The sequence below is a fragment of the uncultured Oscillibacter sp. genome, assembly GCF_900546705.1.
Lineage (GTDB): Bacteria > Bacillota > Clostridia > Oscillospirales > Oscillospiraceae > Oscillibacter.
The window spans coordinates 1-55,379 of the sequence record NZ_URDP01000006.1; the positions used below are offsets into that span (position 1 = coordinate 1).

57 protein-coding genes and 1 other annotated feature (1 of these 58 running past the window's edge) are annotated in these 55,379 nt (G+C 61.3%); of the genes, 24 read left to right on the forward strand and 33 right to left on the reverse strand.

From position 1 onward, the window contains the following. The coding region (locus QZS13_RS02365; RefSeq protein WP_295585176.1) for an AbrB/MazE/SpoVT family DNA-binding domain-containing protein at positions 1-103 on the reverse strand (103 nt) is incomplete at its 3' end. Positions 104-353: 250 nt separating this feature from the next. On the opposite strand from QZS13_RS02365, the gene QZS13_RS02370 reads away from it, so the two are divergent. Then, positions 354-2,243 (forward strand): LTA synthase family protein, encoded by a 1,890-nt coding sequence (locus QZS13_RS02370; protein WP_295585039.1) that lies wholly within the window; start codon positions 354-356, stop codon positions 2,241-2,243. A 38-nt stretch (positions 2,244-2,281) separates the two neighbouring features. Here QZS13_RS02370 and QZS13_RS02375 read toward each other — a convergent pair whose 3' ends face one another. From QZS13_RS02375 to QZS13_RS02405, 7 genes are all read right to left on the reverse strand, one after another. Next, positions 2,282-4,834: an HD domain-containing phosphohydrolase gene (locus tag QZS13_RS02375; protein ID WP_295585041.1), complete on the reverse strand. Its 2,553-nt coding sequence runs from the start codon at positions 4,832-4,834 to the stop codon at positions 2,282-2,284. Further along, a complete protein-coding gene (locus tag QZS13_RS02380; protein WP_295585043.1) occupies positions 4,831-6,435 on the reverse strand; it encodes a GH3 auxin-responsive promoter family protein in 1,605 nt (534 codons plus the stop codon). Before QZS13_RS02380 ends, QZS13_RS02375 begins: the two co-directional genes overlap by 4 nt. 13 nt (positions 6,436-6,448) lie before the next feature. Then, complete coding sequence (locus QZS13_RS02385) at positions 6,449-6,994, reverse strand: hypothetical protein (protein ID WP_295585045.1); 546 nt, start codon at positions 6,992-6,994, stop codon at positions 6,449-6,451. A 268-nt stretch (positions 6,995-7,262) separates the two neighbouring features. After that, on the reverse strand, positions 7,263-9,086 hold the full coding sequence (gene uvrC / locus QZS13_RS02390; protein WP_295585047.1) for an excinuclease ABC subunit UvrC: 1,824 nt from the start codon (positions 9,084-9,086) through the stop codon (positions 7,263-7,265). Positions 9,087-9,167: 81 nt separating this feature from the next. Next, complete coding sequence (locus QZS13_RS02395) at positions 9,168-9,431, reverse strand: HPr family phosphocarrier protein (protein ID WP_295585049.1); 264 nt, start codon at positions 9,429-9,431, stop codon at positions 9,168-9,170. Positions 9,432-9,701: 270 nt separating this feature from the next. Beyond that, positions 9,702-10,235: a rubrerythrin gene (rbr, locus tag QZS13_RS02400; protein ID WP_295585051.1), complete on the reverse strand. Its 534-nt coding sequence runs from the start codon at positions 10,233-10,235 to the stop codon at positions 9,702-9,704. Positions 10,236-10,261: 26 nt separating this feature from the next. Further along, a complete protein-coding gene (locus QZS13_RS02405) occupies positions 10,262-10,651 on the reverse strand; it encodes a transcriptional repressor (protein WP_295585053.1) in 390 nt (129 codons plus the stop codon). A gap of 165 nt (positions 10,652-10,816) precedes the next feature. Here QZS13_RS02405 and QZS13_RS02410 point away from each other — a divergent pair, with 165 nt between their 5' ends. Next, a complete protein-coding gene (locus QZS13_RS02410) occupies positions 10,817-11,224 on the forward strand; it encodes a hypothetical protein (RefSeq protein ID WP_295585055.1) in 408 nt (135 codons plus the stop codon). A gap of 54 nt (positions 11,225-11,278) precedes the next feature. Here the strand turns inward: QZS13_RS02410 and QZS13_RS02415 are convergent, their stop codons facing one another. The 11 genes from QZS13_RS02415 to hisG form a co-directional block, all read right to left on the reverse strand. Further along, positions 11,279-11,932 (reverse strand): HAD family hydrolase, encoded by a 654-nt coding sequence (locus tag QZS13_RS02415; protein WP_295585057.1) that lies wholly within the window; start codon positions 11,930-11,932, stop codon positions 11,279-11,281. A 117-nt stretch (positions 11,933-12,049) separates the two neighbouring features. After that, positions 12,050-12,880, reverse strand: a complete 831-nt coding sequence (locus QZS13_RS02420) for a PHP domain-containing protein (RefSeq protein WP_295585059.1) — start codon at positions 12,878-12,880, stop codon at positions 12,050-12,052. Then, positions 12,877-13,521 carry a bifunctional phosphoribosyl-AMP cyclohydrolase/phosphoribosyl-ATP diphosphatase HisIE gene (hisIE, locus tag QZS13_RS02425; protein ID WP_295585178.1) on the reverse strand — a complete coding sequence of 215 codons (645 nt, stop codon included), beginning with the start codon at positions 13,519-13,521 and terminating at the stop codon, positions 12,877-12,879. Before hisIE ends, QZS13_RS02420 begins: the two co-directional genes overlap by 4 nt. 48 nt (positions 13,522-13,569) lie before the next feature. Then, on the reverse strand, positions 13,570-14,325 hold the full coding sequence (hisF, locus tag QZS13_RS02430; protein ID WP_295585061.1) for an imidazole glycerol phosphate synthase subunit HisF: 756 nt from the start codon (positions 14,323-14,325) through the stop codon (positions 13,570-13,572). Further along, positions 14,319-15,038: a 1-(5-phosphoribosyl)-5-[(5-phosphoribosylamino)methylideneamino]imidazole-4-carboxamide isomerase gene (gene hisA / locus QZS13_RS02435; protein ID WP_295585063.1), complete on the reverse strand. Its 720-nt coding sequence runs from the start codon at positions 15,036-15,038 to the stop codon at positions 14,319-14,321. The genes hisF and hisA overlap by 7 nt, the downstream gene beginning before the upstream one ends. A gap of 58 nt (positions 15,039-15,096) precedes the next feature. Then, the gene (locus QZS13_RS02440; protein WP_295585065.1) at positions 15,097-15,567 is read right to left on the reverse strand and encodes a pyridoxamine 5'-phosphate oxidase family protein; all 471 of its coding nucleotides are present in this window, start codon (positions 15,565-15,567) and stop codon (positions 15,097-15,099) included. Positions 15,568-15,578: 11 nt separating this feature from the next. After that, positions 15,579-16,190, reverse strand: a complete 612-nt coding sequence (gene hisH, locus QZS13_RS02445; RefSeq protein ID WP_295585067.1) for an imidazole glycerol phosphate synthase subunit HisH — start codon at positions 16,188-16,190, stop codon at positions 15,579-15,581. Between the two features lie 11 nt (positions 16,191-16,201). Then, the gene (gene hisB, locus QZS13_RS02450) at positions 16,202-16,789 is read right to left on the reverse strand and encodes an imidazoleglycerol-phosphate dehydratase HisB (protein ID WP_295585068.1); all 588 of its coding nucleotides are present in this window, start codon (positions 16,787-16,789) and stop codon (positions 16,202-16,204) included. Positions 16,790-16,801: 12 nt separating this feature from the next. Next, positions 16,802-17,860, reverse strand: coding sequence for a histidinol-phosphate transaminase (gene hisC, locus QZS13_RS02455; protein WP_295585070.1), 1,059 nt, complete (start codon positions 17,858-17,860; stop codon positions 16,802-16,804). Continuing rightward, positions 17,857-19,155 carry a histidinol dehydrogenase gene (gene hisD, locus QZS13_RS02460; protein WP_295585072.1) on the reverse strand — a complete coding sequence of 433 codons (1,299 nt, stop codon included), beginning with the start codon at positions 19,153-19,155 and terminating at the stop codon, positions 17,857-17,859. The genes hisC and hisD overlap by 4 nt, the downstream gene beginning before the upstream one ends. Next, positions 19,152-20,729: an ATP phosphoribosyltransferase gene (gene hisG, locus QZS13_RS02465; protein WP_295585075.1), complete on the reverse strand. Its 1,578-nt coding sequence runs from the start codon at positions 20,727-20,729 to the stop codon at positions 19,152-19,154. Before hisG ends, hisD begins: the two co-directional genes overlap by 4 nt. A 305-nt stretch (positions 20,730-21,034) precedes the next feature. On the opposite strand from hisG, the gene QZS13_RS02470 reads away from it, so the two are divergent. The 5 genes from QZS13_RS02470 to QZS13_RS02490 all read left to right on the forward strand — a co-directional run bounded on the left by QZS13_RS02470 (position 21,035) and on the right by QZS13_RS02490 (position 23,916). Then, a complete protein-coding gene (locus QZS13_RS02470) occupies positions 21,035-21,271 on the forward strand; it encodes a helix-turn-helix domain-containing protein (protein ID WP_295585077.1) in 237 nt (78 codons plus the stop codon). Positions 21,272-21,382: 111 nt separating this feature from the next. Continuing rightward, the gene (locus QZS13_RS02475; protein ID WP_295585079.1) at positions 21,383-21,727 is read left to right on the forward strand and encodes a cupin domain-containing protein; all 345 of its coding nucleotides are present in this window, start codon (positions 21,383-21,385) and stop codon (positions 21,725-21,727) included. A 106-nt stretch (positions 21,728-21,833) separates the two neighbouring features. Beyond that, a complete protein-coding gene (locus QZS13_RS02480) occupies positions 21,834-22,322 on the forward strand; it encodes an RNA polymerase sigma factor (protein ID WP_295585081.1) in 489 nt (162 codons plus the stop codon). After that, a complete protein-coding gene (locus tag QZS13_RS02485) occupies positions 22,306-23,355 on the forward strand; it encodes a DUF4179 domain-containing protein (RefSeq protein ID WP_295585083.1) in 1,050 nt (349 codons plus the stop codon). The genes QZS13_RS02480 and QZS13_RS02485 overlap by 17 nt, the downstream gene beginning before the upstream one ends. A 75-nt stretch (positions 23,356-23,430) precedes the next feature. After that, entirely contained in the window at positions 23,431-23,916 is a 486-nt protein-coding gene (locus tag QZS13_RS02490) for a MarR family winged helix-turn-helix transcriptional regulator (RefSeq protein ID WP_295585085.1), read from the forward strand. Positions 23,917-23,945: 29 nt separating this feature from the next. Here the strand turns inward: QZS13_RS02490 and QZS13_RS02495 are convergent, their stop codons facing one another. The 3 genes from QZS13_RS02495 to QZS13_RS02505 are packed head-to-tail and all read right to left on the reverse strand — an operon-like array spanning position 23,946 to position 25,810. After that, positions 23,946-24,215: a hypothetical protein gene (locus QZS13_RS02495; RefSeq protein ID WP_295585087.1), complete on the reverse strand. Its 270-nt coding sequence runs from the start codon at positions 24,213-24,215 to the stop codon at positions 23,946-23,948. Between the two features lie 3 nt (positions 24,216-24,218). Beyond that, a complete protein-coding gene (gene mtnA, locus QZS13_RS02500; protein WP_295585089.1) occupies positions 24,219-25,274 on the reverse strand; it encodes an S-methyl-5-thioribose-1-phosphate isomerase in 1,056 nt (351 codons plus the stop codon). Positions 25,275-25,288: 14 nt separating this feature from the next. Then, on the reverse strand, positions 25,289-25,810 hold the full coding sequence (locus QZS13_RS02505; protein WP_295585091.1) for a nitroreductase family protein: 522 nt from the start codon (positions 25,808-25,810) through the stop codon (positions 25,289-25,291). A gap of 182 nt (positions 25,811-25,992) precedes the next feature. Between QZS13_RS02505 and spoIIID the strand changes: the two genes are divergently transcribed. From spoIIID to QZS13_RS02525, 4 genes are all read left to right on the forward strand, one after another. Continuing rightward, entirely contained in the window at positions 25,993-26,241 is a 249-nt protein-coding gene (gene spoIIID / locus QZS13_RS02510) for a sporulation transcriptional regulator SpoIIID (protein ID WP_295585093.1), read from the forward strand. A gap of 44 nt (positions 26,242-26,285) precedes the next feature. Further along, positions 26,286-26,537 (forward strand): hypothetical protein, encoded by a 252-nt coding sequence (locus QZS13_RS02515; RefSeq protein WP_295585095.1) that lies wholly within the window; start codon positions 26,286-26,288, stop codon positions 26,535-26,537. A 147-nt stretch (positions 26,538-26,684) separates the two neighbouring features. After that, complete coding sequence (locus tag QZS13_RS02520; RefSeq protein WP_295585097.1) at positions 26,685-27,671, forward strand: LCP family protein; 987 nt, start codon at positions 26,685-26,687, stop codon at positions 27,669-27,671. Positions 27,672-27,708: 37 nt separating this feature from the next. Further along, positions 27,709-29,136 carry an S-layer homology domain-containing protein gene (locus QZS13_RS02525; RefSeq protein ID WP_295585100.1) on the forward strand — a complete coding sequence of 476 codons (1,428 nt, stop codon included), beginning with the start codon at positions 27,709-27,711 and terminating at the stop codon, positions 29,134-29,136. A gap of 48 nt (positions 29,137-29,184) precedes the next feature. Here the strand turns inward: QZS13_RS02525 and QZS13_RS02530 are convergent, their stop codons facing one another. From QZS13_RS02530 to QZS13_RS02545, 4 genes are read right to left on the reverse strand one after another with little or no spacing between them, the layout of a single operon-like run. After that, on the reverse strand, positions 29,185-29,478 hold the full coding sequence (locus tag QZS13_RS02530; RefSeq protein ID WP_295585102.1) for a NifU family protein: 294 nt from the start codon (positions 29,476-29,478) through the stop codon (positions 29,185-29,187). Next, positions 29,471-31,006: an ATP-binding protein gene (locus QZS13_RS02535; protein WP_295585104.1), complete on the reverse strand. Its 1,536-nt coding sequence runs from the start codon at positions 31,004-31,006 to the stop codon at positions 29,471-29,473. Before QZS13_RS02535 ends, QZS13_RS02530 begins: the two co-directional genes overlap by 8 nt. A gap of 13 nt (positions 31,007-31,019) precedes the next feature. Next, entirely contained in the window at positions 31,020-32,387 is a 1,368-nt protein-coding gene (locus QZS13_RS02540; protein WP_295585106.1) for a DUF2201 family putative metallopeptidase, read from the reverse strand. Positions 32,388-32,412: 25 nt separating this feature from the next. Next, complete coding sequence (locus tag QZS13_RS02545; RefSeq protein ID WP_295585108.1) at positions 32,413-33,387, reverse strand: hypothetical protein; 975 nt, start codon at positions 33,385-33,387, stop codon at positions 32,413-32,415. Between the two features lie 157 nt (positions 33,388-33,544). Between QZS13_RS02545 and QZS13_RS02550 the strand changes: the two genes are divergently transcribed. The 3 genes from QZS13_RS02550 to QZS13_RS02560 are packed head-to-tail and all read left to right on the forward strand — an operon-like array spanning position 33,545 to position 35,367. Beyond that, complete coding sequence (locus tag QZS13_RS02550) at positions 33,545-33,919, forward strand: GntR family transcriptional regulator (RefSeq protein WP_295585110.1); 375 nt, start codon at positions 33,545-33,547, stop codon at positions 33,917-33,919. Between the two features lie 3 nt (positions 33,920-33,922). Then, complete coding sequence (locus tag QZS13_RS02555; protein WP_295585112.1) at positions 33,923-34,777, forward strand: ABC transporter ATP-binding protein; 855 nt, start codon at positions 33,923-33,925, stop codon at positions 34,775-34,777. Continuing rightward, positions 34,774-35,367 (forward strand): ABC-2 transporter permease, encoded by a 594-nt coding sequence (locus QZS13_RS02560; RefSeq protein ID WP_295585114.1) that lies wholly within the window; start codon positions 34,774-34,776, stop codon positions 35,365-35,367. The genes QZS13_RS02555 and QZS13_RS02560 overlap by 4 nt, the downstream gene beginning before the upstream one ends. Positions 35,368-35,516: 149 nt before the next feature. On the opposite strand, the gene QZS13_RS02565 is transcribed toward QZS13_RS02560, so the two are convergent. From QZS13_RS02565 to QZS13_RS02575, 3 genes are all read right to left on the reverse strand, one after another. Further along, positions 35,517-37,130, reverse strand: coding sequence for a putative manganese-dependent inorganic diphosphatase (locus QZS13_RS02565; RefSeq protein WP_295585116.1), 1,614 nt, complete (start codon positions 37,128-37,130; stop codon positions 35,517-35,519). Positions 37,131-37,276: 146 nt separating this feature from the next. Next, positions 37,277-38,350, reverse strand: a complete 1,074-nt coding sequence (locus QZS13_RS02570; RefSeq protein WP_295585118.1) for a Xaa-Pro peptidase family protein — start codon at positions 38,348-38,350, stop codon at positions 37,277-37,279. A gap of 86 nt (positions 38,351-38,436) precedes the next feature. Continuing rightward, positions 38,437-40,047: a CTP synthase gene (locus tag QZS13_RS02575; RefSeq protein ID WP_295585120.1), complete on the reverse strand. Its 1,611-nt coding sequence runs from the start codon at positions 40,045-40,047 to the stop codon at positions 38,437-38,439. A 461-nt stretch (positions 40,048-40,508) separates the two neighbouring features. Between QZS13_RS02575 and QZS13_RS02580 the strand changes: the two genes are divergently transcribed. From QZS13_RS02580 to QZS13_RS02610, 7 genes are all read left to right on the forward strand, one after another. Continuing rightward, positions 40,509-41,492, forward strand: a complete 984-nt coding sequence (locus tag QZS13_RS02580) for an ABC transporter substrate-binding protein (RefSeq protein WP_295585122.1) — start codon at positions 40,509-40,511, stop codon at positions 41,490-41,492. A 108-nt stretch (positions 41,493-41,600) separates the two neighbouring features. Next, a complete protein-coding gene (locus QZS13_RS02585) occupies positions 41,601-42,572 on the forward strand; it encodes an ABC transporter permease (protein ID WP_295585124.1) in 972 nt (323 codons plus the stop codon). Continuing rightward, positions 42,565-43,359: an ABC transporter ATP-binding protein gene (locus QZS13_RS02590; RefSeq protein WP_295585126.1), complete on the forward strand. Its 795-nt coding sequence runs from the start codon at positions 42,565-42,567 to the stop codon at positions 43,357-43,359. Before QZS13_RS02585 ends, QZS13_RS02590 begins: the two co-directional genes overlap by 8 nt. Positions 43,360-43,512: 153 nt before the next feature. Then, positions 43,513-43,761, forward strand: a binding site (T-box leader). Between the two features lie 131 nt (positions 43,762-43,892). Further along, positions 43,893-44,873 carry an ABC transporter substrate-binding protein gene (locus tag QZS13_RS02595; protein WP_295585128.1) on the forward strand — a complete coding sequence of 327 codons (981 nt, stop codon included), beginning with the start codon at positions 43,893-43,895 and terminating at the stop codon, positions 44,871-44,873. An 18-nt stretch (positions 44,874-44,891) separates the two neighbouring features. Continuing rightward, a complete protein-coding gene (locus QZS13_RS02600; protein WP_295585130.1) occupies positions 44,892-45,758 on the forward strand; it encodes a fumarylacetoacetate hydrolase family protein in 867 nt (288 codons plus the stop codon). A 22-nt stretch (positions 45,759-45,780) separates the two neighbouring features. Continuing rightward, complete coding sequence (locus tag QZS13_RS02605; protein WP_295585132.1) at positions 45,781-46,719, forward strand: ABC transporter permease; 939 nt, start codon at positions 45,781-45,783, stop codon at positions 46,717-46,719. Then, the gene (locus QZS13_RS02610) at positions 46,712-47,488 is read left to right on the forward strand and encodes an ABC transporter ATP-binding protein (RefSeq protein WP_295585134.1); all 777 of its coding nucleotides are present in this window, start codon (positions 46,712-46,714) and stop codon (positions 47,486-47,488) included. Before QZS13_RS02605 ends, QZS13_RS02610 begins: the two co-directional genes overlap by 8 nt. A gap of 108 nt (positions 47,489-47,596) precedes the next feature. Here the strand turns inward: QZS13_RS02610 and QZS13_RS02615 are convergent, their stop codons facing one another. The 4 genes from QZS13_RS02615 to QZS13_RS02630 form a co-directional block, all read right to left on the reverse strand. Beyond that, positions 47,597-48,805, reverse strand: coding sequence for a dicarboxylate/amino acid:cation symporter (locus QZS13_RS02615; RefSeq protein ID WP_295585137.1), 1,209 nt, complete (start codon positions 48,803-48,805; stop codon positions 47,597-47,599). Between the two features lie 68 nt (positions 48,806-48,873). Next, a complete protein-coding gene (ilvA, locus tag QZS13_RS02620; protein ID WP_295585139.1) occupies positions 48,874-50,064 on the reverse strand; it encodes a threonine ammonia-lyase in 1,191 nt (396 codons plus the stop codon). Positions 50,065-50,374: 310 nt separating this feature from the next. Continuing rightward, on the reverse strand, positions 50,375-51,574 hold the full coding sequence (locus tag QZS13_RS02625) for a VWA domain-containing protein (RefSeq protein ID WP_295585141.1): 1,200 nt from the start codon (positions 51,572-51,574) through the stop codon (positions 50,375-50,377). Positions 51,575-51,577: 3 nt separating this feature from the next. Beyond that, on the reverse strand, positions 51,578-52,390 hold the full coding sequence (locus QZS13_RS02630) for a MoxR family ATPase (RefSeq protein ID WP_295585143.1): 813 nt from the start codon (positions 52,388-52,390) through the stop codon (positions 51,578-51,580). A 275-nt stretch (positions 52,391-52,665) separates the two neighbouring features. Here QZS13_RS02630 and QZS13_RS02635 point away from each other — a divergent pair, with 275 nt between their 5' ends. The 3 genes from QZS13_RS02635 to QZS13_RS02645 form a co-directional block, all read left to right on the forward strand. Then, the gene (locus QZS13_RS02635; RefSeq protein WP_295585145.1) at positions 52,666-53,865 is read left to right on the forward strand and encodes a CaiB/BaiF CoA-transferase family protein; all 1,200 of its coding nucleotides are present in this window, start codon (positions 52,666-52,668) and stop codon (positions 53,863-53,865) included. Positions 53,866-53,884: 19 nt separating this feature from the next. Beyond that, the gene (locus QZS13_RS02640) at positions 53,885-54,793 is read left to right on the forward strand and encodes a hydroxymethylglutaryl-CoA lyase (RefSeq protein ID WP_295585148.1); all 909 of its coding nucleotides are present in this window, start codon (positions 53,885-53,887) and stop codon (positions 54,791-54,793) included. 198 nt (positions 54,794-54,991) lie between these two features. Next, positions 54,992-55,379 carry the 5' portion of a pyridoxamine kinase gene (locus QZS13_RS02645; protein ID WP_295585150.1) on the forward strand. 443 nt of this gene lie beyond the right edge of the window, so 388 of the gene's 831 nt are visible here — the first part of the coding sequence; its start codon is at positions 54,992-54,994; its stop codon lies beyond the right edge, outside the window.

A 55,379-nucleotide genomic window follows, 5' to 3' on the forward strand; every position in this document is an offset into this window, starting at 1 on the left:
CCAGCGGGTCCCCTTCCCGGATCCGCATAGTGCGGCGGATCTCCTTGGGAATCACCACACGTCCCAGGTCGTCGATCCGGCGCACAATACCAGTTGCTTTCATATCGAAAACTCCTTTTGTCTTTCAGATTGCAGGGCTCTCTCCTTGGCAAAAGATAGTATCCGCAGGATTTTTCCCCCTATGCGGCGCCTCTCTTGGTTTCATTTGGCAGTTTTTCCTGCCGCCCGGCCCGGGCAATTTCCCCGTACACTTGCTTTTTTCGCAGAAAAACGTATAATAACCTATATTCTTTACAGAGGTTTTACATTACATTTCTCACACCTCATCACTCCATGCAGAAAGGATCAATACTTTGAAAGCTTCACACTCTCTGCCCAAAGCCCGGCTGCCGCTGCCGTGGACCCTGGTGCTGATGGTGGCGCTGGCCGGATGCATCACGCTGCTGGCCCTGTGGTGCCAGCCCAACGCGCTGCGGACCGTTCTGGGCATCTTTCGGGCCCAGCCCCTTCTGATCGTGCTCAACGCGCTGCCCATCGGACTGCTGGTGGTGATTTTCACCTGTCTCTTCCGCAACGTGTTCTACGGTGCCGCCCTGGTCAATCTCTTCGTATGCGTGCTGTCCATTGCCAACCGCATCAAGCTGGAAGTCCGGGATGAGCCGGTGTTTCCCCGGGACTTTGCCCTTTTGAAAGAGGTAGGCAGCGCCATGGGGTCCTACGACATCCAATACCCCATGGGCACCATCGCCGTGGTCCTTCTTTTCACCCTGGGGCTGGTGGTTTTGGGCGTATTTATCGGATGCAGGCCCTTTCCCCTGTCCCGCCTGCGGGGCTGGGTGGGCCGGCTGCTGGGCGCGGCGGGCGGCGCAGCAGTGCTGGCGGCACTGCTTCTGACCGTCTACGCCTCCGACGATCTTTACAACAGCTTCCGCGTCTCCAACGCCTACTACATTCCCTCCGTCTTCAATGAGCTGGGCTTCCCCTACTGCTTCTGCCACCAGTTCACCACCTATCCCATCGACCGGCCCGATGGCTTTGACAAAGCCACGGCGGCCTCCTGGGAGACCGGCGATCAGCCGGGCCAGGGGCAGAACGTACACCTCATTATGGTCATGGACGAGGCCTTCTCCGATCTGACGGATGACCCCGCCTTTACCTACACGGAGGAAAACGACCCCCTGCCCAACCTCCACGCCCTGGAAAACGGCCCCCACGCCATCAGCGGCCATGTGGTCGTGCCCGGTTTTGCCGGCGGCACTGCCAACACGGAGTTTGACGTGCTCACGGGCATGCAGACCAATGCGCTCTCCGCCTCCACCACCTCCTCGTTCCGGGTGGTGAACCGGAACTTGGACAGCGTGCTGCGGGTGTTCGCCGAAGACGGCTACCACACCTCCTTCTTCCATCCGGGCGACGATTGGTTCTACAACCGGGAAAACGTCTACGACTGGTTCGGTGCCCAGGAGACGGTCTTTGTGGACGAAATGGAGAATCCGGAGTACAAGGGCCGCTGGGTGACGGACGACTACATGGCCGGCTTTATTGAGGACAAGTTCGAACAGGCCGTGTCCGAAGGCCAGCTTCTGTGCAACTACACCACCACCATCCAAAACCATATGTCCTACACGGCGGATAAATACGGCGAGGATTACGTTTACCCGCCGGTGGAGACAAACGCCCAGCTGACCGACGATGTACGCACCATGCTGGAGGTATACATTGAGGGTGCCCGGGACGCGGACGCCATGCTGGGCCGCCTGGTGGACTACTTCTCCCAGACGGACGAGCCGGTGGTGCTGGCCTTCTGGGGCGACCATCTGCCTTACTTGGGTGACAATCAGCTGGCTTATGCCCAGCTGGGCTCTGAGGTGGCCCTGCCGGAGTCGGAACGGGAGGACACGCTCTGCTCCTACGAGACTCCCTATGTGATCTGGGCCAACGACGCCGCCGCCCAGGTGCTGAACTGGGAGGACGCCGTGGAGAGTCTGGATCTGCCCCAGACCAACCGGCTCTCCGCCAGCTTCCTGGGCGCCGCGCTGCTGGAGCTGACCGGCCGGGGTCAGGAGAGTCCCTGGTTCTCCTTCTTGAACCAGCTGCGGCGGGAACTGCCCGTGGTGCAGAAAAAGACCTATATGACCATGGACGGCACCTTCACTTCTCTCATCACCAGCTCCCAGCAGGAGATGATCGACAAGTGGCGTCAGTGGAGCTACTACAAGCTGCGCTACAAGGATGTGGAATAAAAAAAGAGGACTTCCGGATGGAAGTCCTCTTTTTTGCTTCAGACTCTGCGGGCCGCCGCCTGGGGCGAGAGGGGGATGCTGCGGCTGCGGATCAGCTGGATGAACGTCTTGGCGAGCACCGGGTCAAACTGCGTGCCGGCGCCCTTGCTCAGCTCCTCCAGTGCGTATTCCAGAGGCAGTCCGCTGCGGTAGGGGCGGTCTGTGGTCATGGCGTCAAATACGTCCGCGATGGCCAGACACCGGGCCGAAACAGGGATTTCCTCACCGGAGATGCCCCGTGGGTAGCCCCTTCCGTCCCAGCGCTCGTGATGGCCCAGCACCGCCGGAATCAGATAGTCCATCTCCGGCAGGTGGCGGATCATCTCGATGGAGCTGTTCACATGGTCCTTCATGACCCGGTACTCGGAATCTTCCAGCTTCCCGGTCTTGTTTAGGATGTTTTCGGGGATGGAGATCTTGCCGATGTCGTGGAGCAGTCCCGCCGCGTAGATGGTGCGGACCTGGTCGTCGTTGAGTCCGGCGGCCACCGCCAGCGTGGCGGCGTAGCGGGCCACGTTCTTGCTGTGGGCGTAGGTATAGTGGTCCTTGGCGTCGATGGCGGCCGTCAGCGCGGAGATCATGGACAGGGCGGAACGGTACTCCCCGTCCCCCCGCTCAATCCGGTCCACGATGGCGTCAGTCCGCTCCGCCAGGTGCTGGGGCACCAGGTCGGAAGCACCCCGGAAAATGACGATCTGGTCCTTGCCGCCCTGCTTGGCGTTGTACACCGCAAGGTCGGCGTTGTCCATCAGCTCCTTGGCGCTGGAGGCCGCATAGGGTGCCGAGCAGATGCCCACACTGACGGACAGGGGCTTGAGCCGCTGGCGGTCCGGCTTCTGGTTGATCCGTGCCACCCGTGTCTCGATCTCCCGGGCCAGGGTTCTGGCCCGCTGGGTATCCTGCAGCGGCAGCAGCACGGCAAATACCTTGCCGCTGGTGCGGAACACGGTTCCGCCCTCGCCGGTGCTGCGGGTGATGGCCTCGCCGATCCGGCACAATGCCGCGTCGCCCTCCCCCACGCCATAGAGCTGGTTGTAAAGCTTGAAGTCGTCCACGTCGATATACATGAGCGTCAGGCACTCCCTGCCGCAGGACTTGAACTGCTCTTCCAGCTGCTCGACAAAAAAGCGATAGTTGTAGACACCGGTCAGCGGGTCGATCCGTGCCTCCCGGAACATTTTCTCGTAGAGGGCCGCGTTTTTCATGGCGATGGAGGCAATGGAACTGACCGTCTCCAAAAAACCGATCTCCACGGCGTTGAAGTTCCTGCCCCGCTCCTTGGCGGACAGCAGCAGCAGTCCCACAATCTCATCACCGTCCCGCATGGCCGCCACACAGTCAATGTTCAGCCGGCGGAACAGCTCCTTTTCCGTCTCCCAGACGGACAGATACCGGGGACTGTTCCGGAACTCCCCCACAATGAGATAGCTCTCCTGCTCTTTGAGATAGGCAATCTGGGGGCTGTCCTTGGAAATGGAAAACGACAGCGTAGCCAGGGGGCTGGAGCAGTACCGGGCCTGGTACTTGTCTCCCTCCAGCAGGCAGATATACATCTGCTCAATGGGGATCTCCCGGGAGACGACCTGCCCCAGCTTTTCCATGATATCCGCAGTGCTCAGGGACTGGGAGATCTCCGCAGAGAAGTTTTTCACCAGACGGCTCTGCTGCTCTTCCCGGGTGAACATGGCCTCCAGCAGCCGCCGCACCAGAAGGTAGGCAGCCGCCAGGACGCCGGCAAAGGCCACCGACACCACCGTGGTGGCCACCCGCTCCCCCAGTCCCAGCGTTCCTTGGGCAAACATCTGCATGGGAGAGATGAAGTTGGCGGCGGCCAGGATACAGATCAGCGCCAGCACCAGTGCCAGCAGGGAACGGGACACCACCAGCGTCAGCCGGAACATGCGCCGCTTGTAGAGCGCATACATCAAAAGCAGCGCAAAGATAATGCCGGCCAGGGCGTCGAAGGGGAAGGTATTGCCCGGCAGACCCACCTGCAGCAGGTTGCCCGCCAGCATCACCAGCCCGCCGGTGACGATCACCTGGATGCCCGGCGAATGGGCTCCCTGCTCCCGCATGACCTTCATAAGAAGCAGCGCCGTGGCGCCAATGATGGTCACAAACATGACACAGGGGATGACAATGTGCCAGTCCAGACTGTAGGTAAAGAGGGTGGAGCCGTCGGGCATGACCACCGGCGTGGGCGGCTTGAGATAAAAGCCACTGATGGTGCCGGGGATGATAGCCAGGGTCCAGACGGTGAACACTGTCAGCAAAAAGCGGCCCTTCTGCCTGGAGAAGGTGTGCACGAAAAAGTAAAAGAACAATTCCATGCTGAACAGAGCCACCAGAGAGACCTTATACCAAAAGGTCATATCCGGCCACATCTGCAGCCGCATGAGGATGGACCCGCCGGACCACAAAATGGCATCCAGCAGCACTGCCAGAAACGCCCAGATCTCCGGGGTCTTTTTCGTGGCCAGGAACGTGACGAACATCAGCAAAAAGCAGCTGAACGCCGTGATGTTGATATACAGGAAAGGGATGTCGGTCACGGTCTCACGCCCCCTTCCCGTCCGGTTCCGGTCTGCTGGCGCAAAAGGCCCATGATATCCAGCATACCGGGGTTGATCCGGGGCAGGCGGGTACCGATCTTCTGCTCGTAGCCGGCAATGGTGCCGTATTTCAAAATGGTAATCTGCAGAGGCTCCATGTTCAAAAGCTTCTTCAGATCCCCGTAGTCGCTGTCAAAATACTTGAAGTACAGGCTCAGATGCTCCGTGAGCACCGTACGGGTCACCACCTCGCTGGCCTGGGCATCCGGCGGCAGCTCCACATACATGTGCAGGAACGGGTCGTCGTTTTCATTGAATTCCTTTTTCAGCACCCAGTCCCCCAGCTCCAGGCGGCTCAGGCGGATGACCTCCTGCATGGAGGAGGCGGTGATACGGGTAAAGCCCGCAATGTCGATCACGTCCGGCACCCGGTCCACAAAGGTCAGCCGGGGCAGCTGCCCGCTGCCGGCGCTGAGGCAGTGGTACATATCCCCGATGCGGTAGCGCATGAACGCGCCCCCGTGGAGCACGGAGAGCACCAGCTCATAGGTCTCGCCGGTCTGGATCTCGTCCATGAGGCAGGTGCGGGGCTGGTACGTAGGATCGGCCAGATTGCGCCGCATCTCCGATTCGGGGATGAACTCATAGAAGCAGGCATCCGGGAAAAACACCATGCCCCGGTGCTCCCAGTTCTCCGCACCGATGCAGGTGGACTCCGTACCGGCCGCCAGCTCCACCGGAGCGATGCCCCAGGCCCGGGTCAGACGGTCCCGGTAGCACTTGGCGTCCGTTCCGGCGAAGAAAAACGCCTTGAGCCGGAACACATCTCCCGGCATGATAGACCGTCCGTCCCGCCGGCTGACGTATTTTGCCCGCAGGTAGCGCACGGCGTTGCCCGGGGACACCTTCATGTGGTGGCCCCCGCCGCCGCTGCTCCTGCCGAAGCTCTCCGTAATGTAGTTGGCCACGGAGCCGATGCCGAAGAAAAAGTCCACACCACCGCTCATGGCCATGGCAAATCCCTTTTTGATCCGCTGGCTGAAGCTCAGAGCCGAATTGGTGTTGGAATCCGGCAGCCAGGTAAAGCGGATGTCCTCATCAAACAGGGAGGGCATCAATCCCGTGGCATAGGGCAGCGGCGCACCGCCGTACAGAATGCGGTCGCCGGCCTTTAGATCGAAATCGCCCTTTTTCCTGGCGGTGGCCATCATCATGGTGGCCAGCAGGTTGTGCCGGTAGGTGTCCAGCATACTGCGGGTATAGGGCGCCAGCTTGATGGGGCGCAGTCCGCCCTCCCAGGTGGTCTGAATCCACACCGCCGGCTCGGCGCACAGCATCTCCGCCCGCTTGGGCAGCAATACGTCCGCATAATCGGCATAAGTGGTCAGCGGCAGCATCTCCCGGAGCTCTTCAATGGTGTGGGGCTGCTTCCCCCGCAGCAGGAGCTTTCCGATGCCGCTCTCGCTCCAGAGCGTCAGCTGCTCTTCCATCAGCCGGCGCTGGGTGTACATATAATCAGCAAGGCTCATGTCCAAAAAGCCGCAGTACTCCTGCCAGAGCTGTTCATGTGGATATTTCTTCAGCTTATCCTCAAAGCGCATGAGCCCCACCTCCTTATCTCACATTCCGAAACGCGCGGATACTGTCCCTGCTGGGAAGCAAAAACGGTGTGACGGCCTGATAGGCCTCATACCCATCCAGGCGCTCCGGAAACACACACCGATCCTCAAATGCCACAAGTCCCACATTCAGTCCGCTCAGCACCACCGCCTCCCAAAGCGGCAGTCCCGTTGCAGCGGACAAGCAGACATACAATCCGGCAAACCACAGCACACCCGGATGACGGCACAGCGCATACACTCCCGTGGTGCATGCGGCGCGCTTTTGTCCGGGCCGGGCATAGGATGCCTCCACCGGCAGGGCAAAGAACAGCGTATACACCAACAGCGCCAGGAATGCCGCCGCAAGCACAAAAAGCAGGCCCCGTATCCACCCGGAAGCAAGGGGCGTCCCCCGCCGGGCATCCAGGGCCGTGCCGGACACCAGCAGCAGCACCCCCAGGGGAAAGCAGAACTTCAGCTCCCTGCGGGACAGCCGCCAGTCATTATAATCACTGAGAAAAAACAGGGCAAAGGCAGCAATGCCCAGCCAAAACCCCATGGGTCAGGTCCTCCATCCGGCTGCAAAGCCGTACACAATTCCACAAGATTGACTATTTTTCCCTATTATACAAACTTTCCTGTATAAATTCAACAAATTTCCCCTCGACGTTTTTCACAAATCGTATGCATCGAGCATTTATACAAGATATGGGAATCTATGCATCTCAAAAGCCCAATTTCTTGTATATCCCTTTCATTCTGCCAAGATAGCTGCCGTTTTTTTACTATTGTGCACAACCGCTCCGTCAAAACGCAGACAATACGGTTCACGTCTGAGGATGGAAATGCCGGTATACCGCCTCTGCTGTAGGCCGGGGTACGATGGCCGCCAGTGTCTCCACGTCCGCCTCCCGGATGGCCTTGACCGATCCCAGTGCGCGGCGCAGGGCCTCCTTGCGCTTGGGACCCACGCCGGGGATATCATCCAGGGCGGAGCGCAGCGTGGAGCGGGTGTGGCTTTCGTGGTGGTAGGTGATGGCAAAGCGGTGGGTTTCCTCCTGGATCTGTCCGATCAGGGCAAACACCGCCGGGTTGGCCGTCAGGCCGATCTCCCGACCCTGGGGCGTCACCAGCGCCCGGGTCCGATGGCGGTCGTCCTTGACCATGCCGAACACCGGCACCGTCACTCCGAAGGCATCCGCCACTTCCTGGGCAGCCCGGGCGTGGGTTTCGCCGCCGTCGATCAAAAACACGTCCGGCAGCGGCAGGAATTTCTCATCCCCGTCCGATGCCCGCTGGAGCCGGCGGCGCAGCACCTCCTGCATGGAGGCGTAGTCGTCCGGGTGGCCCTGGAGCTCCTTGATGCGGAAGCGGCGGTAGGCCGAGCGCAGGGGCCGCACGCCGCTGTAGACCACCATGGACGCCACAATGTCGCTTTTGCCGGTATTGGAAATGTCGAAGGACTCCATGCGCCGGGGCGGCTGCCCCAGTCCCAACAGGCCAGCCAGCAGCGTCAGGGTGTGGGCCACCCGCTCTTCGGCTGTGGTGGCCCGCTCCGCTTCCTCGGCGGCATTGCGCTGGGCCATGTCTCGAAGGTCCGCCTTTTCCCCCCGCTGGGGCACATGGACCCAGACCTTGTGTCCGGCCCGACGGGTCAGGACCTCTGACAGGCTCTCACACTCGCCGGTGTCCACCGGGAGCAAAATCTCATGGGGCAGCACCGCCCGGGGCAGGTAGTACTGGGCCGTCAGGGCGGAGAGCATCTCCGTCTCCTCTTCCTCGATGGGTGCGGTAAACAGCTCCGTCTCCCGGCCCGTCAGGTTTCCGTTTTCCATGTGCAGCACCGCGTAGCAGCACTTGCCCGCTCCCCGGTACAGTCCCCAGATGTCCGTGTCGGCGCAAAGGCCCGCAATGACCGTCTGTTTTTTGCTCAGGGCGCCGATGGCGTTGATTCGGTCCCGGATGGCAGCCGCCTGCTCAAAGTGCAGTGCCTCCGCCTCCGCCTCCATTTCCGCCGTCATATCCCGCAGCAGCTGCCGGGACTTCCCCTCCAGCAGCTGGCAGGCCTGGTCGATGCGCCGGTTGTACTCCTGGGCCGTCATCTCCGGACGGCAGAATCCGTCGCACCGCCCCATGTGAAAGTTGAGGCAGGGCCGCTCGGCGCCGATATCCCGGGGGAAGCGGCGATTACAGGTGGGCAGACGCAGCGCGGCAAACACCGCGTCCAGGGCCTGGCGGGTCTCATACCGGCCGCCGAAGGGGCCGAAGTACCGGGCGCCGTCATTGGCGTACCGGTTGGCCAGGGTAAAGCGGGGATACGGTTCCCGGGAAAGGCGCACAAAGGGATAGCCCTTATCGTCCTTCAGGAGGATGTTGTATTTGGGGCTGTGGCGTTTGATGAGGGAGTTTTCCAGCACCAGCGCCTCAAATTCACTGGTGACGAAAATCGTATCGAAGTGGTCCACCTGGGAGACCATCTGCCGGGTCTTGGCCGTGTGGGAGGCGCTTTCCTGAAAATACTGGCTCACCCGGTTTTTCAGCTTCTTGGCCTTGCCCACATAGATCACCTTCCCGGTCTTGTCCATCATGAGGTACACACCGGGAACCAGCGGCAGATCATTGGCCTTTTGCCGCAGCTCGTCCTTTGTCATGGCCGTCTCCTTTCCACGCCCGAAAAAAGTAAAAAAGAGGCTCCGCAGATCGCGGAGCCTCCCATGGGGTTCGTTTGAACGTTATTCGCCGAAGTTGTCCTTGACCAGCTCCACCAGGGCGTTGACCGCCTCTTTCTCGTCTGCGCCGTCGGCAATCAGCGTGATGGTCGTGCCCTTCACAATGCCCAGGGACAGCACACCCAGCAGGCTCTTGGCGTTGACACGGCGGTCTTCCTTTTCCACCCAGATCCCGCTTTTGAACTCATTGGCCTTCTGAATAAAGAAAGTGGCAGGTCTTGCATGCAGACCTACTTCGTTGTTAACGGTAATCTCCTGTGTATACATGATGCAGCTCTCCTTTTCTATACCAAGTCAGACTGAACAGCTTCGCATAGCAAGTCAAATTACTATCCTTATCATACCTGCTTTTGCTGGCCGCGTCAACGGCGTTTTTCACAAACATTTTAAAATTTCCCCGGGCCGGGAATTTTTCATTTGGTAGTTTAGCCCATTTTCCGCTGGTTCTATACGGGTTCTTTGGTGTTTTTTTCACCACTTTACCGCTTTTTATAAAAAAAGAGCCGCCGGCAGCCACCGGCGGCTCGCAAATGAAGATCAATAGTTCTCAGCCTTGATCTGGAAGTAGGCCTGGGGGTGCTTGCACACCGGGCACACAGCCGGGGCGCTCTCCGCCACCTCCACATGGCCGCAGTTGCGGCAGAACCACATGACCTTCTCGCCCTTCTTGAAGACCTCACCCTTCTTCAGGTTGTCCAGCAGCTTCAAATACCGCTCCTCATGGGTCTTTTCAATCTTGGCCACACCCTCGAACTGGGCGGCCAGGGCCAGGAAGCCCTCCTCCTCGGCGGTGCGGGCCATCTCGGCATACATCTGGGTCCACTCCTCGTTCTCGCCGGCGGCAGCGGCCACCAGGTTGGCCTCAGTGTTGCCGATGCCGGAGAGGGCCTTGAACCACAGCTTGGCGTGCTCTTTCTCATTGAGCGCCGTCTCCTGGAAGATGGCGGCGATCTGCTCGTAGCCTTCCTTCTTTGCCTGGCTTGCGAAATAATCGTACTTGTTGCGGGCCTGGGACTCCCCCGCAAATGCCTTCCACAGATTGGCTTCCGTCTTGCTGCCCTTGAGTTCCATGTCTGTTTCCCCTTTCAAAAATAGATTTAAGTGCTTCCCTGCTCCGCCGCACAGGCGGGGCAAAGTCCGAAAAAACACAGGCTGTGATACTCCACCACCCGTCCGTCCCCCGATGTCAGGGCATCCAGGGACGCATCGTAGGCAATGGGCAAATCCGACACGGCGCCGCAGCGCACGCAGCGAAAATGGGTATGGGGCTGGGTGACTGCGTCAAACCGGGCTACAGGTCCCGGCAGTTCCATGATCCGTCCCTCCTGGGCCATCTGCCGCAGGTTCCGGTACACGGTGCCCAGGCTCAGCCGGGGCATTTGGGGTTTGAGGTGCTCATAGACCATCTCGGCGGTGGGGTGCTCCGCCGTAGCACAAACGGCCTGATAAATCTGCTCCCGCTGGCGGGAAAATCGGCGCTCCTGCATATCCCGCCTCCTTAATTGTAATAATTACTGATATTGTTATAGCACAACTTTTTGAAATGTGCAAGTATTTTTTCAGTTTTTTCCGCTGCTAATTTGCAGCGGAGCGCAAACAATACCCTTGGGTATCGCGCAACGATTCTTCCCGAAAAAGGAGGAGCAACTACCTTGAAACGAGCTCTTGCACTGTTTGGCGCGGCGCTGCTGGCGGCGTTCTGTCTGACCGCCTGCGGGCAGGATCAGAAGAACGACTCCAACAGCACCAACGACGCCGTCCTGAACGGGACGGATGAAAAGGAAAACACCCACGGCGACGGTCTGATGGGTGACATGGTCCAGGGCACAGAGGACCTGGCCGAGGACGCCAAGGACGGCGTGGAGGATGCAGCGGAAGGCGTGGAAAAAGGCGTGGACGATGTGACCGACACCGCCGAAAACGCCGGGAAAGCCATGAAGCGGTCCGTGGAGGAAGGCGGTGTTTCCTATGGGGAAATGCTGGATAACGCCCGCGTCCACGACACAGACGGCAATCTGAACGACCACGAAAACGCCGTGACCCCCGGCTGGGACGGCTGATTCCTGCGCCGGAAAAAACAGGACGGGAGATACTCCCGTCCTGTTTTTCCCGTTTTATGCCTGCAAAATACATGCTTCCAGTTCCAGCGGTGTGTCTGCCAGGAAATCTGCGCCGGCCTCCGCCAGCTCCTGCCGTTCCCGGAAGCCCCAGGTGACACCGCAGGCGCAAAGCCCGGCGTTATGTCCCGTGTGGATATCCACGGCGCTGTCGCCCACAAACAAAGTCTCCTGTTTCTCCGCACCCAGCAGGGCCAGAATCTGCTCCACCCCGGTGGGGTCCGGCTTCACCGGCACACCGGGCAGTTTCCCCCGCACCAGATCAAACACGCCGTCAAAAAAGTGACGGATGATTACCTGGCTGAAGTCATCGGCCTTGTTGGAATACACCGCAAGACGCAGTCCTTGCTCCTTCAATCGCTTCAGCAGCGCCGGAATGCCGTCGTAGGGCGCCGTCTTGTCCAGATTGTGGGCGCCGTAATAGGCGGAAAACTGCCGGAGCGTCTCCTCCAGCCGCGCCGGGTTCCGGCAGTCGGCCGGAGAGAACCGGGAAACCAGATTGGGAATGCCGTGGCCCACCATGTGGCGGAACTGATCCACCGTATACTCCGGCCAGCCGTTTTGCCGGCAGACCCAGTTGCCCGCCCCCGCCAGGTCCTCAATAGTATTCAAAAGTGTGCCGTCCAGATCAAAAATCACTGTTTTGTACATATGCTGCTTCCCTGCCTGTTCCGTTTGTTTTTTCACATTGTAGCAGGCGCCGCTTCCACCCACAAGAGACAAAGCGACAAAAAAGCCGCCGGACCGGCGGCTTTTTTCATGGGCTTCTCATGCAAGCGGACACAGTTCCACACCGGCGGCAGTCAGAATGGCCGTCTCGGCAAAGCCCGCGGTCCGGGCGATCTCGGATGCCTGTTCATAGCCGAAGAGCAGATGCTCCTTTCGGTGGGCGTCGGCCGTCAGGATGATGTTTCCCCCCATCTCCCGCCACTCCCGCAGCAGGAAGAGGGCCGGATAGGGAGCAGTCCGGTACCCCCGGGAGACGCCGCCGGTGTTGATCTCCAGCAGCGTTTTGTCCGGATCGGTCCGGTGCAGGGCCTCCAGAGCCGCGGCACGGTACCGGGGCGATTCCTCGTCAAAAAAACGGCTGCCGGCGTTGAGCTTGGTAATCAGGTCGATGTGGCCGAGAATGGTGGGCCGCCGCTCCGCCACCTGGCCTACCGCCCGGAAATAGCCCTCGGTCACCGCCAGGGCGTCCCCGCCGAACATCTCGTCCCGGCAGGCGGCAAACTGTTCCGCGCTCCAGTCCGCCGCGTAGTAGACGCCCTCCGCTGAGCGCTGGTAGTGGACGCTGCCGATCCAGTAGTCGAACCCCTCCGGCGTCACGTCCGACCAGCTGTCCCACTCAATGCCCGAGAGCACCTCCATCCGCCCGGCATACTGCTCCCGCACCGCCGCGATGGCCGCCCGGTAGGCGGTCATATCCCGGGGCAGCACCGCCCCGGCATCGGAGGGGATGGGCGTATGCGCATGGCAGGAAATGCCGAAATATTGAACGTTTTGCGCACTGGCAGCAGCAGCCATGGCCTCCAGCGGGTCCCGTCCGTCGCAGAAGTCCGCGTGGTTGTGGACGGAGCAGCACCAAGGCGTCCGTTTCATTGCATCCGCTCCTGCTTGACCTTGTGGTCTACCACGTGGCGTTTTTCCAGCTCCGCCGTGATGTCCTGGACGGAGATGCCCATCTGCACCATCAGCACCATCACATGGTAAGTGAGGTCCGCGATCTCAAAAATGGTCTCCTCCTTGTCCTCCTTGCGGCCGCCGATGATGACCTCCGTGCACTCCTCGCCTACCTTCTTGAGGATCTTGTCCAGTCCCTTCTCAAAAAGGTAGCTGGTGTAGCTGCCCTCCTTGGGCTGCGTTTTGCGGCCCTGAATGAGCCGATAGAGGCCCTCGTAGCTGAAGGCCTTGAGCTCCTCGGAAAGATACACCGGCTGGAAAAAACAGCTCTCCGCTCCCGTGTGGCAGGCGGGGCCGTCCTTGACTACCTCCACCACCAGGGCATCGGCGTCGCAGTCAGCGGTGATGGACACCACATGCTGCACATTGCCGGAGGTCTCCCCCTTGCGCCAAAGCTCCCGGCGGCTGCGGCTCCAGAAGCAGGTGCGGCCCTCGTCAATGGTGATGGCCAGGCTCTCGGCGTTCATGTAGGCCAGTGTCAGCACTTCCTTGGTATAGTGATCCTGCACGATGGCGGGAATCAGCCCGTTTTCGTCAAATTTCAGTTCCATATCGTATATCTCCGTCTTAATATTACAATTTGTATTGGAATTCGTCCCGTTTCACGGTCACAGCCGCATCTCCACACCCCGCTCCCGGAGGAAGCGCTTGAGGTCCTTGATGTCCACCTGGCCCGTGTGGAAAATGGAGGCAGCCAGTCCCGCGTCAATCCCGGGATGGGTGAAGAGGGCGGCAAAGTCCTCCATCTTCCCGGCCCCGCCGCTGGCGATGATTGGCACGTCCACCCGGGCAGCCAGGGCGTCCAGCATCTCCAGGTCGAAGCCCTGCTTCACACCGTCGGTATCGATGGAATTGAGCACAATCTCGCCTGCGCCCGCCGCCACGCCCCGGACAGCCCAGTCCATGGCATCGATGCCCGTATCCTCCCGGCCGCCCTTGGCAAAGAGGCGGAAGTGCCCCTCCACCCGCTTGACGTCCATGCTGAGCACCACGCACTGGTCACCGTACCGCTTGGCCGCCGCACCGATGAGGGACGGGTCGGCAATGGCGCCGGAGTTGACGCTGACCTTGTCCGCTCCGCACTTGAGGACCCGGTCAAAATCCTCCACCGTACGGATGCCGCCGCCTACGGTCAACGGGATGAACACCTCCGAGGCCACCGCCCGCAAAATGTCCGTAAACAGCGCCCGGCCCTCAGCGGAGGCAGTGATATCGTAGAACACCAGCTCGTCCGCTCCGGCGGTATTGTAGAACCGGGCCATCTCCACCGGGTCCGCCATGTCCTTCAAACCCTGAAAATTGGTCCCCTTCACTACCCGGCCGTCCTTGACATCCAGGCAGGGGATGATCCGTTTGGCTAACACAGGCCCTCCTCCTTTAAAACCGTTTTCAGATCCAGCCGCCCCGTATAGAGGGCCTTGCCTAGAATGGCCGCGTCTACCCCCATGTCCCGCAGGCGCCGCAGCTCCTCCAGGCTGGAGATGCCGCCGGAGGCGGTGACGGACAGCCCCTGAATCTGCACCAGCTGTTCATAGAGAGGCAGGTTGGTGCCCTGCTCCGCTCCGTCCCGGGAGATGTCCGTATAGATGACGGTGCCCACACCGGCGTCCCGGAGGCGCCGGCAGAAGTCCACGCCCTTCTCCCCGGACGTCTCCTCCCAGCCGCTGACGGCCACATACCCGTCCCGGGCGTCCACGCCCACGGCGATTTTCTCTCCGTAGCGCCGGGCCATCTCCTTTGTAAAGTTAAAGTCCTTCACGGCAGCAGTCCCCAAGATGCACCGGTTGACGCCCATGGCGAGATACTGCTCGATGCGCTCCTGGGAGCGGATGCCGCCGCCCACCTCGATGTAAAGCCCTCCCTGACGGGCCAGGGCGGCAATGCTCTCAAAGTTTTCGGCGGTGCCGGACCGGGCGCCGTCCAGGTCCACTACATGGAGGTATCTGGCTCCGGCTTCCAGGAAGTCCCGGGCCACGGCACAGGGGTCCGTGCCGTAGACGGTCATCTGGTCGTAATCTCCCTGGTACAGCCGTACCACCTGTCCGCCCCGCAGGTCGATGGCGGGAAAAATTTGCATAGTCTGCTCCTCTCCGCCGCATCCAGGCGGCGTTCTCACGGGACAAAACGTCCCTCTGTCAAAGGTGTTCCTTGCAGGAGATGGTCTCCACATCCAGCCGGAACACGCATACGCTCTCCAGCATCCGCCGGTCAAACGTCCACGTTTCCCGACCGGTGCACTGGCGCATAATGGCCGCAAGCCCCTCCCGGCACTCCTCCGGGGACTCCACCACCGTTACCGTACCCGTGCCGATGATGCTTTGAAACGCGGCGGAATAGCCGCAGGGAACCGTGCTCTCGTGCAGGCAGTAACCGGTATCCATCTCGAATCCGGCCCGCCCGTACCGCTCAATAAGTGCCAGCTTGCGCCCCTCCCGGGCTCCGTGAAAGTAAAGGGACCACCGGCCGTTCCGCTCCAAAAGTCCAAAGTGGAGCGGTACCACGTATACCTCGTCTCCGTCCCGGAGTCCCAGACGGCAGCAGCTGCATCTAGATGCAATCTCCCGGATTCTGCCCGGGTCTTTCACTTCCCGATCCTCTCGCCGCATATGCGCTCTCCTCACAGCTCCCCGAAAGCCTTCAGAATCCGCAGTCCCGTGTCTCCGGACTTCTCCGGGTGGAACTGGGTGCCCCACACGTTTCCGCGGCGCACCGCGCCGGTGACGGCCACGCCGCCGTACTGAGACACGGCCAGGGTGCTCTCGGCGCAGCGGCGGGCGTAGTAGCTGTGGACGTAGTAAACATATTCGCCCGGCTCCACATACCGCAGCAGCGGGTCCGCCCGGCGGATCTCCAGGCTGTTCCAGCCCATATGGGGCACCTTGCAGCTCTGGTCCGTCAGGTCCTCCCGCAGCGGCGCCACCTCGCCGGTGATGAGTCCCAGTCCCGGGTGCTCGCCGTACTCAAAGCTCCGGTCAAAGAGCAGCTGCATCCCAAGGCAGATGCCCAAAAGGGGCTTCTTCTCCGCCTCCTCCAGCAGCACTCCCGTCAGCCCGGAGTCATCCAGCCGGGCCCGGGCATCTCCGAAGGCGCCCACGCCGGGCAAAATGATCCTCTCTGCCCGACGCAGCACCTGGGCATCGGCACTCACCTGGGCCTCCAGGCCCAGATACCGCAGGCTGGAGCACAGGGAAAACAGGTTGCCCACACCGTAATCCACAATGGCAATCATGACGTTCCTCCTTACAAAAGGCCCTTGGTGCTGGGAATTTCCCCGGCATGCTTTTCATCCAGGGCCACAGCCTCCTTCAGTGCCCGGCCGGCCCCCTTGAACGACGCCTCCAGAATGTGGTGGGTGTTCTCCCCGGCAAGCTGGTAAAAATGCAGCGCCCCGGGGCAATGGCGCACAAAGCCCAGCCAGAACTCCTTGGCCAGCTCCGTGTCGAAGGTACCCACCTTGGCGGCAGGCAGCGTCACGTTCCAGCCCAGATAATCCCGGCCGGAGAGATCGCAGCCCACCAGCACCAGCGTCTCGTCCATGGGCAGCAGAAACTGCCCGTAGCGGCGGATGCCCCGCTTATCCCCCAGCGCCTTGGTAAACGCCTGGCCCAGGGCGATGCCCACGTCCTCCACCGTGTGGTGGTCGTCCACCTGGGTGTCCCCCCGGCAGGTGAGCGTCAGGTCAAAGTCGCCGTGGCGGGCAAAGAGGGTCAGCATATGATCCAGGAAGCCGCAGCCGGTGTCGATTTGGCCCACACCGGTGCCGTCCAGGTTCAGTTTCAGGGAGATCTTCGTCTCCAGGGTGTTGCGCTCCAATGCCGCAGTTCGCATATGATTCCTCCTTTATCCCAGCAGGGCCGACGCCGCAGCAACCAGCGCTTCCATCTGCTGCCGGCTGCCCACGGTGATGCGGACGAAGTCCCGGGTGCGGGGGCCGTCGAACCAGCGCACCAGAATGCCCCGGTCCTTGAGTCCCTGGTACAGGGCCTGTCCGCCCAGGCGGGGCGGCTTTGCAAACAGGAAGTTGGCCGCCGAGGGCAGCACGAAAAAGCCCAGATCCTCCAGGGCCGACGCACTCCACGCCCGGTTTTCCCGGATGGCGGCGCAGCAGCGAACAAAGTAGTCGGTGTCCTCCATGGCCGCCACCGCCGCCGCCATGGACAGCCGGTTCACATTGTAGGGGTTGAAGCTGTACTTCACCCGGTTGAGGCCCTGGATGAGCTCTGGGCTGCCCAGGGCAAAGCCCACCCGTCCGCCGGCCAGGGAGCGGCTTTTGGACATGGTCTGCACCACCAGGAGATTATCGTACTCCGCAATGAGGGAGACACAGCTCTCGGCGCCGAAGTCCACGTAGGCCTCGTCCACCACCACGACCCGGTTCCGGTCGGACTCCAGCAGACGACGGATATCCCCCGGCGGCAGGGCAAGGCCCGTGGGGGCGTTGGGATTGGCGATGAACACGGTGCCGGGGAAGGCCATATAGTCCTCCACCCGCAGGGAAAAGTCCTCCCGCAGGGGAACGCGGGTAGCCTCCAGGCCGAACAGCGCCGTCTGGGCCTGGTAGAACCCGTAGGTCACATCGGCGTAGGCCACGCTCTTTCCCTGGCCGCAGAAGGCCCGGAAGGTAAAGGCCAGGATCTCGTCAGAGCCGTTGCCCGCCAGGACGTTCTCCTCTTTCAGCCCGTAATACCGGGCAATGGCCCGGTGCAGCGCGGCACAGGTGGGGTCGGAGTAAAGCTGGAGCGCCTGGGCGTCCGCCCCGGCCACCGCCTTGGCCACCGCCGGAGAGGGCGGGAACGGGCTTTCATTGGTGTTGAGTTTGATGTATTGCTGATCCCGGGGCTGTTCGCCGGGGGTATAGGGTGCCAGACGCGCGGCCTCCGGAGAGAGAAAACGGCTCATGACTGTGCCTCCTTGTTCAGTTGATCCGCCCGGGCACATACGGAGCGGGCGTGGGCCTCCAGCCCCTCCCGCCGGGCAAACTCCGCAATCCGGGGCGCCGCATCGGCCAGGGCCTGGGGGGTGTAATAGAGAAAGCTGGAGCGTTTGCAGAAGTCATCCACTCCAAGCGGGCTGGAAAAACGGGCGGTGCCGGAGGTGGGAAGCGTGTGGTTGGGACCGGCAAAGTAGTCGCCCAGCGCCTCCGGGGCGCTGGAACCCAGGAACACGCTGCCGGCGTTTTTTACCAGAGGCAGCAGAGCGAAGGGGTCCTGCACACACAGCTCCAGATGCTCCGGTGCGATGCGGTTGGCTGCCGCCACCGCCGCTTCCAGGCTGTCCGAGAGCAGGATCTTCCCGCCGCCGGAGAGGGCCTTTTCCACAATGTCCCGCCGGGGAAGCGTGGCGGACTGTACTTCCAGCTCCCGCTGCACCTGCCGGGCAAGGGCCGGACTGGTGGTCACCAGCACCGCGCAGGCGCGTATGTCGTGCTCTGCCTGGGAGAGAAGATCTGCCGCCACACAGCGGGCGTCGGCACCCTCGTCCGCCACCACTAAGATCTCGCTGGGCCCTGCGATCATGTCGATGCCCACCTGTCCGAACACCTTGCGCTTGGCAGTGGCCACATAGATGCCGCCGGGGCCCACAATTTTATCCACCGCCGGAACACTCTCAGTCCCATAGGCCAGTGCCGCCACCGCCTGGGCACCGCCGATTTTGAAAATTCGGTCCGCGCCGGCGATCTTCGCCGCCGCCAGGGCCTCGTCGCTGATGTTGCCCGTCTTGTCCGGCGGCGTCACCACCACGATTTTCTCCACGCCGGCAATGCGGGCGGGGATCACATTCATCAAAATCGTGGAGGGAAACGCCTCCGGGCTCCGGGGAACGCACACACCCACCCGGGCGATGGGCGTATACCGCTGGCCCATGACGATACCGGGGCGGTCCGTGATGACAAAGTCCTGATGTACCTGACGGCTGTGGAAGGCCCGGATGTTCTCCGCCGCCTGCCGGAGCGTCTGGCGGAACGGCTCATCCAGCCGCTCCCAGGCCGCCTCCAGCTCCTCCGCCGTCACCTCCAGCCCATCCAGCTCCGCTCCGTCAAACTGTCGGGTATAGCGGCGCAGCGCCTCGTCGCCGTTTTGCCGCACGTCGGCAATCACCGCGTCCACCGCGGCGCCCACGTCCGCCTCCTGCCGGATGTCCCGGTTCAATATCTGCTCCGGCGCCAGATTGTTCAATTCGTAAATGGGAATCACTGCTCCGTCACCTCCGCCAGTTTCTGCACCAGCGCGTCGATGCGCGCCCGCTTGAACAGATAGCTTGCCCGGTTTGCAATCAGCCGGGCAGAGATGGGCATAAACTCCGTGATGACCTTCAGGTCGTTTTCCCGGAGGGTGGTGCCTGTCTCCACAATATCCACGATCACATCGCTCAGCCCCAGAATGGGCGCCAGCTCGATGGAGCCGTTGAGCTTGATGACATCAATGTCCCGGCCCAGACCGGCGTAGTAGTCCTTGGCGATGTTGACGAACTTGGTAGCTACCCGCAGCGTCCTGCCGGGGTCGTCCGTAAAGTCCTTTGGCCCCGCCACACACATGCGGCACCGGCCCAGGCCTGTGTCCAGCAGCTCGTAGACGTCCGCTCCGGACTCCGTCAGAATGTCCTTGCCCACAATGCCGATATCGGCGGCGCCCCGCTCCACATAGATGGCCACATCGCTGGGCTTGACCAGGAAATACCGGATGCCCGCCGCGGGGTTTTCCACCACCAGCCGGCGGCTGTCGGCGTAGCCCTCCGGGCAGCCGCAGCCCACACCGGAGAGCAGGTCGTAGACCTTGTCGCCCAGGCGTCCCTTGGGCAGCGCCACACTGAGCATCTCCCGCCCGTCGGCCCGCACCGGCGATGCGTCCAGGCTGTCCAGCTCATCCAGGTACAGGGCAAACCCGATGGCCCGGGCGCCGGGCCGGAACTGTGCGGCCAGGGGGTCATACCGTCCGCCCTTGAGGACCGCGCCGGGCACCCCCAGCAAATACCCCTGAAGCACCAGGCCGTTGTAGTAGTCCATATCGTTGACCAGCGCCAGATCCAACCGCAGAGACTCCGTCTGGCCCCGGGCCTCCAGTGCGCCGCAGACCGTCCGTAGCTCCGCCAGTGCCCCGCCCATGGCGGCATTGAGGGCCATGGGCTCCGCCTGGGAGAGTACCTGCTGCCATGGGCCGCTTAGAGACGTCATGCGGCACAGGGCATCCGTTCCCTGGCGGGACAGCCCCGCCGCCTGGGCCGCCTTCCGCAGCTCGTGGGCGTTTTTGTCCCGGATGCACTCCAGCAGACGGCTCCGGGTCTCCTCCGGCGCGCCCACGGCGTCAAAGAGGCCGGTGACAAAGCCCATGTGGCTGATCTCCAGCACAAAGTCCCTCTCTGTCAGCGCCAGGCTCTCCATGGCCAGCGACACCGTCTCCGCCGTGACCGCATCGTCCACGGCGCCGATGCACTCCAGACCCATCTGGCTGATCTCCCGGAAGGTGTGGCTCTCCCCGCTGGGACGGTAGACGTTTTCCAGATAGTAGTAGCGCCCGCAGCTTCCCGGCTCCACCGGAGCATTTTTGGCAATGGAGAGGGTCACATCCGGCTTGAGCGCCAGCAGCCGCCCGTCCAGGTCCGTAAAGGTGATGACCTGTTCACTGGGCAGGAAACGGCGGTTTTCCCGATAGAGTCCGTATTCTTCAAATCGACCCATATGGTATTTTTGAAAGCCCGACTGTTCGTAGCGCATCCGCAGCCGCAATGAAAGCCGCTCCTGTGGCTTGAGCATATTCAGATCCAGTTCCATGGTATCCCCTCCCGGCCCCTCCGGGCCCTTGTTGTCGCGCTCTATTTTACTTTATTTTATTAGCAAAGTAAAGTGGTAATTCGGTAGTAAGTGAAATTCGCCATTGTGTACAAAACCAGATTGTCTCTCTCCGTTGATATAGGGTGATTTTACACCCTGTGCCTGCACTTTACAATGGCGCGCTTTGTCCGGCGGAACCGGTTTTTTCCGAAGAATTTTCTTTTTCTTACATATATAAATCAATTATTGCACAGCCTTGTCTTATTATCAAATACAAAGCAGATTGGAGATGTGGAGCAATTTTTATGAAACGAAGTACCCCTTTATGTCGCCATATTGGCGGAAAAGTCCGCTATTTCCGAAAGGAACGGGGCATGACCCAGGAGGAGCTGGCCGCACGCCTGCAGACCCGGGGCTGCAACATCACCCGGGCCATGGTGGGGCACATCGAAACAGGCTACCGTACGGCCTCGGTATTTGAGATCGACATGCTGGTGGACGTGCTGGGGATTGACTACAACGCCCTGTTCGCCCGGGACTGAAAAAGCGCCGGCGGGACTGGACTTCCGCCGGCGCCTTTGATACAATAAACCTGTTTTATTTCCCCGCCGCCCGTTTGCCGGTGCGGCGGAGCAGCATCAAGGAGGTCTCCTATGTATACACTGTCTGAAAACTGCCCCCGCCGGGACGTCTGCGTGCAAAACGGCAAGGGGCTCATCCACATCAAGGACCTGACGGACGCGGAGGGCCTGTACGGACACGGCCGCATGTTCGCCCACGTGACCGTGGACCCCGGCTGCTCCATCGGCTATCACGACCATCAGCATGAGACGGAGTTCTATTACATCATCAAGGGCGAAGCCGTGTTCAACGACGACGGCAAGGAGGTCATCGTCCACCCCGGCGACATCTGCGCCACGGGATACGGCCAGCACCACGGGCTGGAAAACCGCACCGGCGAGCCGGTGGAGCTCATCGCTCTGATCGCCTGCGAATAACCTCAGCAAAAAGAACGGCACTGCCGTTCTTTTTTTTGCGCCCGTGAAAGGATTCTCCCCCCTGCGTCGTATCCTTTATGAGCGCGCTTCAAAGGAGCTGATCGATATGAACACCACGCAGCGGGCGGAATATCTGGCGCAGACCTACGCCGACGCCATTCTCCGCCTGAGCTATACCTATCTGAAAAACACCCACGACGCCCAGGATATCTGCCAGACGGTATTTGTCCGATTGCTGACGGAGCCCAGGAAGTTCGACAGTCCCGCCCACGAGCGGGCCTACATTTTGCGCATGGCAGCCAACGCCTGCAAGGACATTTTGAAAAGTCCCTGGCGCAGGCGCACCTGCTCCATGGAGGCCGCCGCAGACGCTGCGGCCCCGGAGATGCCCGACGGAGCCGTGCTGGAGGCGGTGAGCTCTCTGCCGCCCCACTACCGCTCGGTCATCTATCTCTACTACTACGAGGGCTACCAGGCCGGAGAGATCGCGCAGATCCTGGGAGTGCCCACCGCCACCGTTCACACCCGCCTGGCCCGTGGCCGGGCGAAACTGAAAACCATGCTGGGAGGTATGGAATATGAACCATCTGTCTGAATACCAGTCCGCCCTCAACACCCTGCACTTCACGCCCGAGCAGAAGGCCGATATTGCCCGCCGGGCCGCGGCCGCCGCAGCCGCCCCGGTCAAAAAGCCCCGCCATGTACTCCGCACCGCCCTCATTGCCGCCGCCATGGCCGCCATATTGGCAGCAGGAGCCGGAGCCGCCGGCGTGCTTCCCTCTCCCGTGGAGGTGCTCGCCCCCATCTTCGGCGGCAGCTCCGCCCAGACGGAGATCATCGATAAGATCGGCTATCCGGTGGACGCCGGTGATACCGACAGCGGCATCACCGTCACCGCCGACGCGGTCCTGGGCGATGCGTACAACGCCGCCGTTGTCTTCACGTTCCGCACCGACGACGGTTCCCCCATCCTGCCCGACGGAATCAGTGCCGAATCCCTGCTGGTCCGGGGCGGCGGCGCTTCCGTGGACATTCTCGGCGGCACCCACGGCGGCGCCTGGTTCGTGGATGAGACGCCGGGAGACGACACCGTGCAGATGGTGCAGACCATCAGCTCCGACCGCTCGCTGATCGGCGCCTCTGCCGACGCGGAGTTTGACGGGCTCTACCGCTGGGACGATGAGCAAGGCGAGGCCGTCCCCCTGGCGGACGGCCATTGGAAATTCCGCTTCAAACTGGGCTACGAGGACACCTCCGTCACGCTGGGCGGCGGGGAGACCTTTACCCAGAACGGCATGACCTTCACAGTGGACGCCGTGACCATTTCTCCGGTGGCTTTCAAGGTGGACTATACCGTGGACAGCCAGATGCCCCAGTCCGATTCCCCCAGCGGCCAGCTGAGCCAGGAGGACCAGCGGGCACAGCAGCGGTACTTTGAAAATGTGGAGATCCTGCTGGTCAAGACCGACGGCACCGTCATCGATCTGAGCCCCTCCGGCGGCAGCATCTCCCCCCAGGACGGCGTGACCGTCTGCTCCAAAAACGGTGTGTTCTCCCAGATTTTGCCCATGGAGGAGCTGGATTACATCAGCGTCGGCGGCATTCACTACGCGCTCAATGAGGCCTGAGGCCGTTTCTTCCGATTGACGAACCGCCCCGGAGCCTGCTATGATAAGGTGGAATCCATATGAGGAGGCACGCAGATGGACCCCACCAAACGTATGATCCGGAAGATCGACAGAGACGCCCAGTATTTTGTGGCCAAGGCGCTGGGGCACTCCTCCCTGAGCCTTTCCGACTATGACATGATTCACACGGTCAACCACAACCCGGGCATCACCCAGGAGGAGCTGCGGAAAAAATACAGTCAGGACAAGAGCACCATTGCCCGCAGGGCTGCCAAGCTGGAAAAAGAGGGGTACATTGTGCGCCGCCCCCACCCGGTGGACGGCCGGCGCAAGCAGCTCTTCATTACGGAAAAGGGCGCGCTGCTGCGGGACGCCAAGGTGGAGGCGGAGTCGTTCTTCTTCCAGTGGCTCACCGCCTCCCTGACGCCGGAGGAGCTGGGGCAGCTCTGTCCCCTGCTCGAGCGCATCCAGGCCCGCAGCCGGGAGGAGCGGCAGGCCCAATTCCGAACTCTGCTGGCGCTGTATGCCTCCTCCCATTCGTCCAAAGAACCGGAGAAATAAAAAAGCGGGAACTTTCGTTCCCGCTTTTTTTATGTGGTTTTTCCCAGAAGCTCCTCCGCCTGGGCCTGGTCCTCCGGCCGGACGGAGACATAATAGATTCGCCGGTCGATCCAGCCGTTAGGGCCATAGTTGCGCCGGTCGATCTTGGCGCCGCAGCCGCAGATGGGCATTTCACTTTCATAGGAGCCGGACTCCATGATCTTGATGCCGGCAGCCTTCAGTTTTTCCCGGGCGGCCTTCCAGGCGGCCTTGTCCCCCTGGACCCGATAGGCCACCACCCGTTTGCCGAACAGGGCCATCACTCACTCCTTTTCAAAGAGCGCCGCCAAAGACCGGTTGAAAGGCGGACGGCAGATGCCCTTTTCCGTGATGATGGCGGTAATGAGGTCGTGGTCCGTCACATCAAAGGCGGGGTTGTAGCACTTGACGCCCTCCGGCGCCATGGGCTTTGCATACCAGAGGGAACGGATCTCCTCCGGGTCCCGCAGCTCAATGGGAATGTGGGCGCCGTCGGGGCAGTCCATGTCAATGGTGGAGGTGGGCCCCAGCACATAGAAGGGGATGCCGTAGTGCCGGGCCAGAATGGCCACGCCGCTGGTACCGATCTTGTTGGCCGTGTCGCCGTTGGCGGCCACCCGGTCACAGCCTACGAAGCAGGCCTGCACCCACCCGTTTTTCATGACGATGGAGGCCATGTTGTCACAGATGAGGGTCACGTCCACGCCGCCCTTTTGCAGCTCGTAGCTGGTTAGGCGCGCGCCCTGAAGCAGGGGCCGGGTCTCGTCGGCGAACACGCGGATCTTCTTCCCCTCCTCCGCCGCCATCAGCAGCGCCCCCTGGGCGGTGCCGTAGCGGGAAGTTGCCAGAGGGCCGGCGTTGCAGTGGGTCAGCACGCCGTCGCCGTCTTTGATGAGGCTGGCGCCGTAACGGGAGATGGCCGTGCACATGGCGATGTCCTCTTCCTGGATGGCCGCCGCCCGCGCATACAGTGCATCCAGCACCGCCGCCCGGCCCTCCGCCCGGTGGAGTCGGGCAGTGTCCAGCATGGAGCGGATGGCCCAGCTGAGGTTCACCGCCGTGGGGCGGGAACTGTTGAGATACGTCCCCAGCTCCTCCAGGCCCTTCCAGAACGCCTCTTCTTCCTCCGGCAGCGCCCGGGCCATGGCGTACATGCCGTAGGCGGCGCAGATGCCGATGGCCGGGGCGCCCCGCACCCGCAGGAGCTTGATGGCGTCGTATACGTCCTCTGCCGTCTCCAGGCGCAGCTCCCGCTCTTCACCCGGCAGCAGCGTCTGGTCGATGATGTACAGGGCCTCCTGCGTCTTGTCGTAGCGAATGTTTCGCACAGGTACGTTCATGGGTTGTCCTCCGTTTACACTTTTACGATAAAGCCCTCTTTCCGGGGCTTGGGGGCGGGCACATCTCCGTCGATGTAGCCCAGGATGCAGTTGCCCACACCCCGCAGCGTCTCCGGCAGTCCCCACTTGCGCAGCAGGGCCTTGCCCTCCGGCATGTCAAAAAGCTCCATGGCCCGGTTGATCCAGCAAGAGCCGACGCCCAGGGACCACGCCGCCGTCATCAGATTGCCCATGACCAGCGAGCCGTCCTGGAGCCAGTTGACCTGCTCCCCGTCCGCCAGCACGACCACCACCGTGGGCGCGCCGTAGAAGGGATCCGCGCCGGGATTTCCCTGGATCCGGGCGTTGAGTCCGGACATATAGGCGATGGTCTCCGGGTCCTGCACCACCACCATCACCGCTGTCTGAAGCCCCTTGCCGGAGGCGGCCCAGGTGCCCGCGTCCAGAATGGCGTCCAGCTCCTCAGGCTTGATCTGCTCCTTTTGATAGCGGCGGATGCTGCGCCGCTCACGCAATACCCGCAGAGTCTCGTTCATAAAGATTCCCGCCTTTCTTGATTGGTTTTCTTTTTTATTGTACCACGCCGCCGCCGTCCGGGAAAGAGGGTTTGCGTCCTGCGGCGCAAATTCCCCCAGCGCCGGCCGCTCAGCGGTTTTGGCGCATATGTTCCGCTTCGGGCGCATAGGATGGAGCAACAAGAGGCGGGGAGTGTTGTGCTTTGAAGGGAAACATGGAGGAGCGGGCGGAACGCCTGGCGCAGTACATGATCGAAAACCGGACCACCGTCCGCGCCGCCGCGCAGAAGTTCGGCATCAGCAAGTCCACGGTCCACAAGGACATTTCCGAGCGCCTGCCCCAGTTCAACCGGGCGCTCTACAATCAGGTCAAGGAAATTTTGGAAGTCAACAAGGCCCAGCGCCATATCCGGGGCGGTATCGCCACCCGAAAAAAGTATCGCGGCGCCTGAGCGATGCATACACTGCGGTGAAAGCCTGAACTGGAGGAATGATTATGGCAAACTGTTCCCACGGCCGCGGGCGCGCTGCCCGGACCGCAGCGTCCCAGCCGGTGCCGGTGGTCCCCACCACGCCGGAGCCGCCGGTGCGCCGGTGGCCCCATCCGGTGGAATGCCCCCCGGTCTCCCGGGACGCGGGCCCCACGCTCCACTACATACGCTGCGCCCTCTCTTATCAAAATCAGCTGCTGGCGGATATCAAGGCTCTGCTCCAGCAGCTGGCCGCAGCGCAGGACGAGGCTCCGTAATGGATGGCGTGCCCTCCGGCACGCCATTTTCCTCTTGTTTTTTTGGACAGGCCGCTTTATAATAATGTAACATTATGTAAATCGCTGGTCCAATCGGTTCCAGCCCATCACCGCGGCCGCCGGCCGTGTCTACAAGGAGTATTTCTTATGGCCAAGCGACGCCGCCGGCGCAGTTGGAGCCGGACTTTGCTGCTCGTTGTCTTTGTGTTTGCCGCCGTGTATGCCGGTGTACACTGTCTGTTCAGCGCCCCGGAGATCCATGCACAGGATTCCTCCCAGGAGGCGCAGGTTCTCTCGGAGCAGACCGATTCCGAAGAATCCGCCGCTGCTGCAGCCCTTGCGGCCCACACAGAGCGCAAGGACAATTTTTACACCATTCTGGTCTCCGGCGTGGATGACGGCAACGGCGGCAGCGACACCAACATTCTGCTGGCCGTGGACGCGGGAAGCGGCAAGATCCACGGCGTCAGCATCCCCCGGGACACCAAGGCCATCGTCAACGGGAAAGCCCACAAGATCAACTTCGCCTACAACAGCGGCGGTGCAGCCCTGCTGGCCCAGACCATCTCCGATCAGCTGGGGATTCCCGTGGACTTTACGGTCACCGTGGACCTGAGCGGCTTTATCGCCCTGGTGGACGCCATCGGCGGCGTGGACTTCTATGTGCCCATCAACATGAATTATGACGACCCGGTTCAGAATCTGTCCATCCACTTCAGCAAGGGGATGCAGCACCTGAGCGGCCAGGAGGCCATGGAGGTGGTGCGGTTCCGCCACAACAACGACGGCACCGGTTACGGCAGCGAGGACATCGGCCGTATGAATACCCAGCAGGAGTTTTTGAAGACCGTGGCAGCCCAGACGCTCACGCTCTCCAATCTGGACAAGGCCGGTACCTTTGCCAAGATTTTTCAGCAGTACGTGGATACGGACCTGACGCTGGGGAACCTGGCGTGGCTGGGCAAGGAGGCCATCACCATGGGCGCGGAAAACATCTCGTTTTCCATCCTGCCCGGAGAGTGGAAATCTCCCTATATTTATCTGGACCAGGAGGCTGTGCTCTCCCTGGTCAACGAATCCCTGAATCCGTATGTGGAAGACCGGGTCATGGAGGATCTGAACATTCCGTCCTGAACCGGGTTTTTTCCACCGCCGACCAGGAGGTGCTGTCATGAAAAAAAGATTTCTCTCCCTGCTGCTGGCGCTGAGTCTGCTGCTGACGGCCCCCGTCCTGGCAGCCCAAGCCGCTCCGGAGCGGATCAAAACCTATTCCGGCCAGTTTTCCGATGTTTCCGTGGGCTCCACGTTTTATGAAAACGTGGCAGCCCTCTATGAGTACGGCCTGACTGTGGGCAAGGCCGACGGCACCTTTGGCCCTCAGGACTCCGTCACCGTGGGCCAGGCGGTCATCTTCGCCGCCCGTGCCCGCAGCCTGTATCTGACCGGTGACCCGGAGCAGGGCGCTTCCGGCTTTGCCGCCTCCGGGCAGGCGGCCTATGCACCCTATCTGCGCTACCTCCAGTCCCAGGGCGTGCTGGCCGATGAACTGACCGGTACCTACACCTCCGCCGCCACCCGGGCCCAGGTGGCCCACATTCTGGCAGGTACCCTGCCGGAGGGAACCCTGCCGCTCATCAATGACGCGGCGGTAACCCAGGGGTACGCCTCCCGCCGCTATGTGACGGACGTAACGGAGTACACTCCCTACTACCGGGACATTCTCTACCTCTACCGCACGGGGCTTTCCCAGGGCAGCGGCAGTGACGCCGCTTTCTCTCCGTCCTCGGCCATTACCCGGGGTGCCCTGGCCGCCATGCTCACACGGCTGGTGGACCCATCGCTGCGGATCACCCTCTCCTGGGACACTGGCAGCGCCTATCCCTCCGCCGCCGGAACCACCCTGGCGAGTCTCGTGCCCGCAGGTACCTATGTGGCCACGCCTTCCACCCGGGATGAGCTGGAACAATCCGTACGCTACATGCTCTCCTCCGGGAAAAACACGCTGACGCTCCGCTACGACAATCTGACCGCCATCCGGGCCCGGCAGATCATGGAGGAAGCGCTGTCCATTGTCAAAACCTACTGTGAGCAGTGCTACAACACCGCCTCTTGTACCTACACCGCCGAGGGTGCTCTGACCCTGACCTTCTCCGCCGCCAGTGCCGGAGAGAACCTGAGCTCCTACCGATCCCAGGCCATGGCCGCCGCCATTGCCGTTCACGATCAGCTGTGGAAGGAGGGTGCCATCAATGCCCGCATGACGGAGTGGGAGAAGGCCCGGGTCTACTACACCTGGATCTGCGACAACTGCGTCTACGATTACAGCGCCTCGGACACCTCCCTCAGCCACATCGCCTACAATCTCTTCGTCAACGGCGCGGCGGTATGTGACGGCTATACCGGCGCCTACAATCTGCTCTTGAAGCTGGAGGGTATCTCCTGTACGGCCCTTTCCAACAGCGATCACATCTGGACTGTGGCTGTGCTGGACGGTACCCAGGTGCACATCGACACCACCTGGGGCGACAGCGGCAGCACCGTCAACTACGACTACTTCGCCATGACGCCCACTCAGTCCTGGAGCCTGCACTCCTGGTAAAAACATCAAAAAAGAGCGCCCACCCGGTCGGGTGGGCGCTCTTTTTTCTTACAGGTGATGGTCCCGCAGCAGCCGCTTGGCCTGCTCCCACAGCTCATCGCTGACGGTCTGCACCACCGCCACCTTCTGCACAATCTCGGGCAGCGCCTTCACCAGCTCCGCCTCCACCAGTGTCTCGTTGGTCAAATCGGCGGAGGGGCAGCCGGCACACTGGCCCAGCAGTTTCACGTACAGCACACCATTTTCCAGATGGTCGATCTGAATCTCCCCTCCGTGGGCGTGCAGAGCAGGGCGCACCCGCTCATCCAAGACTTTTTCAATGCGTTGCAGCGCTTCATTCATGGTGGGCTTCCTCCTCTTTTTTCTCCGTCATAGCAGCGGCGATCTCGGAACGGATCTGCCGGCGGCGGTCATCAAACAGCAGCTCCCGGTTGTGGCGGAAGTAGGCGTCACAGCCGAAGTTCTCCACAAACCAGCTGGTATCGTATCCGGCGGTGATCTCCGTAACGAAGATCACCAGCTCCTGGCTCTGGCCCAGAGCCTCTTCCAAAAAGCGGAAAGCGTTGTCAAAGTACCCACCGCACAGCGTGCCCAGCTGCTCCCGGCGGTCCACCTCTTCGGAAAACCAGCCCCGCACCAGATCCATGGCCGTCTCTTTGTTTTCCGGTGCCTGGGTCAAAAGCCGGGTCTGGTATGTCTCCAGAATATGAATCTCCCGCTGCCCCAGGTCCCGCTCCTCCTTTTGCAGCTGTCCGGCCTCTCCGGCCAGGCGGAGCTTCTCCCGCCGCTTCCAGAGGAGCTGGTCCAAAATGGCCCCGGCGTCCGCCTGGGGCAGCTTGTCCCGCAGCTCCGTCAGTGCGGCGTGAAGCCGCTCGGTCAGCGTGTCCTGGCGCCGGATGTCCCCCGCCGCCTCGCTGAGGCGGGAGAGCACCAGTCCCAGCACGGAGAGCTTTTCATCAAAGGGCGCCGCCCGCAGCTCCGAGGCCGTAACCGCGTGCCACGTGCCCTCCAGGATGGCATCCACATGGTAGGTCTTTTGATATTTGTTGTACAGCTCCAGATATCCGGCAAAATCCCGTGCTACCTGAGGCAGCTGGATATACTGGCCCACCACGTCCCGGTCCGCCGTGAGTCCCAGCTTCTCATAGGCGTACAGCAGCTCGCTCAGGTCCTCCCAGCCCCGGGCGGTGGCAAAGCGGATGCCGTCCACCGTGTTCTCGATCCGGTAGAAGTTCTCCTTCTTGATGTCCAGGTACGAGATGACGGCCCCGTGGAGTCCCTTCCGCCGGGCGTACTCCTTCCAGACACCGAAGTCTTCCTCCACATCAATGCGCTTGACCCGGTCCAGCGTCACCACGTCGAAGTCCCGGACGGACTTGTTGTACTCCGGAGGGTTGCCTGCCGCCACAATGAGCCACCCTTCCGGCAGCTTCTGATTGCCGAAGGTCTTGCACTGGAGGAATTGCAGCATCATGGGCGCCAGTGTCTCGGAGACGCAGTTGATCTCGTCGAGAAACAAGATGCCCTCCTTGAGCCCCGTGCGCTCCATAAGCTGGTAGACGGAGGAGAGGATCTCGCTCATGGTGTACTCGGTGACGGAGTACTCCCGTCCGCCGTAGGTGCGCTTTTCAATAAAGGGCAGTCCCACGGCGCTCTGGCGGGTGTGGTGGGTGATGGTGTAGGCCACCAGTCCCACGCCGGTCTCAGCGGCGATCTGCTCCATGATCTGGGTCTTGCCGATGCCCGGAGGGCCCATCAGCAGCACGGGCCGCTGGCGGATGGAGGGAATAAGGTAATTGCCCAGGGCGTCCCGGGTCAGATACGCCCGCAGCGTGTTGGTAATCTCCTGCTTTGCCTGTTTGATATTCATACTTGATTGCTCCTTACAGCTGGGGCAGCTCGTCCCAGTCGATCTCATCGGGATATTCCTCCGCCGCCTGTGATGCAGCCCGCTCCAGGTCCGGCAGCGGCAGCACCAGCCGGATGGCCCAGGGGGGCATCTTCACGCTCATGGGCGGCTCCTCCAGCATCACAAAGGCCGTCTCCCAGGACGGACGCTTCTGGGGATAAATGCCCATGCCATCGGTGAAGTACACCATGCCCCGCAGGCCCGACAGCTCTCCCTGCCGCCGCAGCTGCTCCACGTGCTCGAACACCGGCCGGAAATCCGTGGCGCTGCCGCCGGAGAGCTGGAAGTGCTCCATGTACTCTTTCAGCTGGCGAAGATCGTGAATGGGCGTGTCAGAGCGGATCTGGTCATCACACTGGATGATGCGGATGTTCACCTTGCGGGTGAACGTGGACGTGGAGCGCAAAATGGCGTAGGTACAGCTCAAAAAAGTCCGCACCAGTTCGCCGGAGGTAGACATGGAGGTGTCCACCGCAATGACGAAGTCCTCGATGCGCTTTTCCTCCTTAGTCTCCGGCGGCTCCACCAGGGGCATGTTGCCATAGAGGGACAATCCGTAGGTGTAGAAGATGTAGTCGAAAGCATCGCCGTCCACCCCCAGTACCTCCCGGGGAGCCGCAAACCGGCGCAGAAACGCCCGGTAATCCACATCGTCCCGGACTGCCACGCTGACCTGTTCCAGCACCGCCCCGCCGCCGGTGCTCTGGCCCGCCAGCACAGTCTCCATGCCGGTACGGGTCCGCTCAGAGCGGCCCTTCCACTGCTCGTCCTGCTGCTCCCGCCGCTCCTTGTCCTGCTGGCGCTCCGGGTCCCACAGCCCGTGGTCGTCCACCAAAAACACCCGCTCCAGCCGGGCCAGCTCATACTCCTCCGGCCGCCGGCGCAGCAAGTGGCGGTAAATTCCCTCGGCGGTGAGCACCTTCATCTCCCGGCGGCACTCGCCGTAAAACTTCTCCTTGGCCGGCACCATGCCCCGGCCCAGACAGGGGTAGTCCAGCCCGTCCAGAATGCTCTCCACCGCCGCGTCACAGCTCAGGTCCCACAGCCGTGCATCCCGGCCCCGCTTTTTCAGGATATGGCGCAGCATACAGTGCAGCACCACGTGCAGATACGCCCGGTTGGTCCCCTCCCGGCCCCGCAGGTACCGCTCCGCCAGGTAGGAGGCATTATAGTAGAGGGTCTCCCCGTCGGTAGCCAGGGACAGTGTCACGCCCTCGCCCGGCTCCGGTACCAGCGCGCACAGCGCCACGTCCAGATAGGGAAGGCTCATATACAGCTCGTTTCGGGTGACCTGAAGGATCTCCAGGCCAATGGCGTCCAGATCTTTCTTATGCTCTTCCACAGGCCTGATGCCTCCTCTCCTGTCATCAAAGGTCAAACCGTTTTTTTGCCGCCGGCGCCCGACGGCGCCGCTGCTCCAGCAGCAACGCCACCGCCTCCGTCTGGCCCGCCTGCCGGGCCGCCTCACAGCTCTGGGCCAGCGCGTCCGTCGTCAGCTCCACCGTCCGCAGCAAAAAGGCCAGGCCGTCCAGATCCCGCTGCTCCAAAAGCCACGCGGCAGCCTGGGTGCCGTGGGATCGCAGATAGTCCGTGTAGGCGTCCCGGGCCTTCGTCTCCAGTTCCGCCGGATACCGCAGGCGCCACCAGGCCAGCTGCAGCGCCGTGTCCGTCTCGTGCTCCATGGCCAGGTACGATCCCCACAGGTCATCATAGTCCTTCAGCCGCAGGGTCTTCTGCCGGAAGCAGTAGTGGTAGGGATACCCGGCGCCGTAGATATTGTAGTCAAAGTGGTGGGCCGGACAGTTTTCCTCGTAGACCTCCAGATACTCCGGGAAGATCAGCCGTGCGGTGGGCTTCCCCGGCGTCTCGATGGTCACGTCCAGCTCCCGGCTCAGCTCGTCGGCAAAGTACGCCAGGGACTCCCCCTGCCGCTCTCCCATCCGGGTGATGTGGAAGCGGTGCAGGGAGCGGCAGTTCATCAGCACGCCGCCGCCCCAGAAGGTGATGCCGTCATGGAGCCGCAGCGTCTCCAGGGCATCGCAGTTCAAAAAGGCGTAATCGTCCACCCGCCGGAGCGTCCGGGGCAGGGACAGCTCCCGCAGTCCCCGGTTGTCCCACCCCGTCTCTGGGGTCAGGCCGCAGGTGACCAGCACTGTCTCTCCCTCGCCGTCCCGGTCGCCGGGGGCCAGGGCGTGACGATCCAGCGCCGTCACCGGAAGCCCCAGCAGCGTTTCCGGCAGCACGGCGGAGGCGTCGCAGGTCACCGCCCGGACCACCGTGATCCCGTCGCCCTGCCGGCGAACGGTGAGCTTCCAGTTGCTCACTCCGCTGACCGTTTCCATCGCTGTGCCTCCCTTTCTTTGAATCCACAGCAGTATACCATAACTTTTCCCCCATTCCTAGTTGCAATGCCCACAAAAATTTTTCGCGCCAGGGTCTTGACTTGACTGTACATACTGTGTATATTGTATATGTACAGTACGAACAGGAGGAGCTGCCATGGAGCTCATTATCCGAAACACTACCAACCAACCCATCTACGAACAGATTTTTGACCAGATCAAAGCCCAGATTCTCGCCGGGACCTTGCACCCCGGGGACGCACTGCCCTCCATCCGGGCGCTGGCCAAGGATCTCAAGATCTCCGTTATCACCACCAAGCGGGCCTACGACGAGCTGGAAGCCGCCGGGCTCATCAACACGGTGGCCGGCAAGGGCTGCTTTGTGGCGGAGAAAAATCTGGAGCTGGTGCGGGAACAGCAGCGTCTGGAGCTGGAGGGCCATCTGCGGGCGGCTTTGCATCTGGCAGAAAGCTGCGGACTCACCGCCCAGGAGCTTGCATCACTGCTGCAAACACTGGCACAGGAGGAATGAGCCATGAATGCCATTGAACTCAAGCACATTCAAAAATCCTTCGGCACCTTCGCCATCCGGGACCTGAGTCTGGCGGTCCCCCAGGGCACCATCTGCGGCCTGGTAGGCGAAAACGGCGCTGGAAAATCCACCACTATCCGCCTTTTGATGGGTGCCCTCCGTCCCGACAGCGGCTCCGCCGCCGTGCTGGGCACAGATGTGGCCTCCCCCGCCTTCCGGGACACCAAGGAGGACATCGGCGTCGTTATGGACGAGGCCTACTTTCCCGAGGTGCTCAGCGCCCGGCACATGGGCGCGGTCATGGCCAGGACCTATCGCCGCTGGAATGCGGAACAGTACCAGCAGTTCCTCCGTCGGTTCGATCTGCCGGAAAAGAAGCTCTTCAAGGACTACTCCCGGGGCATGCGGATGAAGCTGGCCATTGCCGTGGCCCTCTCCCACGACCCGAAGCTGCTGGTGCTGGACGAGGCCACCGCAGGCCTGGACCCCATCGTCCGGGACGAAGTGGTATCCTTGTTCAACGACTTTACCCGGGATGAGACCCACTCGGTCCTCATTTCCTCCCATATTCTCTCCGACCTGGAGAAACTGTGCGACTACATTGCCTTTCTGCATCAGGGCAAGCTTCTTTTCTGTGCGGAAAAGGACGCTCTGCTGTCCGACTACGCCCTCTTCACCGGCACCGCCGCCCAGGCCGACGACCTGGACCCGGAGGCCGTGGTGGGCCGGGAGGAAAACGGCTACGGCGGAGCCCGGTGCCTGGTTCGGCGCTGCGCTGTGCCTGCCACACTGACGCTGGAGCGTCCCACAGTGGAAGATATCATTCTCTTTATGGTGAAAGGTGGGAAAAAGGCATGAAGGCATTGCTGCTGAAGGATTTTTACGTGCTGTGGAAGCAGATGCGGATCTTCTTGCTGCTGATCGTGGTATTCTCCGCGCTTCCCGGCGGATACAGCGCCATATTCGCCGTCACCTACGCCGCCCTGCTACCCTACTCCTGCGTGGCCTATGACGAGCGGAGCAAGTGGGATCAGCTGGCAGCCATGCTGCCCTACACCGTCCAGGATCTGGTACTCAGCCGGTACGTGCTGGGCTGGATCGCCGCACTGGGCACCGGCATGCTGTCCCTGCTGGTCCAGGCGCTCTTCTCCCTGGCGCTCCACCGGGGCTTCTATCCCAGCGTCACCGTGGCCGCGTTTTTCGCCTGCCTCGTCACTCTGGCTGTCACCATGCCGCTGATCTTCCGCTTCGGCGTGGAACGGGGCCGACTCATCATGTTCCTGATTATTTTCCTGGTGTGCGGCTCCGCCGGCGCCCTCAGCGGCATCGCGGAAGATGTCTCCGGTGCGCTGCCCGCTCCGGTCTGGGCCATCGCGCCGGTAGCCCTGGTGCTGACGGCCCTGTCCGTTCCCCTTTCCATGCGATGGTATGTCCGCCGGTATCAGTGAGGTGAATGATGGAAAACAACACTCCCCGCCCGGAGCTGTCCGCCGAGGATCTGGCGGCGCTACTGGAGCTGCTGGGCAAGGCCCTTTTGTCCTGAATACGCACGAACCCCCGGAGGTACAATTGACCTCCGGGGGTTTTGTTTCGTCTCTTAGCCCCACAGGGCGGAGAGCATGGGGATGACCTGCTTTTTCCGGGACATGATATGGGGCAAAAACGCCGTATTGTCCTCGGCTTTGATGTTGAAGGCCTGGCAGATGGCCTCCTCATCGCCTACGAACAAAAGCTGGCTGCCCTCCAGCAGCACGTCGGTAATCATCAGCACCACCGTATTGAGTCCCCGGCTCTGGCGGATCTTCCGCATGGCGCCCAGGAACTCGTCCTTGCGGGCCATGAGCCGGTCGGAGTCCATGCAGGTGATCTGGCTGACAGCCAGGTCGTGTCCGGCAATGTGGAACTCCTTGTAGTCCGTATTCAGCATGGCCTCCACAGTCTTTTCATCTCCGCAGGTAGCAGAGAAAATGGCCTTGCCCAGCTCGTCCAGGGAGACGTTGGCAATGCGGGCCATGCGGTTGGCAATGTCGATATCCCGCTTGGTACAGGTGGGGGACTTGAACATGACCGTGTCGGAGACGATGGCCGCAGCCATGAGGCCAGCCATCTTGGCCGTGGGCATGAGGCCCTTTTCCTGATACATGTCCGCCACAATGGTGGTGGTGCTGCCCACGGGCTCGTTGCGCACATAGATGGGGTTTTTCGTCTCGATGTCCGCGAGGCGGTGGTGATCCACAATCTCCAGGATCTCCGCCTGCTCCAGACCCCGGACAGACTGGGCCTTTTCATTGTGGTCCATGAGAATGACCCGCTTGCGCCGGGGACGCAGCAGATGGAACCGGGCCAGGGTGCCCACCACCCGCTCCTCTTCATCCAGAATGGGGTAGGCACGGAAGCGGCTTTCCAGCACGGCGTTCTGCACGTCGTCAATGTAATCGTCCAGGTGGAAATACACCAAGTCCTTGCTCTTGCAGATGCGCTCGATGGGCAGGGCATGGCAGATCAGGCGCACCGCGCGGTAGGCATCGTAAGGGGTGGAGATGATGCACGTCTCCGTGTGCATCTCCAAAAGCTCCCGGTCCACCTCCGCCTGGCAGACGATGACGCAGTTGACGTTCAGCTCCAGCGCCCGGCGGATCATGTCCGGCTGGTCGCCGCAGATGACGATGCTGTTGGGATCGGAGAACACCAGGTTCTCCCGGCCGGCCGGCAGCGCCACGGTAATCTCACCGGAGACCACTTCCTTGAGCTGCATGTCCTCGTTGAGGATTTTGCCCTCCAGCACGGACAGCAGGTTGTAGACCGGCACCTCGCCCACCTGAGGGTTGCGGACGGAGGTCATATCGTAGTTGGCCACGTCGCCGGCGGAGAGCATGCCGTACAGCGTGCCGTCCTCGTTGGCCACGGGGATAACCGAGATCTTGTTGGCCTGCATGGTCTGCCAGGCCCGGGAGATGGTGGCCGCCGCGGACAGCGTGGGCGGCGTATCGTAGTCTAGGTCCCGCACCTGGGTGCGCAGATCGCTGATCATCTGGGGTGCCTGGAACCCGAACCGGTCCAGCACCGCCTGGGTCTCGTCACTGACCTGGCCCAACCGGGCAGGCTTGTAGTTCCGGTCACCCAGGGCGTTTTTCAGCGCCGCATACGCCATGGAGGACACGATGGAGTCCGTGTCCGGGTTGCGGTGACCGGTGATGTAAATAGTATCCATACTCTGCGATTCTCCTTCAACAGGCTTCTTATATTTTGATTATGCTGCCCCGCCGCCGCTTTGTCAACGGCCGCAGGCGGGGAAAGTCCGGCGCGGAAACGATTACTTCTCCGCCTGTCCGGAATTTTTTTCCCGGAGTGCCCGTCTCAGAGAATGAGCAGTTCCTTGGGGGCCTGCGTCAGGTTCACGCAGCCCTCCTCCGTCAGGGCGATCACGTCCTCAATCCGCACGCCCATCCGGCCGGGCAGATAGATCCCCGGCTCCGCGGAGATCACTGCACCGGCAGGCAGGGGCTTGTCGTTTCCGGGGGTGGCGTTGGGGGCTTCGTGGATCTCCACGCCCACGCCGTGGCCGAAGCTGTGGCCGAAATACGGCCCGTAGCCGGCCTCATCGATCACCGACCGGGCTGCGCCGTCCACTTCCCGGCCGGTGGCACCGGCACGGGCTGCGGCGATGCCGGCCCTTTGGGCCGAGAGTACCGTCTCATACACCCGGCGCATCTCCTCGTCTGCGGCGCCCACCGCCACGGTGCGAGTCATGTCGGAGCAGTAGCCGTGATATACACAGCCGAAGTCCATCGTGACAAACTCACCCCGCGCAATGGTCTTTTCCGACGGTACGCCGTGGGGCAGGCTTCCGTTGGGGCCGGAGACCACGATGGGATCAAAGGACATGTCCTCCGCGCCGAAGTGGAGCATCAGGTACTGGAGCCGGGCGGCGATCTCCTTTTCGGTGACGCCGGGGCGGATCTCCCCCAGAATTTCCTCCAGCGCCCGCTCGGCGATGCGCTGGGCCTGCTCCATCACTGCAAGCTCCTCTGGACTCTTCACGCTGCGCAGCTGCCACAAAAGCTCCGTGGCCGGCACCAGCTCACAGGAGAGTGCCTTGGCGTAAAAGCCATGGTCCCGGACGGTCATATAGGCGTCGTCAAAGCCCAGGCGGGCAATGCCCTCACCCTTGACCACCTCTTCTATCAGCGCACTGTACCCCCGGCCCGGACGCACCTCGTCAATTTTTGCGTCCCGGACGGCGCGGCCCGCCGCCTCAATGTAGCGGGAGTCCGTGAAATACCAGGCACCGCTGCGGGTCACCAGCGCTGCGCCATCCGTCCCGGCAGAGTGAAATCCGGAGGCGTAAAACCGGTTGGCCTCCTCCGTCAGCAGGATTCCGTCCAGGTTATGCCGCTCCAGCTGGGCGGCGATCTGTGCAAAATGGTTCATGATACGCCTTCCTTTTCGTTTTGTGATGGAACTGCCCATCTGCCGCAGGCGGCAACCGCCCCGTTTGGGCAGAGCCGTCCCGACGGTTACTGCTGTCCTGCCTGGCGTTTCAGTGCCGCCTCCACAAAGCCGTAAAACAGCGGATGTGCGTGGTCGGGACGGCTCTTGAACTCCGGGTGGAACTGGGCGCCCACGAACCAGGGGTGGTCCGGCAGCTCCACCACTTCCACCAGATGACCGTTGGGGGACAGGCCCGCCAGCACCATGCCGGCCTGCTCCATCTGGGAGCGGTAGTCGTTGTTGAATTCAAAACGATGGCGGTGCCGCTCGGAAATCTCCGCCGTACCGTACAGGGCGCGGCTGCGTGTGCCCTCAGAGAGCACACAGGGATAGCGGCCCAGACGCATGGTGCCGCCCTTTTCCGTCACATTCACCTGATCGGGCATCAGCGCGATGACCGGATGATGGGTCGTGGCGGAGAACTCTGCGGAGTCCGCGTCCTCCCAGCCCAGCACATCCCGGGCAAATTCCACCACGGCCATCTGCATGCCCAGGCAGATGCCAAGATAGGGCACACCGTTTTCCCGGGCGTACTGACAGGCCAGGATCATGCCCTCCACGCCCCGGTCGCCAAAGCCGCCAGGCACCAGCACGCCGGATACGCCGCTCAGCACCTGGGCCACGTTCTCCTTGGTCAGCGTCTCGGAGTCCACCCAGAGGATGTCCACCACCGCGTCGTTGGCGGTACCCGCATGGTGCAGCGCCTCCACCACGGAGAGATATGCGTCATGAAGCTGGGTGTACTTGCCCACCAGGGCAATGGTGACCTTCTTGCTGGCACTCTTCTCCCGCTTGACCATGGCGCTCCACTCCCGCAGGTCCGGCTGGTGGGTGATGAGCCCCAGCTTGCGGCACACCACCTCGTCCAGGCCCTCCTTGGCCAGCAGCAGCGGCACCTCATAGAGGGTCTGGGCCGTGGCGTTCTGGATGACGCACTCCGGCTCCACATTGCAGAACAGGGCAATCTTGCGGCGGATGTCCTCCGTCAGCGGCGCATCACACCGGCACACCAGCACATCCGGCTGGATGCCCAGGGACAAAAGCTCCTTGACCGAGTGCTGGGTGGGCTTGCTCTTGAGCTCTCCGGAGCCGGGAATCTCCACCACCAGCGGCACATGGATGAACGCCACATCGCCCCGGGGCCGCTCTGCCGCCACCTGGCGGATGGCCTCCAGGAAGGGCTGGGACTCAATGTCGCCCACCGTGCCGCCGATCTCGCAGATGACCACATCCACGTCGTCGCCGGCCATGGCATAGATCCGACTTTTGATCTCGTTGGTGATGTGGGGGATGATCTGCACCGTGGCGCCCAGGTAGTCGCCCCGGCGCTCCCGGTTCAGAACCGACCAGTAGATCTTGCCAGAGGACACGGAGCTGTTGCCGGTCAGGTCCTCATCCACAAACCGCTCATAGTGACCCAGGTCCAGGTCCGTCTCCGCGCCGTCGTCGGTGACGAATACCTCGCCGTGCTGATAGGGACTCATGGTACCCGGGTCCACATTGATATAGGGATCCAGCTTCTGGTTGCGCACGCGGACGCCCCGCTGCTTCAAAAGCCGGCCCAGCGACGCCGCGCAGATTCCCTTGCCCAGTCCGGACACCACGCCGCCTGTGACAAATACATATTTGGTTGCCATACACACACCCTGCCTTTCTGCCTTATCCTGCCCCGTTTCAGGGGACTGTACGCCCCGCACGCACAAAACCGGCAAATCTTTCCCAAATAAAAAGCACCGCCGGATCCGTCAGCGGCTAAAAGTCCCTGTTGCTTTCGGGACTTTCAGCTGCGATCCGCGGTGTCGCCTGATGTTCGATTGTCGCCGATGCGGCCCACGCCGCAAACCGCTGCCAAAGCGTTTCCAAAATACTTTCCAACTATAGCACGCTGCCCTGAAAAAGTCAACGGCGCTGCTTTGAACAGTTTGTGCATTGGAGGAAGCCGATTTTGTAAAAAATGACGGTTGACTTTACCCCTTTAAAGCTGTATGTTGTAAAAGTAACATGGGATGATTGGAAGCATCCCATCCTCCGCCCGCGGGGAGGCCGTCGGCACCCCCGGTTCCGGTGGGAACGATGCAATGAAAAGGAGAGCTCTGCCATGAAAAAGAAATTGCTTGCTTTGACCCTGGCGGGTGTGATGACCCTTGGCCTGGCCGCCTGCGGCAGCACGGAAGAAACCCAAGAGCCCGCCGCCTCCGGCGACGGCACCTATACCATTGGTATTTGCCAGCTGGTCCAGCACGACGCGCTGGATGCCGCAACCCAGGGCTTTATGGACGCAGTCAAGGAGGGCCTGGGCGAAGAGAACGTCCACTTCCTGGAGCAGAACGCCGCCAACGACCCTGCGGCCTGCTCCTCCATCTGCGGCCAGTTTGTCTCTGAGGGCGTAGATCTGATCCTGGCCAACGCCACCCCGGCTCTGCAGGCCGCCGTGGCCGCCACCGGCTCTATTCCCATTCTGGGCACCTCCGTCACCGAGTACGGCGTGGCCCTGGACATTGACGATTTTGACGGCACCGTGGGCGGCAACGTCTCCGGCACCTCCGACCTGGCGCCTCTGGACCAACAGGCCGCCATGGTCAAGGAGCTGTTCCCCAACGCCAAGACCGTGGGACTGCTGTACTGCTCCGGCGAGGCCAACAGCCAGTATCAGGTGGACACCGTCAAGGGCTACCTGGAGGATCTGGGCTACACCTGCGAGCTCTACAGCTTCGTGGACTCCAACGACGTCACCTCTGTCACCAAGACCGCCTGCGACAACAGCGATGTGATCTACATCCCCACCGACAATACCGCCGCCTCCAATGCCGAGGCCATCAACAACGTGGCTCAGCCCGCCGGCGTTCCCATTGTGGCCGGTGAGGAAGGCATCTGTGCCGGCTGCGGCGTGGCGACGCTGTCCATCAGCTATTATGACCTGGGTGTGGCTACCGGCAAGATGGCCGTGCGCATTCTCAAGGACGGCGAGGACATCTCCACCATGGCCATTGAGTACGCCCCCGAGTTCACCAAGAAGTATAATGTGGACCTGGCGGACGCTCTGGGCGTGGCCATTCCCGATGACTACGTGGCCATCAGCTGATTTCAACACTTCTTTGCAAAAATCCGCGGGAGAGGGCTTCCCTTTCCCGCGGCTTTCTGCAAACCGGACGGTTTGCAGTACCCAAGGTAAAATTGGAGGAACGCAACCATGCTAGACTTCTCAAACCTGATTTCCAGCCTGCCCGGCGGCGTGGCCCAGGGGCTGATCTGGGGCATTATGGCCATCGGCGTGTATCTTACCTACAAAATTCTGGACATTGCCGACCTGACCGTGGACGGGACCATGTCCACCGGCGGCGCCGTGTGCGTCATGATGGTCCTGAGCGGACACAGTATGCCCGCGGCACTGGCAGCCGCCTTCCTGGCCGGAATGGCCGCCGGCTTCATCACCGGCTTTTTGCACACGGTCATGGGCATCCAGGCACTGCTGGCCGGCATATTGACCCAGCTCTCCCTCTACACCATCAACCTCAAGATCCTGGGCTGGGGCTCCGGTGCCGGCAAGGCCAATCAGGCCATCAGCGTGGACAAGTACGACCTGGTGGTCTCCTCCCGCTATCTTTTTGACGGGAACTATCCCTGGTACAAAAGCCCCATTTTGTGGGGTGCCGTGTTCTGCCTGGTGATCATTCTGGTGCTCTACTGGTTTTTCGGCACGGAGCTGGGCTGCTCCATCCGCGCCACCGGTGCCAACCCCAACATGAGCCGGGCCCAGGGCATCAACGTGGACTTCAACAAGGTCCTGGGATTGATGATTTCCAACGGTCTGGTAGCGCTGTCCTCCGGTCTGCTGGCGCAGTATCAGGGCTTCATCGACATCAACTCCGGCCGCGGCGCCATCGTCATCGGTCTTGCCGCCGTTATCATCGGTGAGGTGCTCTTCTCCAAGATCTTCCGCAACTTTGGACTGAAGCTGGCCGCCGTGGTGCTGGGCGCCATCATTTACTACCTGGTCATGCAGGTGGTGCTGTGGCTGCGGGTGGACTCCGACATGCTCAAGCTCCTGACCGCCGTGGTGGTGGCCGTGTTCCTGGCCGTTCCCTATCTCAAGGACAAGTACAGCCGCCCCCGTGCTCCGGCCGCGGCCCAGGCAGTCAAAGGAGGCGACCAAAATGCTTGAACTGAAGAATGTCTGGAAGGTGTTCAACGCGGGCACCGTCAACGAAAAGCAGGCCCTCCGGGGCGTGGATCTGACCTTGAACGACGGTGATTTCGTCACGGTCATCGGCGGCAACGGCGCCGGAAAATCCACCATGCTCAACGCCGTGGCCGGTACCTACGGCGTGGACGCGGGCTCCATCGTGATTGACGGCACCGACGTCACCCGTCTGCCGGAGTACAAGCGAGCCTCTCTGATCGGGCGGGTATTCCAGGACCCCATGCTGGGCACCGCCCCCACCATGCAGATCGAGGAGAACATGGCCTTGGCAGCCCGCCGGGGTCAGCGCCGGGGCTTGGGCTGGGGCATCACCCGCGCGGAGCGGGAGGAGTACCGCCATCTTTTGGAGCGGCTGGACCTGGGTCTGGAGGACCGCCTCACCAGCAAGGTGGGACTGCTCTCCGGCGGCCAGCGGCAGGCGCTGACGCTTCTGATGGCCTCCATGAAAAAGCCCAAGCTGCTGCTGCTGGACGAACACACCGCCGCCCTGGACCCCAAGACCGCCGCCAAGGTGCTCTCCCTCTCCGATCAGATCGTGGCGGAAAACCATTTGACCACCATGATGGTCACCCACAACATGCGGGACGCCATTGCCCACGGCAACCGGCTTATTATGATGTATGACGGCCGGATCGTCATTGACGTGGCCGGTGAAGAGAAGAAGAAACTCACCGTGCCCGACCTGCTGGCCCTGTTCAGCAAGGTCAGCGGCAGCGACGAGGCAGACGACAAGCTGCTTCTCTCCTGAACGCCCAGCCGCGCTCCCGGAGTCCTCTCCGGGAGCGCGGTTTCCACCCGCTGACGCCGCAGGCGGTACGGCATGAAATGGGCAAGCCCAAATTTATGCAAATTGGTGGTTGACAACCGTCCGCCTCATGCGTATAATACAGATAATTTCAAATTCAAACCTGTGAGCAAGAAGAGTAACCGGTTCCGGTCACCTTTCAGAGAGCTGCGGATGGTGGGATCGCGGCAGAGAACGTTCCGGTGAATGGACTTGCGAGGGCAGAGCGAACAGCCATCGGCTCAGTAGCCTCTGACGGGGTCCGCACCCGTTACCAGGGCGGCACGGATGATTGTCCGTGGAACGAGCGGGCGCATTACGCGTCAACTTGGGTGGTACCGCAGGATCAGAAGTCTTGTCCCAAATCTGGGACGGGGCTTTTTTTATTGCCCGGAAAGGAGCGTCTTTATGAAAGAAAATACCCGGCGATGGCGCCTTGGAGCTTTGGTTTTTCCCCGCTGACACAGCAAATTTTGTGAATTAAAGGAGAATTGACTATGAAAAAGTTCCGTATGATCGCCGCCGCTCTGGCCCTCGTCCTCGCTCTGCCTCTGACCGCCTGCGGCCAGAAAGAAGAATCCGAACACAAGATGTACTCCATCGGCATCAACCAGTACGGCGAGCACGCCTCCCTGGATAACTGCCGGGAGGGCTTCCTTCAGGGCCTGGCCGAGGCCGGGCTGGTGGAGGGTACCGACTTCACCGTAGACTACCAGAACGCCGGCTTTGACGACAACATTGCCCGCCAGATCGCCGACTCCTTCTCCGCGGCCGATGTGGATCTGATGGTGGGCATCGCCACCAACTCCGCCACCGCCTGCTATGCCGCCGCGGAGAACAAGGATATTCCCGTGATCTTCACCGCCATTACCGACCCCGTTCAAGCGGGATTGGACTCCGGCAACGTGACCGGTACCTCCGATAAGCTGCCCGTGGAGGCCCAGCTGGATCTGATCCGTCAGCTCCAGCCCGAGGCCAAGACCATCGGCATCCTCTACACCACCAGCGAGCCCAACTCCGTCTCCGCCATTGCCGAGTATCAGGATAAGGCGCCGGACTACGGCTTCACCATCGACGCCATCGGTGTTACCTCCCAGTCCGAAGTCACCCAGGCGGCGGACACCCTCATCTCCCACGGTGTGGACGCCATGTCCAACCTGACGGACAACAACGTGGTGGGCGTGCTGCCCTCCATTCTGGAAAAGGCCAACGAGGCAGGCATCCCCGTCTACGGCTCCGAGGTGGAACAGGTGAAGCTGGGGTGCGTCGCCTCTGCCGGCATCGACTATGTCCAGCTGGGCAAGCAGACGGGCCTCATGGCCGCCAAGGTCCTGCGGGGTGAGGCCACCTGCGCCGACCTGCCCTATGAGACGATCTCTGAATACAGCATCTATATCAACTCTCCGGCGCTGGACGCCATGGGCATTACGGTCCCCGCCGACATCGCCGAAAAGGCCGTGGAGAGCTCGGCCCAATAAATCTCAGGAGGAATACTTATGAAACTGGTCACCTATCGTTTCCGGGACGCTGAACATGTCGGCGCCCTCACCGCCGACGGCACCTGCGTGGCGCCGCTCCCCTTTGCCGATATGAACGCCCTGATTGAGACCGCGTCTCCGGCACAGCTGCGGACGCTGGCCGCCCAGGCAGAGGAAGCCGGCGCCGTGATCCCTGTAGACCAGGTCACGCTTCTTGCCCCCATTCCCCGTCCCCGGCAGGATGTTTTGTGCCTGGGCATGAACTATCGGGATCATGAGGCGGAGGCGGCCCGCTACGACGCGGACGCCTTTACCAAGGAAAAACCGGTGGCCGTTTACTTCTCCAAGCGAGTCAATGAGGCTGTGGCCCCCGGCGGCAACATCCCCCGCCATGCGGGCCTGGTGGAAAAGCTGGACTACGAAGTGGAGCTGGGCGTCATCCTGGGCAAGACTGCCCGGGATGTTCCCGCCGAGCAGGCTGCAGAGTATATCTTTGGCTACACCATCATCAACGACGTCTCCGCCCGGGATCTTCAGACCGGCCACAAGCAGTGGTATTTCGGCAAGAGTCTGGATGGCTTCACCCCCATGGGCCCCTGCATCGTCACCGCCGATGAGATCGCCTTCCCCCCGGCGCTGGAGATTTCCTCCGCCGTTAACAGGGAACCCCGTCAGCACTCCAACACCCGTCTGTTCCTGACCGATATCCCCACGCTTCTGGCCGAGCTTACCGCCGGTATGACGCTGCTGCCCGGCACCATCATTGCCACCGGCACCCCCGCCGGTGTGGGCATGGGCTTCGACCCGCCCCGGTTCCTCTCTGAGGGCGACACCGTCTCCTGCACCATCGAGGGAATCGGCACACTGACCAATACTGTCCGCTGAGCGGGCAAAGGAGGCCTTCTTTATGTCCGACCTGCTCATCAGCACCCTGACTCAGGGGCTGATTTACGCGCTGATCTCCTTCGGCGTGTACATCACCTACTCCATTCTGGATTTCCCCGATCTGGGTGTGGACGGCACTTTCCCTCTGGGTGCCGCCGTCACCGCCGTGCTGCTGACCCGGGGTGTCAATCCCTTTGCGACGCTGATTGCCGCTCTGGCGGTGGGCGCTTTGGCGGGTCTTTTCACCGGCATCGTCCATGTGTGTCTGAAGGTCCGCAATCTGCTGGCCGGCATTATCACCATGACGGCCCTGTTTTCCATCAATCTCCAGATCGCCGGTTCCAATCTGACCGTGGACCGGAGCGTGGAAACCATCTTCACCGCCTCCTGGGCGGAGGCGCTGCTGGGCGGCATGAACCTGATGGAGCGCAAGCTGGTGATCTCCCTGGTACTGGTGCTGGTGGTGAAGCTGGCGCTGGACCTGTACTTTAAGACCAAGTCCGGCCTGCTGCTGCGGGCGGTGGGCGACAACGCCGATCTTGTGACCACGCTGGGCAAGGACCGGGGCGCGGTGAAAATCTTCGGTCTTGTGCTCTCCAATGCCCTGGTAGCCCTGGCCGGCAGCGTGGTGTGCCACGAGCAGCGCAGCTTTTCCGCCACCATGGGCACCGGCCAGCTGGTCTACGGCCTGGCCGCCGTCATCATCGGCATATCCATCATGAACTTCTACACCGGCACCGGACCCATCCGCCGGGCCCGCAAAGTCCGGGGGCTGCGGCTGCTGGCCTCCCCCAAGGGAACCACCGCCGTGGTGCTGGGCAGCATTCTTTACAAGCTGTGCATCCAGGCAGCATTGAATCTGGGACTGCCCGCCAACATGATGAAGCTGGCCACAGCCGTGCTGTTTTTGCTGGTGCTGGTGGCCTCCGGTCGGAAAGGAGAGGCGATCATTCATGCTTGAAATTCAGGATATCACCAAGATCTACAACCCCGGCACCGTGGCCGAGCAGCGGCTGTTTGAGCACTTCTCCCTGTCCGTGGAAACCGGGCAGTTTGTCACCATCGTGGGAGGCAACGGCAGCGGCAAGACTTCCCTTCTGAACATTCTCTGCGGAACCATTCCCATCGACGCCGGTGACGTCCTCATTGACGGACGCAGTGTGAAAAAGCTCAAGGACTACAAGCGCTACGCCCAGATGGGCCGTGTCTATCAAAACCCCGCCGCCGGCACCTGCCCCGATCTGACCATGCTGGAAAACCTGTCCCTGGCAGACAACAAGGGAAAGCCCTTCGGCCTGAGCCGGGGCGTCAGCCGCAAGCGGACGGACTTTTACCGCTCCCAGCTGCGGGAACTGAACCTGGGACTGGAGGATAAACTGGACGTGAAAATGGGTGCCCTCTCCGGCGGACAGCGGCAGGCCGTCTCGCTGCTGATGGCCACCATGACGCCTCTGCGCTTTTTGATTCTGGATGAACACACCGCCGCTCTGGACCCCAAAACCGCCGAGGTCATTATGGCTCTGACGGATAAGATCGTCCGGGAAAAGCAGCTGACCGCCATGATGGTCACCCACAATCTCCGCCACGCCGCCATGTACGGCGACCGCCTGCTGATGATGCAGCGAGGCAGAATCGTGCTGGACCGGGCGGGTGCTGAAAAGGCCGCCACCGGTGTGGATGACCTGCTGAACCTGTTTAACCGCTATTCTCTGGAAGAGCCGGGCGCCTGAGGCGCCCGGCTCTTTTTCTGTAAAGCGCAGCCCAGACAAAAGGAAGGCGCTCCGCGTTAGCGGAGCGCCTTCCTTTTTCATATCCGGGGAGAGTGATGGATAGACTTATCAGACCGCAGCCTTCTTCTTGTTCTTGCCGGTGATAGCGTCCATGAGAACGGCGATGGCGCCGTCGCCAGTGACGTTGCAGGCAGTGCCGAAGGAGTCCTGAGCGATGTACAGGGCGATCATCAGGCCCTGCATGGTCTCATCAAAGCCCAGCATGGACTGCAGGATGCCCAGAGCAGCCATAACAGCGCCGCCGGGGACGCCGGGGGCAGCCACCATGGTGACGCCCAGCATCAGGATGAAGGGGAACATCTTGGCGAAGGTGACGGGCTGGCCCATCATCATCATGACGGCGATGGAGCAGCTGGTCAGGGTGATGGTGGAACCGGACAGGTGAATGGTCGCGCACAGGGGGCACACGAACTCGGCGATGGAGTCGGACACGCCGTTCTTCTTGGTGCATTCCACGGTGACGGGAATGGTAGCGGCGGAGGACTGGGTGCCGATAGCGGTGGTATAGGCGGGGATCATGTTCTTGATCAGCTTGAAGGGATTCTTCTTGGCAGCCGTACCAGCGACGGTGTACTGGAAGATCAGGATCACGCAGTGCAGAACCAGGATCACCACGAAGACCTTCACGAAAGAGGTGAGCAGCTCAGCGATGGTGCCGGCATAGGTCAGCTTGGCGAAGATGCCATACACATGGATGGGCAGCAGGGGGATCACAACGCCGGCCACCAGCTTGGTAACGATGGCAGCGAAGTCATCGATGGCAACCTTCAGGGTCTTGTCCTGAATCAGGGTCAGGCCCAGGCCAAGGATGAAGGAAATCAGCAGGGCTTCCATAACGCCCATGATGGGAGGCATCTCGATGGTGAACAGGCCGCTGAGGGCGGTCTCTTCCGCATTCTGGGCATCCGCCATGAACATGTCGGCGTGCACCAGGCTGGGGAACAGGGCCATATCCACAGCGAAAGCCAGGGAGCCGGCAATGACGGTGGACAGGTAAGCCACACCGGTGGTCTCTGCCAGGGTCTTGCCTGCGCCGGCGCCCAGGTCGGCGATGCCGGGAACAACGAAGCCAATGATGATCAGGGGAATGCAGAAGTTCAGGAAGTTGCCGAAGATGCTGTTGTAGGTAGCGCCAATCTGGATGATCAGTTCACCAGCGTCGCCCAGCTTTTGGCAGATCGTGCCGACGATCAGGCCGAGGACGATGGCAATGATCAGTTTGGGCAGCAGGCCCAACTTTTTCTTTTGCTTTTCCATTGTTTTCTCGATCTCCGGTTTCCTACCCCGGAGATCCCCCTCCTTTATTTTTTATTAATTGCCGGCTCTTACCCCAGCAAAGAATAACCCTTTTCCTTCAGAGCGGTCTTGATCTGCTCCACGTGCTCTTCGTTGCGGGTCTCCAGCACCATGGTCACAAGGCACGCACCCACGTCGGAGTCCTTGGCCTCGCGCTCGTGGTTGACGCTGAGGATGTTGGCGCCGCAGCCGGACACCACCTGCAGCACCTGGATCAGGCTGCCGGGCTTATCCGCCACCTTGGTGGTGATTTCGGCGATCCGGCCGGACTTGGTCAGGCCCTTGGTGATGATGCGGGAGAGCGTGGTCACGTCCACGTTGCCGCCGGAGACAACGCACACGGTCTTCTTGTCGGAGATGTCCACCTTGCCGAACATGCAGGCAGCCACAGGCGTGGCACCGGCGCCCTCGGCAACGGTCTTCTGACCCTCCATCAGAGCCAGGATGGCAGCAGCGATCTCGTCCTCGGTAACGGTGACGATCTCATCCACATACTTCTGGCACATCTCGAAGGTCATGTTGCCGGGCGTCAGCACATGGATGCCGTCAGCCAGCGTCTCGCCGTCGGGCACAGTGGTAATCTTGCCGGCCTTGCAGGACTCATACATGGAGGGCACGGTGGCTGCCTGAACGCCGATGACCTTGCAGGAGGGCTTCAGGCTCTTGATGGCCAGCGCGATACCGCTGATGAGGCCGCCGCCGCCGATGGGGCAGACAACCTGATCGACCTCGGGCAGCTGCTCGAGAATCTCCAGACCGATGGTGCCCTGGCCGGCCATAACATACGGATCATTGAAGGGATGTGCAAAGGTATAGCCATGCTCCTTGGCCAGACGGTCGGCCTCACGGGCAGCGTCGTCATACACGCCGGGAACCAGCACCACCTCGGCGCCGTACTTCTTAGTGGCCTCCACCTTGCTGATGGGCGCACCGGCGGGCATGCAGATGATGGACTTGATGCCCAGCTTGGTAGCGGAGAGGGCGATGCCCTGTGCGTGGTTGCCGGCGGAGCAGGCGATCACGCCCTTGGCCGCCTCTTCGGGGGTCAGAGAGCGAATCTTGTTGTAGGCGCCGCGAATCTTGAACGCGCCGGTCAGCTGCAGGTTTTCCGCCTTGATGTACAGATTGTCAGCGATCTTGGACGCGGCATCCAGCGGAGTTCTCCGAGCGATTCCCTTGAGCGCCTTCTGGGCGTCCTGGATCATTTCCAATGTCAGCATGAAAATAACCTCCCAATCAAAATTTGTTTTCAGCCATTTCAACAATTCTCCATCGATCAAGAGCGGAAGCAGTTGGTCAATTCAAGAAGAGTGTGCGCATATGAAGGACATTTTCTTTTTTCTTTGTTCTTCATTTTCTGCCTCCATTATATAATTTGTACCCTCTAAATACAATGCACAATTCTTCCAATTGTTTTTTCCACAAATACTACTATTTGACGAAACGTCCGCGGATCAGGTACACTTGATCGCTAAGTGTAGGCATCGAGCAAAAAAATTGCTATTTTTTTGACACCGGCAACACAGAAAATCACCGTTTCTGCATCAAACGCCGCATTCCCGCCGCCAGTCCGTCTGCCGTCAGTTCGTACATGGGAAACAATTTGCCGATCTGCCAGTGGGTCTGGCTCCAGTAATCGGGCCGCTCGGGCATGGGATTGGGATTGAGCCAGATCAGATGCGGGTAGCGGTTTTTCAGCCGCTCCAGCGCGCTGATTCCCGACGGGCCGTAGGTGTGGCTGCCCCAGTCGTACATGGGTTGGGTCAGCTCATAGGGGTGCATGGCGGCATCTCCCACCAAGATCAGCTTATAGCTGCTGTCGAAATTGTGCAGCGCCCAGTCCAGGGTAACCCAGCCCCCATCGCCCCACTGCATGGACGGAGCCAGATAGAGCTTGTCGTAGACGCAGTTGTGGAAGTAATAGACGTGCAGCTCCTTGAAGTGGTTGGACCGGGTAGCTGCCCGGAACAGGGCGCCGCACAGCCCGGCGTAGTATTCCATGGAGCCCCCGGAGTCCATCATCAGCAGCACTTTCACCGCGTTTTTCCGGGGTCTGCGGTAGCGCACCGTCAGCGTGCCGCCGTGGTCGCAGGTATCGTGAATGGTGCCGTCCACGTCCAGCTCCGGCTCTCCGGCCGACTGGAAGGACATCTGCCGCAGCAGCCGGAAGGCCATCTGGAACCGGCTGTCATCCAAAGTGGCGTCCCGGCGGAAATCCCGAAACCGGCGCGTACCGGCCACCGTCAGCGCCGTACGGTGCTTTCCTTCTCCGCCGATGCGGATGCCGCCGGGGTGCACGCCGCTGTTGCCGAAGGGAGAACGCCCCTGGGTACCTACCCAGTAACTGCCGCCGTTGTGTTCTTCCGTCTGCTCCCGGAGACGCTCCTCCAGCCGTGCCAGCAGCTGCTCCAGCGTCTCGTCGGGAACCCCCCGGGCGCGCAGGTCGGCAATGGTGCGGCCCAGATCCTCCGCCGGGTGCTCCAGCCACTCCAGCAGCTCCGGCGGAAGTTCCCCCTGCCAGGGCACATCCCGGAAAAACTCCAGGAACACCCGGTCAAAGCGGTCATAGTCCGCCTCGCTTTTTACCAGCACCATGCGGCAAAGCTGATAGAATCCCGTCAGGGATGAGCGGTGCAGCCCCCGGGCCATTCCCTCCAGCAGCGTCAGCCACTCACTCAGGGAAACATCCAGTCCCCGGGCCCGCAGCAGGTAAAAAAACTCCGCAAACATGTCTCACCCCAGCGCCTTGCGCAGCGTCCGCAGGTCTTTGTCCTTTTTCACCAGCACACCGGCAAAGGGGATCTCCCGGGCAATCCGCTCCGGCGCCACACCGCCGGCCACCAGTGCCCGCAGCCAGTCCACCAGTTCCGAGGTGCTGGGCCGCTTTTCCATATCCCGCAGGCCCCGCACCCAGTAGAAGGACTCCAGCGCCTGGGTCAGCAGATTCTGCTCCAGGTCGCCGAAGTGAACCCGGACGATCTGCTCCATCTGCTCCCGGTCGGGAAATTCGATGTAGTGGAACACACAGCGGCGCAAAAACGCATCCGGCAGCTCCTTTTCCGCATTGGAAGTGATAATGACCACCGGCCGGTGCCGGGCGCGTACCGTCTCCCCGGTCTCAGGAATGTAAAACTCCATCCGGTCCAGCTCCCACAAAAGGTCGTTGGGAAACTCCAGATCCGCCTTGTCGATCTCGTCGATCAGCAGCACCACCCGCTGCTCTGAGCGGAACGCCTCACCCAGCTTGCCCAGCTTGATGTAACGGGCAATATCGTCCACGCCGTGGGTACCGAACTGGCTGTCGTAGAGCCGCTGCACCACGTCGTATACATACAGGCCGTCCTGGGCCTTGGTGGTGGACTTCACGTTCCACACCAGCAGCTCCTCCCCCAGTGCATCGGCCACCGCCTTGGCCAGGAGCGTTTTGCCCGTGCCGGGCTCGCCCTTGATCAAAAGCGGCTTTTCCAGCGTAATGGCCACATTGACGGCGCTCATCAGCTCCGCCGAGGCCACATATTCTCCCGTTCCTGTAAACAGATTTTCCATGCCATTTCCTCGCAGTTTTCGTATTTTGCCGCGCAGCGGCTCCCCCGATTATACCAGACCCACCCCTGCAATACAATCATCCCTTCCGGCGTATGTTACATTGTGCAACGCATTTTTGTATCACACAGCAACATACTTTGATACATTCGGCGGCACATTCCCCGCTTTCCCGGCGGTTTTCCCCATTTTTTACTTGGCATATTTTTTGCTTTCATAATTTTGCAAAAGCACATTGAACCAGACTGGCAAAACGATTTTGAAAAGAGGTTACAATAATGGAAAACGAAAAAGGCTTGCTGGACGGTGTTGTGGTTCTGGACCTGACCCGGGTTCTGGCCGGTCCCTACTGCGGCATGATCCTGGCCGATATGGGTGCCACGGTCATCAAGGTGGAAAATCCCAAGGGCGGTGACGATACCCGCAAGATGGGTCCCTTCGTCAACGGCAACAGCGTTTACTATGCCAACTTCAACCGCAGCAAGATCGGCTGCACCCTGAACCTGAAGGACCCCGAGGCCAAGGAGATCTTCAAGGAAATGGTGAAGAAGGCCGATGTAGTCATCGAGAACTACCGTCCCGGCACCATGGAAAAGCTGGGCCTTGGATATGACGTACTCAAGGAGGTCAACCCCTCCATTATCTACGGCGCCGTCTCCGGCTTCGGCCACACCGGCCCCCTGAGCAAGCGCGCCGGCTATGATATCGTGGGCCAGGCCATGGGCGGCCTCATGAGCACCACCGGTTGGCCCGGCGGACAGCCCACCCGTGTGGGTACGCCCATGGGCGACGTACTGGGCGGACTGAACCTGGCCATTGGCGTGCTGGCCGCTCTGGTAAACCGTCAGAAGACGGGCCTTGGCGAGAAGGTGGATGTGGCTCTGGTGGACTCCGTGGTCTCCGCCATGGAAAATATCACCATGATCTATCAGGCTACCGGCCGTGTTCCCCAGCGCATCGGCAACCGCTATGAGTCCACCTATCCCTATGACTCCTTCCCCGCCAAGGACGGCAACGTCATCATCGCCGCCGGCAACAACAAGCTCTATGCCATTTTGTGCGATGTCATGGGCAAGCCGGAACTGAAGACCGACCCCCGTTTCCTGGAGGTCAAGGACCGGGTGGCCAATCACGACGCCATGCGCGAGATCGTCTCTGCCTGGACCGAGAACTACACCATCGAAGAAATCGACAAGATGCTCAACGGCGCCGGCTGCCCCGCCAGCGCGGTGAACACCATTGACCGCATGGTGGTCGATCCCCAGATCGCCGGCGCCCGGGATATGTTCCCCGAAATCGACCAGCCCGGCATCGGCAAGCTGCACATCACCGCCACCGCCCAAAAGCTCACCCGCACCAAGTCCTGCCCCCGCAAGCCCGCACCGCTGCTGGGCGAGGACAACGCCGAGATCTTCGGCAAGATGCTGGGCTTTGATGAGGCCCGCCTTGCCGAGCTGAAGGAAAAGGGCGTTATTTGAGAATAGGAGGCGCTGTTATATGAAACAGAAAATCGACGTCATCGAAGTCGGCCCCCGGGACGGCTTCCAGAGCGTAAAATGCGCCCAGATTACCACGGAGCAGAAGCTCAAGGTCATTGACGATCTGGTCAACGCCGGTGTCAAGCACATGGAGTATACCTCCTTTGTCAGCCCCAAGGCCATTCCCCAGCTCTCCGATGCCAAGGCAGTCACCGAGGTGGTTTTGAAGAAGTATCCCGATGTGGATCTGTTCGCCCTGGTGCCCAACCTGCGGGGTGCTCAGAACGCCTATGAGCTGGGCCTGAGAAAGGTCTGCTATGTGGTGTCTCTGAGTGCAAGCCACAACAAGGCCAATATCAACCGCACCCACGAGCAGTCCCTGGAGGCTTACAAGGAGATCCGTGCCGCCTATCCCGACCTGAACGTGATCGTGGATCTGGCCACTACGTTCGGCTGCCCCTTCGAGGGCAAGTACGAAGACCCCGCCGCCGTGGTCAAGTTCCTGAAGGACTACAAGGACGCGGGTATGACTACCTGCTGTCTGTGCGACACCATCGGCATCGCCGATCCCGCTCAGGTCAAGGCCGTGATCGGTGCTGTGAAGGAAGCCTATCCCGATCTGGAGCTGATGGTGCACTTCCACGATACCCGGGGCCTTGGCATGGTGAACACCATGGCCGCCATGGAAGCCGGCGTCACCAAGGTCCAGTCCGCTCTGGGCGGTCTGGGCGGCTGCCCCTTCGCTCCCGGCGCCTCCGGCAACCTCTCCACCGAGGATATGGTGTGGATGCTCAATGAAATGGGCTATGATACCGGCATCTCCTTCTCCAAGATCCTGGCTGCCGCCAAAGATCAGGTGAAAGTGATCTCCGGCAATTACAGCGGCCACCACATCAATGTGGAAGCCGAGACTCCCTGCAAAGCTTGATAAATTTGTTTTCTCTTCCCCTCTCTTTTCCATATGGAAAGGCCCGGCCCGCAGTCGCCGCTGCGGACCGGGCCTTTCCGCTTTTTCACTTGAAAAGCGCGCCGCAATCTGACCTTATCTTAATTTTAATAACTGGCTCTTTCGACAGGCCAGTTCCTCTGCTATAATTGGGCAAAACACGCAAAGGAAGTGCTGTATATGAAGCGTATCGTCAGCATTCAGGATATCTCCTGCCTGGGCAAGTGCTCTTTGACTGTGGCGCTGCCCATTATCTCCGCCATGGGTGTGGAGTGCTCCATTGTGCCCACCGCCGTGCTGTCCACCCACACCATGTTCCAGAATTTCACCTGTGCGGACCTCACCGACCAGATCGCACCCATCGCCGCCCACTGGAAGGCCGAGCAGATCGGTTTTGACGCCATCTACACCGGATATCTGGCCTCCAAAGAGCAGATTGGCGACGTGTGCGCCTTCTTCGACCAGTTCAAGACCTCCGAAAACCTCATTGTGGTGGATCCGGTTATGGCAGACAACGGCAAGCTCTATCCCGCCTTCGATGCGGACTTTCCCGCCGCCATGGCCAAAG

What these genes read in the sequence shown, in the direction of transcription:
- QZS13_RS02470 (WP_295585077.1), top strand. Translation starts at nt 21,035, where the DNA reads ATGAAACGAAGTACCCCTTTATGTCGCCATATTGGCGGAAAAGTCCGC.
- hisB (WP_295585068.1), bottom strand. Translation starts at nt 16,789, where the DNA reads ATGCGAACTGCGGCATTGGAGCGCAACACCCTGGAGACGAAGATCTCC.
- QZS13_RS02605 (WP_295585132.1), top strand. Translation starts at nt 45,781, where the DNA reads ATGTCCGACCTGCTCATCAGCACCCTGACTCAGGGGCTGATTTACGCG.
- hisC (WP_295585070.1), bottom strand. Translation starts at nt 17,860, where the DNA reads ATGAGCCGTTTTCTCTCTCCGGAGGCCGCGCGTCTGGCACCCTATACC.
- hisG (WP_295585075.1), bottom strand. Translation starts at nt 20,729, where the DNA reads ATGGAACTGGATCTGAATATGCTCAAGCCACAGGAGCGGCTTTCATTG.
- QZS13_RS02405 (WP_295585053.1), bottom strand. Translation starts at nt 10,651, where the DNA reads ATGCAGGAGCGCCGATTTTCCCGCCAGCGGGAGCAGATTTATCAGGCC.
- rbr (WP_295585051.1), bottom strand. Translation starts at nt 10,235, where the DNA reads ATGGAACTCAAGGGCAGCAAGACGGAAGCCAATCTGTGGAAGGCATTT.
- QZS13_RS02635 (WP_295585145.1), top strand. Translation starts at nt 52,666, where the DNA reads ATGGAAAACGAAAAAGGCTTGCTGGACGGTGTTGTGGTTCTGGACCTG.
- QZS13_RS02595 (WP_295585128.1), top strand. Translation starts at nt 43,893, where the DNA reads ATGAAAAAGTTCCGTATGATCGCCGCCGCTCTGGCCCTCGTCCTCGCT.
- mtnA (WP_295585089.1), bottom strand. Translation starts at nt 25,274, where the DNA reads ATGAACGTACCTGTGCGAAACATTCGCTACGACAAGACGCAGGAGGCC.
- QZS13_RS02490 (WP_295585085.1), top strand. Translation starts at nt 23,431, where the DNA reads ATGGACCCCACCAAACGTATGATCCGGAAGATCGACAGAGACGCCCAG.
- QZS13_RS02570 (WP_295585118.1), bottom strand. Translation starts at nt 38,350, where the DNA reads ATGAACCATTTTGCACAGATCGCCGCCCAGCTGGAGCGGCATAACCTG.
- QZS13_RS02535 (WP_295585104.1), bottom strand. Translation starts at nt 31,006, where the DNA reads ATGAATATCAAACAGGCAAAGCAGGAGATTACCAACACGCTGCGGGCG.
- QZS13_RS02525 (WP_295585100.1), top strand. Translation starts at nt 27,709, where the DNA reads ATGAAAAAAAGATTTCTCTCCCTGCTGCTGGCGCTGAGTCTGCTGCTG.
- QZS13_RS02565 (WP_295585116.1), bottom strand. Translation starts at nt 37,130, where the DNA reads ATGGATACTATTTACATCACCGGTCACCGCAACCCGGACACGGACTCC.
- QZS13_RS02420 (WP_295585059.1), bottom strand. Translation starts at nt 12,880, where the DNA reads ATGAAACGGACGCCTTGGTGCTGCTCCGTCCACAACCACGCGGACTTC.
- QZS13_RS02505 (WP_295585091.1), bottom strand. Translation starts at nt 25,810, where the DNA reads ATGAACGAGACTCTGCGGGTATTGCGTGAGCGGCGCAGCATCCGCCGC.
- QZS13_RS02625 (WP_295585141.1), bottom strand. Translation starts at nt 51,574, where the DNA reads ATGTTTGCGGAGTTTTTTTACCTGCTGCGGGCCCGGGGACTGGATGTT.
- QZS13_RS02630 (WP_295585143.1), bottom strand. Translation starts at nt 52,390, where the DNA reads ATGGAAAATCTGTTTACAGGAACGGGAGAATATGTGGCCTCGGCGGAG.
- QZS13_RS02550 (WP_295585110.1), top strand. Translation starts at nt 33,545, where the DNA reads ATGGAGCTCATTATCCGAAACACTACCAACCAACCCATCTACGAACAG.
- uvrC (WP_295585047.1), bottom strand. Translation starts at nt 9,086, where the DNA reads ATGACAAAGGACGAGCTGCGGCAAAAGGCCAATGATCTGCCGCTGGTT.
- QZS13_RS02585 (WP_295585124.1), top strand. Translation starts at nt 41,601, where the DNA reads ATGCTAGACTTCTCAAACCTGATTTCCAGCCTGCCCGGCGGCGTGGCC.
- QZS13_RS02615 (WP_295585137.1), bottom strand. Translation starts at nt 48,805, where the DNA reads ATGGAAAAGCAAAAGAAAAAGTTGGGCCTGCTGCCCAAACTGATCATT.
- QZS13_RS02475 (WP_295585079.1), top strand. Translation starts at nt 21,383, where the DNA reads ATGTATACACTGTCTGAAAACTGCCCCCGCCGGGACGTCTGCGTGCAA.
- QZS13_RS02530 (WP_295585102.1), bottom strand. Translation starts at nt 29,478, where the DNA reads ATGAATGAAGCGCTGCAACGCATTGAAAAAGTCTTGGATGAGCGGGTG.
- QZS13_RS02560 (WP_295585114.1), top strand. Translation starts at nt 34,774, where the DNA reads ATGAAGGCATTGCTGCTGAAGGATTTTTACGTGCTGTGGAAGCAGATG.
- QZS13_RS02415 (WP_295585057.1), bottom strand. Translation starts at nt 11,932, where the DNA reads ATGTACAAAACAGTGATTTTTGATCTGGACGGCACACTTTTGAATACT.
- QZS13_RS02485 (WP_295585083.1), top strand. Translation starts at nt 22,306, where the DNA reads ATGAACCATCTGTCTGAATACCAGTCCGCCCTCAACACCCTGCACTTC.
- QZS13_RS02610 (WP_295585134.1), top strand. Translation starts at nt 46,712, where the DNA reads ATGCTTGAAATTCAGGATATCACCAAGATCTACAACCCCGGCACCGTG.
- QZS13_RS02380 (WP_295585043.1), bottom strand. Translation starts at nt 6,435, where the DNA reads ATGCGCTTTGAGGATAAGCTGAAGAAATATCCACATGAACAGCTCTGG.
- QZS13_RS02590 (WP_295585126.1), top strand. Translation starts at nt 42,565, where the DNA reads ATGCTTGAACTGAAGAATGTCTGGAAGGTGTTCAACGCGGGCACCGTC.
- QZS13_RS02480 (WP_295585081.1), top strand. Translation starts at nt 21,834, where the DNA reads ATGAACACCACGCAGCGGGCGGAATATCTGGCGCAGACCTACGCCGAC.
- QZS13_RS02575 (WP_295585120.1), bottom strand. Translation starts at nt 40,047, where the DNA reads ATGGCAACCAAATATGTATTTGTCACAGGCGGCGTGGTGTCCGGACTG.
- QZS13_RS02520 (WP_295585097.1), top strand. Translation starts at nt 26,685, where the DNA reads ATGGCCAAGCGACGCCGCCGGCGCAGTTGGAGCCGGACTTTGCTGCTC.
- QZS13_RS02440 (WP_295585065.1), bottom strand. Translation starts at nt 15,567, where the DNA reads ATGCGGCGAGAGGATCGGGAAGTGAAAGACCCGGGCAGAATCCGGGAG.
- QZS13_RS02385 (WP_295585045.1), bottom strand. Translation starts at nt 6,994, where the DNA reads ATGGGGTTTTGGCTGGGCATTGCTGCCTTTGCCCTGTTTTTTCTCAGT.
- ilvA (WP_295585139.1), bottom strand. Translation starts at nt 50,064, where the DNA reads ATGCTGACATTGGAAATGATCCAGGACGCCCAGAAGGCGCTCAAGGGA.
- QZS13_RS02555 (WP_295585112.1), top strand. Translation starts at nt 33,923, where the DNA reads ATGAATGCCATTGAACTCAAGCACATTCAAAAATCCTTCGGCACCTTC.
- QZS13_RS02395 (WP_295585049.1), bottom strand. Translation starts at nt 9,431, where the DNA reads ATGTATACACAGGAGATTACCGTTAACAACGAAGTAGGTCTGCATGCA.
- QZS13_RS02545 (WP_295585108.1), bottom strand. Translation starts at nt 33,387, where the DNA reads ATGGAAACGGTCAGCGGAGTGAGCAACTGGAAGCTCACCGTTCGCCGG.
- QZS13_RS02640 (WP_295585148.1), top strand. Translation starts at nt 53,885, where the DNA reads ATGAAACAGAAAATCGACGTCATCGAAGTCGGCCCCCGGGACGGCTTC.
- hisA (WP_295585063.1), bottom strand. Translation starts at nt 15,038, where the DNA reads ATGCAAATTTTTCCCGCCATCGACCTGCGGGGCGGACAGGTGGTACGG.
- hisH (WP_295585067.1), bottom strand. Translation starts at nt 16,190, where the DNA reads ATGATTGCCATTGTGGATTACGGTGTGGGCAACCTGTTTTCCCTGTGC.
- QZS13_RS02580 (WP_295585122.1), top strand. Translation starts at nt 40,509, where the DNA reads ATGAAAAAGAAATTGCTTGCTTTGACCCTGGCGGGTGTGATGACCCTT.
- QZS13_RS02515 (WP_295585095.1), top strand. Translation starts at nt 26,286, where the DNA reads ATGGCAAACTGTTCCCACGGCCGCGGGCGCGCTGCCCGGACCGCAGCG.
- QZS13_RS02600 (WP_295585130.1), top strand. Translation starts at nt 44,892, where the DNA reads ATGAAACTGGTCACCTATCGTTTCCGGGACGCTGAACATGTCGGCGCC.
- QZS13_RS02495 (WP_295585087.1), bottom strand. Translation starts at nt 24,215, where the DNA reads ATGGCCCTGTTCGGCAAACGGGTGGTGGCCTATCGGGTCCAGGGGGAC.